Source organism: Paenibacillus sp. BIHB 4019 (assembly GCF_002741035.1).
Classification (GTDB): domain Bacteria; phylum Bacillota; class Bacilli; order Paenibacillales; family Paenibacillaceae; genus Pristimantibacillus.
In genome coordinates, this window is record NZ_CP016808.1 from 3,135,691 (window position 1) to 3,193,361 (window position 57,671).

The following is a 57,671-nucleotide window of genomic DNA, read 5'->3' on the forward strand; positions in this document are numbered from 1 at the left end:
TCACACCGCCTCCTGTGTCGCCTAAGCCGACGATAAATATTGCGATTGCGATTGCACTCTCTATGCTGGTAGGCATTGGATTCGCGCTGCTGCTCGATTATCTCGACGATACGATTAAGACGGAGGAGGACATTCAGGCGGTGCTAGGCTTGCCGACGCTGTCGCTCATTCCGAAAATTCGCGAGGTTGATCTAGGCAAGCACAAGGACAATTCCATAGACCGACCGATGAGGGGGAAAAATAATGTCACGTACGAAACCTAATTGGCCGCTCATTACGGAAACGAACCCGAAGTCGCCGATATCGGAGGCTTACCGCATCCTTAGAACGAATATCGATTTCTCCAATTTGGAGGAAGAAATTCGTACCCTGATGGTCACCTCCACGAAGATGAACGAAGGCAAAAGCACAACCTCGGCCAACATTGCTGTCACCTATGCGCAGTCGAACAAGAGGGTGCTGTTGATTGATGCCGATATGCGCAAGCCGACGCAGCATCAGCTGTTCCGAGTATCCAATCAGATTGGCCTCACCTCGGTGCTGAGCAATCAGAAGGAATGGGAGAATGCGATTCAAGCCACTTCAGTGAGCGGGCTAAGCATTTTACCGGCAGGGCCAGTTCCGCCGAACCCGTCGGAGATGCTGGCATCGAAGCGAATGGACCAGCTGCTGGAAAAAATGAAGGAGCATTACGACATTATCATTGTCGATACTCCGCCGATCATGGTCGTGACGGATGCGCAAATCGTAGCCTCCAAGTCAGACGGCGTCGTCCTCGTCATCGATTCCGGCACAGTCAAGAAGGAAGTCGCCATCAAAGCGAAGGCGAGCCTGGAGCATGTGAAAGCGAGGATTTTAGGGGTAGTGCTCAATAAAATCAAGCGGAGCAGCTCGGAAGGGTATTTATATTACTACCAATGAGTGTAAGGTTTCAATTTGAGTATTTGTAATCTCTTTATCGGATGATTAAAAGCGTGTATGAAAAAAAGCTCCACTGCATGAAAGGCTTGGCTTCCGATCGCCATTACCCTTGCATTCCTCGAATAAGCCCCCTAATAGGGGAGAATGCAAAGGTAAAAGCGAACGCTACGCTTCTCCAGCTCAAGCCTTTCATTCCGCTTCGCCATTTTCATCGCCAGTTTTTAAAACCATAAGTAAAGAGAATTAACGTTTTTAAAGGTAATGTCTCCTGCACCTATATCACTGGAGGCACTCGATCATGCTGTGGGCCGCGAACGGCCTTAGACGTAGAGCGTCGGTGGTGTGGTGTGAGGAGGGGTTAGATGCCCTTTAATTTATTTGTGAGGAGTTTGGGTGAAAGGGGCAAGCGGAGCGCCGATCCCCTTTGCCCCGAACTCCTCTACATGATTACGTGCAGAAAAACGGGCGAAAAGGAGTGAAAGCATTTAGAAGTTCGAGCTATACGATCATGTATAGGAGAGGAGCAAGGCACACGAGAGTATAGCTGGAACTTTTAACTCCCATGAACTGCTTCCAATTAAAGAAAAAAAACGAAGAAGGATAGGGTGATGGATGATGAAAAAAGTGACAAAAGCAATTATTCCTGCAGCTGGACTTGGAACGCGCTTCTTGCCTGCAACGAAAGCAATGCCGAAGGAGATGCTGCCGATTGTCGACAAGCCGACGATTCAATACATCGTCGAAGAAGCCATCGCATCCGGTATCGAAGACATTATTATCGTAACAGGCAAAGGAAAGCGGGCCATTGAGGACCATTTTGATATCGCATTTGAACTGGAGCACACGTTGATTGAGAAAGGCAAGCTGGAGCTGCTGCAAGCCGTGCAGCGTTCCTCCAATGTAACGATCCATTATATTCGTCAAAAAGAAGCAAAGGGGCTCGGCCATGCTGTATGGTGCGCCCGTAAATTTATCGGCAATGAGCCATTCGCTGTTTTGCTTGGCGATGACATCGTCGAATCCGAGGTGCCTTGCACAAGGCAGCTCATTGAACAATACGATGCGACGGGCAAATCGGTCATCGGCGTTCAGACCGTATCCGTCGATCAGACGCAGCGTTACGGCATTGTCGATCCGGTAGGGATGGATGTTGAAGGCAGCCGTCTCGTACAGGTTAACCGTTTCGTCGAGAAGCCGAAGCCGGGACATGCCCCTTCCAATTTGGCGATTATGGGCCGGTACGTGCTGACGCCGGAAATTTTTGATTTTCTGGAGCTGCAGGAGAAGGGCGCCGGCGACGAGATTCAATTAACCGACGCGATTCAAAAGCTGAATGAAAGCGAAGGCGTTTTTGCTTATGATTTTGAAGGCAAACGTTACGATGTCGGAGAAAAGCTTGGCTTTATTTTAACGACGATTGACTTCGCTTTGCGTAATAAGGAGCTTAAGCTTCCGCTGATGACGGCGCTTGAGGAAATTGTTGAGCAGCAGCAGGCTAGCCAGCTCAAAGCACTGAGGAGGGATAGCGTATGAGTGTAAATCGGCCACAATACAAATCGGAAGCCCGCACGCTGACTCTCTCGCTGCAAGCCGCAGCGAAGCGGATCATTGATGTCTTATGCTCGCTGGCGGGCATTATTTTTCTGCTTCCGGTGTTCATGCTCGTCGCTTTGCTGATTAAGATCAGCGATCCGAAGGGCACGGTTTTTTTCAAGCAGAAGCGGATTGGACATAAGGGCAATACGTTCAGCATCATCAAGTTTCGTTCTATGCTGCATGATGCCGAGCAGCGGCTGCGCGCCGACCCGGTATTGTACAAAAAATACATCGACAACAGCTACAAGCTTGATCCATCCGAAGACCCGCGCGTCACGAAAATCGGCAGCTTCCTGCGCAAAACGAGCCTGGACGAGCTCCCCCAGCTCATCAATGTGCTGAAAGGCGAGATGAGCCTGGTGGGACCGCGCCCAATCGTGCGTGACGAACTGAAGGAATACGGAGAGAAGGCGGTCCCCTTCCTATCGGTCAAGCCGGGAGTAACCGGCTATTGGCAAGTAAGCGGCCGCAGCGACGTCGGGTATCCTGAGCGCGTCGATCTTGAGCTTTTTTACGTCTACAACCAGTCCGTATGGCTGGATCTGAAAATATTGTATCGCACGGTCATCATCGTGCTGCTGCGCAAAGGCGCTTATTGAAATCAAAATCCAGAAGCAAGGTGAAAAGGCAAGCGGAGTGAAAAGGTTGAGCTGGAGGAGCGGTAGCGATCGATTTTTGCAGCTTCATTTTTACCGCTCAGGCGGTTCATTCAAAAAGATGAAGCTGCAAAATCGGCCGTAAGCCAACCTTTTTACGCAGCGCCGTTCCTTTTCATCATGCTTCTGAACTACGCACGAAGAAGGAGTTGCCCTATGAGAGTGGCTATCGTTCATGAATGGCTGGTAACCTATGCAGGTTCAGAGAAGGTAGTAGAACAACTGCTGAATATTTACCCCGACGCGGACCTGTTCTGTGTAATTGATTTTCTGGAAGAGAAGGACCGCCATATGCTGAAGGGAAAAAAGCCGATTACAACTTTTATTCAGCAGCTGCCTTTTGCGAAAAAAATGTACAAAACGTATCTTCCTTTTATGCCGCTGGCGGTCGAGCAGTTTGACTTATCCGGCTATGATGTCATCATATCCAGCTCGCATGCGGTCGCGAAAGGCATTATTACGGGCCCTGATCAAATTCATATTTCCTATGTGCATACGCCGATCCGTTATGCCTGGGATTTGCAGCATCAATATTTAAGCGAGCTGGGCAAGCTGAAGCAGCTCGTATCCAAGCTGCTGCTTCACCAAATTCGCATGTGGGATGTGCGGACAGCGAACGGCGTAGATGTGTTTCTCGCGAACTCGTCTTATATCGCCCGGCGCATTCACAAAATTTATCGCCGCCAGGCACAGGTAGTGTACCCTCCGGTTGAAGTGAAGGCGTTCGGCAATCACTCCAATCAGGATCGGAAAGAGTATTATTTTACTGCCTCGCGGCTTGTGCCGTATAAGCGGATTGACCTCGTTGTCGAGGCTTTTGCCAAAATGCCGGACAAAGAGCTGATCGTCATCGGCGACGGCCCGGAGATGAAGACGCTGAAGCAGCTGGCAACGCCGAACGTCAAGCTGCTCGGCTATCAGCCCAATGCCGTGCTGCTTAAGCATATGCAGCAGGCTAAAGCTTTTATTTTCGCAGGTGAAGAGGACTTCGGCATCAGCATGGTGGAGGCTCAGGCAGCGGGAACGCCGGTTATTGCTTACGGAAAGGGCGGTGCCCAGGATATCGTCAAAGGGCTGGGCGAGAATAATCCAACCGGTTTGTTCTTTGAGAAGCAGGATGCCGAATCAGTCATTGATGCGGTAAGGCAGTTTGAGCTGCTGTCCTGGATGATGACGGATGCCAACTGCCGCCAGAATGCACAGCAGTTTTCGGTGGAGGCGTTTCTGTACCACATTTCCAGCATCGTCAGCGGCAGCTTCAATGAACGGTTTAATCCGATGAAAGTGCAGGCCTAGCTCGATGCTTGCCCGTTTGCCGAACAAGCTGGCGCTTTATGCCGCGATGCTGCTGTCTCTGGGCGCTATCTGCCTCGCTTCCGTACAGCATGTTTACGTGCTGCTGTTCGTTGCTGCTGGAGCGCTCGCTTATGTCGCGATTAGGAAAGACGCCATTTATTATGTTGTCATTCCTGCGCTGCTAGCCTACCAGTTGTATTTGCCGCTTGCGGTTTCGGTGACGCTGTCGAGTCTCGTGCTCGTTATACTTCTGCTGCGCTCGGCTTCGCAAGGAAAGCTGATGCATTATTTTCGCACACAGCGGCTTGTTCGTTATTATGTTGCCTTGCTTATCGCGATGGCGGTGGGCATTATTTATGCCCCGGATCGGGTGCTCGGCTTTAAGCTGATTGCTTATTCCATCATTGGGTTGCTCGCTTTGCTAGGGGGCTACTATTACCGGGCTCGCGGGCTTTCCGTTGAACAGACGCTTCGCGGCATCCAGCATGTGTATTTGCCGATTGGCCTGATGAACATTTATTTTATTATTGCTCCTGATCAGGAGCTGCAATTTTTAAGGTCGAAAATCGCGAGCTTCCTGATCGAGCCGAATACGCTGGCGGCGTTAATTAATGTAGATATTAAAGCTAACATTTTGGACCCCTTTAAAGCGGGAACGTTGTTCGTGAATACGAATGTGGCTTCGGTTTTTTTCGGGATGATGCTTTGTATTGCGCTATCGCTGCTGCTTCGCAAGGGCGGCCTGCTGCAGCTCGGCATCTGCTTCATTTATTTAGGCGCTATGCTGGCGACGCAATCACGCGCTGGCGTGCTCGCGCTTGGCATTGTGGTGCTGGCTTATGTGTGCATCCGGTTCCGGGTGCAAAAGCTGTTCAAGCTGTCGTTGCTGATCGTCATACCGGCAGCGATCATTCCTTTTGTCGTTACAGGCGACATTATAACGAATTTGACGAGCAGGCTGAATGCCGATGCGATCGAAGGCGATCCCCGGGCTTATATTTGGAAGTTCACCTTCCAAAACTTTGCCGAGCATCCGCTGCTGGGCCTTGGCTATGGCGGCTGGGAGCGGATTTTTCCATTCTACGCAGCGACGGTCGGCTTTAGCAGCAAGTATCCGCCGCATAACTTGTTTGTCATTATGTGGACATGGAGCGGCCTGTTTGGACTGATTGCCCTCATTTTGCTGCTGTTCGGCATTTTATGGCGCGGCATTTGCCGTTATTATCGCACGGGCTCGGCACTCGATAGCTGTGTAATAGGAGCGGCACTATTCGTTATCGTGCAAGGAATGTTTGATAACTTTTTCCTGCATGATCTGCGGGTCGCGTCTGTATTCTTCTTTCTTGCGGGGCTTATCTTGTACGAGCAGCGCGAGGATAGCGAGGAAGAGCGAAGCAGCAACGATAGCAGAAGCCAGAGCGAAAATCAGGCGGGCAGCGGCGATAGGCAAGTGATTCAGGAGCGGGCTTTGATGCCGCAGACGGCAGAAGTTGGAGGGAAATAATGAGGATTGGCGTACTGAGAAATACCTTTTTGCCTGCATCGGAAACGTTTATTTATGAGCAGCTGAATCAATATCGGAATGTGCAGGTGGAGGTCATTACCCGGGAGGTCGCGAATCGCGATAAATTCCCTAATCAATGGAGCATCAACACCATTGTTGGCGCGGCAGGGTCGTCGCTTCAGAAGAAGCTGACGAAGCTGCTTTACACGCTGACCGTTACCTCTACGCGCCATATTAACCGGATCGTTGAGCAGCGCGAGATTGAGCTTGTGCATGCCCACTTCGGGGTAGATGCGGTCTATGCGGTTCCCGTCTGCAAGGAACGCGGCATTCCGCTGTTCGCTACCTTTCACGGGTACGATATTACACGGCTGCCGAAGCTGATGCCTGGGCCGCTTTCCTGGCTCGTCTATTATATGAAGTTTAAGCGGCTGGTACGGGACACAACGTTGTTCCTTGCCGTTTCAAACCATATTAAGCAGAAGCTGATGGCGCATGGCGTACCTGAGCAAAAAATCAAAATCCATTACATCGGCATCGATTTGGCTAAAGTTTTTTATCGGGAAGCGCCGGATCGTGACACGATTACGATTATGACCGTTGGCCGGCTGACCGAGAAGAAGGGCATCGCTTATTTAATTGAAGCGTTCCACCGGCTGGCAGCCCGGCGCGAGCATGTGCGCCTCGTCATTGCCGGAGACGGACCGCTGAGGCAGGAACTGGCTGAGCTTGCTGCATCGGGAGCTGGGAGCGGGCGAATTACGTTCCTCGGCAGCATTCCCCATCATGAGGTGCTGAAGCGGCTCAGCGATTCGGATATTTTCTGCTTGCCGAGCGTAACCGCGAAGGATGGCGATCAGGAAGGGCTCGGCATGGTCATTTTGGAAGCTTCCGGAACGGGACTTCCCGTTGTTGCCACCAGCAGCGGCGGCATTAAGGACGCGGTGCAAAATGGCAAAACCGGCTATTTGGTAGAGGAGCGCAGCGCCGCCCAATTGGAAGAAAAGCTCGATATGCTCGTAACCAGCCAGCCGCTGCGCGCAGCCATTGGACAAAATGGCCGCGCCTTTGTCGAGCAGCAGTTCGATCTGCGCTTGCAGACGGAGAAGCTGGAGCAGCTCTATAAACAATATATTGGAGAGAAGCAGCATGTCTAAGCCATTTATTATTGTGTCAACCGCCGATTGGGATAACCCCTTCTGGACGAATAAGCAGCATATTGCCGACAGGCTCGCGGGCCGCGGGCATCAGGTGCTGTATCTGAACTCGCTTGGCCTTCGCAAGCCGTCAAGCAACGGCAAGGATATTAAGCGCATTATAAAGCGGCTCAGTCAATTTTTTAGCGGGCTGCAGCACAAAAAAACAAATCTATGGGTATGGTCGCCAGTCGTCATCCCTTATCAGCGGTTCAGCTTCGTTCGGAAGCTGAACTTTTTTATTGTCCGGCAGTATGTAAAGCATTTCGCCCGGAAGCTTGGGATGGAGGATTACGTGCTGTGGACATACAATCCGCTGACGCAGCCGCTGCTGAATATGCGTGAGCAGCTGTCGGTTTACCACTGCGTAGATGAAATTTCCGCGCAGCCCGGCATGCCCGAGCAAATTATTAAGGAGCAGGAGGCGCGGCTGGTGGAGGATGTCGATGTCGTTTTTGCTACGGCACCCAATCTGTATGAGACGCGCAAGGCGATCAACGAAAGCACTTATTACAGCCCGAATGTAGCGGAATTCAATCATTTCAACAAGGCGTTGTCGCCAGACACGGCCATTCCTGCGGAGCTTTTGCGGATGAAGGGTCCCAAGGTCGGCTTCATCGGTGCTATAAGCGGCTACAAGCTGGATTTGGCATTAATCGAAACGGTGGCGTCCCGCAACCCTCATGTGCATTTTGTGTTCATTGGACAGGTGGGAGAGGGCGACCCGTGGACCGATGCAGACCGGCTGGGCCAGACGCCGAACATTCATTTGATCGGGCCAAAGCCGTACAGCGAGCTGCCGGGTTATTTGAAAGGCTTCGATGCCTGCCTGCTGCCTAATGTCATTAACGAATACACGACGAATATGTTTCCGATGAAATTTTTCGAATATTTATCAGCAGGCAAGCCGGTTGTCATGACGCCGCTGCCAGCGGTCAGGGATTATTATTCCTACTGCTATGTTGCCGCAGATGCTGATGCCTTCGACAAACAGCTGGGGCTGGCGTTGAATGAAGGGCTGCTAGACAATTACGAGCAGTTAATCCTGGATCGTGTCGCCGAAGCGAAAAAGCATGACTGGGAGTCGCGCATTGATACGATGCTCGCCGTCGTGGATGCGCATATCAAAGGCGCAGGCGCACCTGAGGCGCTGCGTGCAGCGAACCTGCCGGGAGCAGCGGCGCTGGACGCAGCCGTTTCGCCAAGAAGCAGCAAAACTAGTAAAGCCGCCCGGAGCGTGGGCAGCAAAGCTTAGTATCGATAAAGACGAAGGTAGAGGAGTGGAGGAGCTTGTTCGAACATATTGTGCACGAAGCGAATGTTCCGCTAAGCCGCATTACGACGATGAGCGTTGGCGGCCCTTGCCGTTATTACGTCATTCCAAAAAGCGTGGAGGACATTCGTTTTGTAACGGCGATTTGCGAGCGTTTTGGCTGGAAGCTGCTCATTATCGGCAATGGCTCGAATGTGCTTGTGGGCGACGAGGGCTTTGACGGTGTCGTCATGCATGTCGGCAAAGGCTTGAAGGAATATGGCCTTCAAGGCGGCGAGCTGTACGCTGAAGCGGGCGTAGCGCTGCCAAGGCTGGCGTATTCCATGGCGAATGAAGGCATCGCCGGATTCGATTTTATGGCAGGCATTCCCGGCAGCGTAGGCGGGGGGCTCGTTATGAATGCTGGCTGCATCGGCAAGGAAATCGGCGATGTCGTCAGCAGCGTCACGCATGTCAGCGACACGGGCGAGGTGATTACGAGCAGCGCCGAGGAGCTGCAGTTTTCCTTCCGCCGGAGCTGGTTTCTGGAACGGCGCCACATTATTGTGAGCGCGCGTTTCCGGGCTGAGGCGGCAAGCGATCCCGCGCAGGTGATGGAAGCGACGAAGCGGGCGGCGGACATCCGCAAGGGCAAGTTCCCCATCAATGTCAAAACAGTGGGCAGCACCTTCAAAAGCCCTCCCGAAGGCCCGCATCCCGGCAGACTGATCGAAGAGGTCGGACTGAAGGGCTTTGTTATTGGCGGCGCACAGATTAGCACGGTGCACGCGAACTGGATTATTAATCAAGGCAGTGCCACAGCCAGCGACGTAAAGCGGCTCATTGAGCTGATGCAAACGACAGTAGCCAAGCAGCTCGGCATCCTTATGGAGCCAGAAGTGCTGTTCGTATAAATAAAAAACAAAAGGGTGAGGAAAAAGGCGAGCGGAGCGAAAAGGCTGGTTGGAGAAGTGGAACGCCCGATTTTTGCAGCTTGATTTATACCGCTAGAGCGGTTGATTCAATAAATGAAGTTGCAACAGCGGTCGGAGACCAGTCTTTTTACGCAGTGTTGTTCCTTTTTCCACACCCTTTAAAAAGGGAGAGAAAGCATATGGTACAAGCTCATTCAAGAGTGCTCGGCACAAAAAGGATTTCGGAGCCTTATTTATTAATTGAGGGAGGTTATCCCCTTTCAGGTGAAGTGTCGCTTCCCGGTGCCAAAAACTCGGCGCTGCCCGCTATTGTGGCCGCCTGCCTCTCCGATGAGGAGGTCGTGCTGCATAATGTGCCGCTTGAGCTGAATGACGTAGCGAAGCTCATCAAGCTGTTGAACGACTCTGGCGCAAACGTCGAGATTAAAGGCGACGAGCTTCACTGTAAGGGCAGCGCGTGGATGGGCGGCACGCTGAATGCCGAGCTGGCGGGCAAAATCCGCCACTCCCTGCTGCTGCTTGGAGCGGCAGCGCACTGGCGCAGCTCGCTGTTCCTGCCGCTGCCGGGCGGCTGCAACATTGGCAGCCGCAAGCATGACATGCACGTAAGCGCGCTGCAGGAGCTTGGCTTTGCGATGGAGGAGAGCGAGCTCGGGCTTCACTTGCGCGAAAGCCAGCCGAAGGAGCGGACGGTCATTACGTTCCCGTATCCAACCTTTGGCGGCACGCTGAACGTTCTATTCGCTTCCGTTCGATCGAATGCGGTTGTTGAGCTGCATAACGCGGCCCGCAATCCTGAGGTGCTGGACGTCATCAAGCTGCTGAACGATATGGGGGCAAATATTGAATGGCTGTCTTCGAACAGCCTGCAAATTACAGGCGTAGAGCGGCTGCACCGCGCAGACTTTACGGTAATGAGCGACCGAATTATCGCCTCGACGATTATTTCAGCGGTCGGTGCGACGAAAGGCTCGGCAACGATTCGCAATGCAACGACCCGCATTCTGGAATCCGAAGTAGCCGTATGGCGGCAGGCGGGCCTGAAAATAGAAGAAATCGACAATGGCATTTACGTGGAATGGAATCGTCCGCTGGAAGCGGTGAACGTCACGACGGCTGCTTATCCGGGCTTCCATACCGATATTCAACCGCTGCATACCGTATTGATGATGAATGCAAGCGGAACTAGCGAGCTTAAAGAGACGATTCTCGACGGACGCTTCTCCTACTGCTACGAGCTGAACAAGCTGGGCGCAAACATCGAGGTGAAGGATGGCGGCTTCCTTTGCGTCAATGGGGCAGCGGGACAGACAGCGGTCATTCATGGCGTAGATGAGCTGTATGGCACCGATTTGGTCGCCACTGATATTCGCGGCGGAGCGGCGGTTGCGGTTGCTGCGCTGGCGGCTGTTGGGACAAGCCGGATTACGAATTTGTACCAGCTGGAGCGGGGCTACGGCAACTTCACTGAAATTTTCACAGCGCTGGGCGCGCAGATCATGAAGGTGAACCACTAGCATGCTGTTTCAGATTTTAACGACGATCGGCACCCGGCTGCTTGTATTATTCGGAGCTTTTATCGTTTCGGTACTGACAGCCAGACTGTTGGGTCCCGAAGGCAAGGGGATGATAACGGCCATACTCGTCATCCCTACGCTCGTTGTGACGATCGCCGATCTTGGCATCCGGCAGGCGGCTGCTTATCTCATCGGTAAAAAATTATTTAACTATAACGATATTGTATCAACCTTATTATTCATGTGGTTAATTTCATCCTCCCTCAGCGTGGCTGTCGTTATGGGCATTTTGCTGCTTCAGTATGGAGGAGAGTACAGCTGGGAGCTGCTTGTCATTTGTACACTGACCGTGCCCGTCAATCTAGCGATTCAATATTTACGCGGCATTATGCAGGGCAAAGGCAATATTGGCAGCATTAATAAGGTGGAAATTATTAAGACGGCGCTTAATTTCATCATTTTGCTTATTCTTGTCTGGGCGCTTGGCATGGGAGTTCTCGGAGCCGCGCTGACACAGCTGCTGATGGCGGCGTTCACGCTAGGCTACTCTATGAAACTGCTGCTTGGCGAAGTGAAATTCAAGTTCAAATATATTCACCCCATTCCGCAGCAGATGATGCGGCAGGGCTTTTCCTTTGCGCTTGCGCTGTTCATAATTCAGCTTAATTACCGGGTGGACGTCATTATTTTGGAGCGGTTCACGAATGTCATCGAGGTCGGCATCTATTCAGTTGGCACGAATCTAGCAGAGCTGATCTGGCAGCTGCCAGCTGCCATTGGGCTCATTTTATTTTCACGCAGCGCAAGCTCAAGCAGCAGTCAGGCGGCGGTCGAACGGACAGCGAAGCTGATACGGGTCATTATGCCTGTGCTTGTCGTATTCGGGGTCTTCTTCTGGTTCATGTCGCCGCTGTTTATTCGCCTGCTGTACGGAGCAGATTTTGCCGAATCGGGACAGGTTATCCGCTATTTGCTCCCGGGTATTATCGCAATGGTGCTGTTCAAGCTAATCCATTCCGACCTGTCGGGCAGAGGCGCGCCGCTGTTCTCGCTGCGGGTCTCGGTTATTGCGCTCATTATGAACGTCGTGCTCAATTTCATTCTCGTTCCCAAATACGGCGCGGTAGGGGCATCGATTTCGTCCAGCATCAGCTACATGTATGCGGGCGTCGCTTTTATTATTTTTTACGCACGGCGCGAATCCATTAGCTTGTCCAGGCTTTTAATTTTGAACAAAGAGGACTGGGCGCAAATCAAAAGTAAAATCGGCTCGATCGGCCTTCGTTTCATGAAGCTGCGAAGCCGCTAAAGGGCCCAAAATAACGGAGGTGAGGACATGCTGGTATCGATCATCACGGTGTATTACAACCGGGTCAATCAAGTGAAGGAGTCGATTCAAAGCCTGCTTGACCAAACGTATGCGAATACGGAAATTATTTTGGTCGACGACGGTTCGACGGACGGCACGCTGCAGGCGCTGGAAGCTTTTCAAGATCCGCGCATTCGGCTGATCAGCCACAGCAATCGCGGCTTCACCCGTTCGGTCATTGAAGCGGTGAAGCAGAGCAGGGGAGAGGTTGTAGCCATTCACGGCTCCGGCGATATTTCGTTCCCGCAGCGTATTGAGGAGCAGGTTAAGGTGCTGCAAAGCAGGCCGGATGTCGGCGTCGTAGGCTGCATCGTCGAGAACGTCAACAAGGTGACGAATACAACGACGATTTATAACAAGTACAAGCAGGGCATTAAGGGCATCGATCAGCTGCTGCAAAATAACTTCTACACCCACGGCGAGGTTATGTTCCGCCGCGATGCTTACGAGCAGGCGGGCGGCTACCGCGAGCTGTTCAAGTTCACCCAGGATTACGATTTATGGCTGCGGATGGGGCTCGTCACGGAGTTTGCGCTTGTCGAGAAGCTGCTGTATCGCAGATACACATTGCCTGACGGCGTAAGCGGCTCCGTTGAAAAAATGATGGTGCAGCAATATCTTGCTGAGCTGGGCAGACAGTGCGCCGAGCTTCGTATTCGCGAAGGGCGCGACCTGATAGACCGCTACGGCGTGCACGCGCTATTTTTTCTGAAAAGATCGAAGCGCCTGGCGCTCAAGCTGTTTAATCTCGGCGTTTCCGCCATAGTGAATGAGCGGGACATGGATAAAGCGAAGCGGCTCGTGCAGCTCAGCCTCGAACAAAATTGGACGGCAAGAGGCAGCGTGCTATCGGGGCTGCTAGCTGTGCTGACCCGTTTCGAGGGCGGCAAAAAAGCGATGCTGTCGATGCTGCTGTTGCTGCGTCAGGTGAAGAAAAAGGTAGAGAAAGCGGCGTAAAGCAAGTGCCGCTATATTGAAGCATTTTGAAGCGTGGTGAAAAAGCGGAGCGGAATGAAAAGCTAGGCCTTGCGAAGCGACAGCGCTCGCTTTTGCCCTTGAATTTCCGCCTATATAGGCGATTCAAAGAAATTCAAGGGTAATGGCGATCGGAAGCCAAGCTTTTCAAAATATAAGAAAGTATAAGTATTCTCTTTATACTTGGCTTATATTTCACCGCGAAACGTTAGCATTACCGCCAGAGGACGGTAAAGCCGTTTACGCTTGTGCAGCGCAGCTTCTATATCACCACAGTTTCAATTGCAAAAGGAGGAGCAAAACCAATGAAGCTGATTCTTTTATCCGGCGGTTCAGGTAAACGGCTGTGGCCGCTATCTAATGATGCAAGGTCGAAGCAATTTTTGCGTATTTTGGATGGGCCCGGCGGGCTAAAGGAATCGATGGTCGAGCGGGTATGGCGCCAGCTGGGCGAGACGGGCCTGCAAAGCTCATCCTATATCGCCGCAGGCAAGGCGCAGGAGGAAATGATTCGCGTGCATGCCGGCTTGTCGGTGCCGCTCATTATTGAGCCGGAGCGGCGGGACACGTTCCCGGCTATCGCGTTATCGGCGGTTTATTTGTACTCCGTTGCCGGAGTCAGCCTGGATGAGGTCGTGACGATTCTCCCGGTTGACCCCTATGTGGAGGATGCCTTCTTCCATAAAATAAGCGAGCTTGAGCAGGTCATTCGCGATTCTGGCTGCGATATGGCGCTGATGGGCGTTAAGCCGACCTTCCCATCGGAAAAATACGGCTACATCGTACCGGAGACTGGCGAGCCTAAGCTGATTATTAATGCGGCAGGCGACGTCACGGAAGCGGAAGTGAATGACGCAGAAACAGGCAACGCCCGCTCGTACAGGCTTGTTCGGCACTTCACTGAAAAGCCGCGCGAGGATGCGGCATCCGAGCTAATGCAGCGCGGAGCGCTTTGGAACTGCGGCGTGTTCGCCTTCAAGCTTGGCTATTTGATTAATCTGCTCATCGAGAAGCGGATTCCAATTCAATACGACGAGCTCGTCAGTCAATACAGCACGCTGGTGAAAACAAGCTTCGATTACGAGGTCGTTGAGCGGGCCAAGCAGGTCGCTGTGCTTCCTTTTGACGGCTGCTGGAAAGACCTTGGCACCTGGAACACGCTGACAGAAGAAATGGGAACGTCGGAGCTTGGCGAGCATATTACGACGGAGCTTGCAACGGATACGCATGTCATTAACGAGCTGGGCATTCCGATTACGATTTTGGGCATCAAAAATGCCATCGTCGCTGCAAGCCCCGACGGCATTCTCGTTTCCGACAAGGCGTCCAGCCCGCGCATTAAAGAAGTGCTGAAAAATAGCGACAAGCGCCCGATGTACGAGGAACGCAGATGGGGCTACTACATCGTGCTTGATTATTTGAAATATCCGGACGGCAGCGAGGTCATGACGAAGCGCGTCTGCCTCGATAGAGGGAAAAACTTCAGCTATCACTATCATAACAATCGCTGCGAGGTGTGGACGATTTTGTCCGGTGAAGGCGAAATGATGCTCGATGACCAGCTGCGGACCGTAAAGGCTGGCGACATTATTAACATCCCTCTGGGCAGCAGGCACTGCCTGCTTGCCCTGACACCGATGGAAATGATCGAGGTCATGAGAGGAACGCAGCTTGTAGAAGAGGAGAGCGTCAGGCTGGAAGCGGATTGGAATGACATTATGCAATATTGCATGATTTGAAGGAGCTAACAGGATGATGAATGCTATTGCAGAGCAGCTGGATTATGCGATTGATCGGAGATACGAGCGCTGGAAAGAAGCAGAGCTGCCCTTTTACCTTCGAAAAGAGCTCGGAGAGCTTGGAGCCGGCGATTTGACCGACCGCTTCTACAAGCATCTGCACCTTGGGCCGGAAGGCGTGCGGGAGAAGGTAGGCGCAGGAACGAACCGGATGAACATCTATACGGTGCGCCGCATTGCGCTGGCGCTTGCTGGGGAAATTCGCAGCGGCGGCGAGGAGGCGAAGCAGCGCGGTGTTGCGATTGCTTTTGACAGCCGAATTTTATCGCGGGTGTTCGCGGAACAGGCAGCGCTCGTGCTGGTCAAAAACCGCGTGAAGGTTTATCTTTTCGAGCAGGCCCGGCCTACGCCGGAGCTCTCCTTCGCTGTCCGTTTTCTGCAAGCGGCAGCCGGGCTGATGATTACAGCCGGCCATTATCCTTATGATTACAACGGCGTCAAGCTGTTCAGCTCAGATGGCGCTGTCATGGCGCCGGAATACAATCAACTCGTAGCAAGGCGCATGGAGGGCATCGAGGAGGAGGTTGCCATTCCGCTAATGGATGCGGAGGAGGCGGTGCGGCAAAGGCTGCTTGTACTTGTCGGTACAGAGGTGGACAAGGCTTACCACAGCAAGCTGGCGGACATTATCGTTCGCCCGACAGCCTTTCGAGCGGGGCGCTCGCGGCTGCGCGTTATCTATACGCCGCTGCATGGCAGCGGGGGGCAGACGCTGCTGGAGCTGCTGAAGCAAATGGGCTATCGCGATGTGGAAAGCGTGCCGGAGCAGTTCCAGCCAGACCCGCTTTTTCCGACCATTGATGAGCCAGACCCTAACAATTCCAATTCTTACGGGCGGGCGCTGCTGCTCGCCGAGCGGAAGCAGACGGATCTGATTATGGCGACCGACCCCGAATCGCAGCAGCTTGGTGCAATGGCTCGGTACAAAAGCCGGGAGTTCCGCTTGCTGTCCGCGAACCAGCTAGGCAGCTTGCTGCTTGAATATCTTTGCGCGCAGAAGCGTGCCAATGAGCCGGTTTACCCGGCAGCCTTCTACAAGTCGCTGCTGACGACGGAGCTTAGCACAGCGATCGCAAGGCGCTACAGTCTTCACATCGTAGAGACGCCGCCGGGCTTCCGCCATATTGCCGCTCGCATAGCGGAAGAGGAACAGCTCGGGGCGAGGAAGTTTTTTTTCGCCTTTGATGAGACGGGCGGCTGCTTGCCGCAGGCGTTCGTCAGAGATAAGGATGCCATGCAGACGCTGCTGCTCACAACAGAGATGGCGGCTTTTTATAAAAGCCGCGGCCTGACACTATGGGATCAACTGCACAAGCTTTATGAGGCTTATGGCTTTTATTTGGAGGACCAGGTTAGCCTGTCCTTTCCCGGCCTTGAAGGCTCGCAGCGGCTGCGCAATGTGATGCGCAAGCTGCGGGGCGAAGTGCCGGATAAGCTTTCCTCGCTGCGGATTCGCAGCATTTACGATTCCGAGGAGCACGGCGTGCGAGCGCTCGGCTTCAGCAAGGAAGCTGCGAATCAGGAGCTGGGGGCGAATGTGATCAAATATGTTTTCGAGGATGGAGCTTGGTGCGCGCTTCAGCCTACCGGGGCAGGGACGTCGCTGCGGCTTTATTATGGAGCGAAGGAGTGGAGCGAGGTGCGCTGCCGGCGCAGGCTGGCAGCTATTCGTACGGCGCTGCTCTACGATGTGGAGACCATTTTATAATAGAAAATTTCAAAATAAATGATAGGAGCTGGAGCTTGATGAACGTAACAGTGATAGGAACGGGATATGTAGGATTGGTATCGGGCGTATGTTATGCGGAGAAAGGCAATCATGTCATCTGTGTCGATAAGGATGTAAGCAAAATCGAGCGCCTGCGCAGCGGTGAAATTCCCATTTATGAGCCGGGGCTTAAGGAACTGGCCGATAGCAATACGGCGGCAGGACGCCTCTCCTTCACCGATGATTTGACCGAAGCGATGGCTCTGGCGGATGTGGTCATTATTGCGGTAGGCACGCCGCCGCTGCCGAATGGCGAAGCGGATATGCGATTTGTCGAGCTGGTGGCACGTGAAATCGGCTATGCGCTCAACGGCTATAAGGTTGTTGTTGTGAAAAGCACAGTGCCGGTCGGCACGAACGAACGCGTTCGCGGCATTGTGGCAGCGATCAGCGATTACCCGTTCGATATCGCCTCCGTTCCTGAGTTTCTGCGCGAAGGCTCGGCAGTCAAGGATACTTTAAATCCAGACCGCATCGTTATCGGCTCGGAGAGCACGCGTGCAGCAGAGGTACTGACAAGCCTGCACAAGCCGTTTACCGACCAGCTCATTATGACGGATATCCGCAGCGCCGAGATGATCAAATACGCCTCCAATGCGTTTCTAGCTACGAAAATATCGTTCATCAATGAAATTGCCAACATTTGCGAAAAAGTAGGCGCGGACGTGACGGAGGTTGCCCACGGCATGGGGCTCGACCGCCGAATTGGTTCCTCCTTCCTGCGCGCCGGCATTGGCTATGGCGGCTCCTGCTTTCCGAAAGATACGAAGGCATTAATTCAAATTGCCGGCAATGTGGAATACGACTTTAAGCTGCTCAAGTCGGTCGTAGAGGTCAATCAGCATCAGCGCTACGGCGTCATCGACAAGCTCAAGCGAGCGCTAGGCAGCATGCATGGCAGACGCGTTGCGATTTGGGGCCTTGCGTTTAAGCCGGAAACCGATGATGTAAGAGAAGCGCCTGCGATTGAAATTATTGAGTCGCTGCTTGCGCTTGGCGCAATTCCACGCGTAACGGACCCCATTGCGGTCGAAAATTTCCGTTCGCTGCTGAATCACCCTTCTATTGAGTGGTGCGATTCCGCGCTTGATGCGGCGAAGCAATGCGACGCGGTCTGCCTGCTCACGGAGTGGGAGGACTACACGAAGCTCAATCTCAAGGAAGTGGAGCGCGTCATGGCGAGCCCCATTCTCATTGACGGCCGCAATGCGATCAGCAAAGAGCAGCTGGAAGGCACGCTGTTCGCCTACTATCCGGTGGGCAGACCTATGATGAACATCGAAGACATTGCGATTCATGAATTGATTTAGGTAGAAGTTTAGCACGGTTTGAACGGTTTCGAATAGGTGATATGCAGTAATTCACCGTTGCTTTTCCTGTTGTCTAAGAAAGAAATGCTAGAAGGCTTTCAATCATCGAAAGAAGAGGTGAGTACGTAATGAGGTTTACGAAAAAAATCGTCTCCGCTGCCCTGGCGGCAGCTGTTGCGGGTACGGCGCTTTCCGGATTGCCGCTCAGCGAGCGGGGCTTGCTGGAGAAGCTCGGCATTGTTCAGACGGCGCATGCGGGTGCAGCCGAATCCTTTTACAGCAGTGAGTTTGTTAAACGCCTGCTGGAGCTGCATCAATATTTGCAAATGGGCGATCCGGCTGACGTGCAGGAGGTCAGAGACCTGCGGGACGAAATTGCAACGCTCAGCTTTGAAGCCAACGGCAATTTGATTGCCCCCATATGGAATAAGCTGGCTGGCAAAATAGACCCTTCTGTTCAGCAGCCGCTTTTCGACTTTATGGTAGCGGCGGGAAGCCTGCAATATGATCCTTCTTTTGATAATTTGGAGGCGATTCGCAAAAATCCGGCCTATAGCGGCGCTTTGCAGGCAGTAGCAGCACTTGCTAGGCAAAATCATCTCACAGTGGATGACGCTATGCAGTTTATGAATGCGCTGGAGCAAAAAACGACGTCGCTAGTTTCGGAGAAAAGCAATACCGAGCTGCTGCTTCTAATGGCGAGCGAGAGTGAGCAGACGAAGCTGCTTGGCGATGCGCTCGAAACGGTTCTTTCCGATACCTCGACCTACAAAGTGAGTGCTGTACTAGCCAAGCTGGACATTACGAAAAAAGACATGGTAGATACCGTCACCAATTTCCGCAAGCAGCTGAAGAAGGAAGTTCCAGCCATCCGCTCCATGATGATTGCTTATATGCGATCGGGTGCCAAGGAGACGGTGGAAATCGACAATGAGGGCCGAAAGCATACGTACAAGCTCTCGATTTTTGGTCGTGAAGTTCCCAAAGAATTGCTAGTCTGGTCCAAGCCGGCGGGCAGCAAGGATGTGAAAGTTGCGCAGTCGGGCGTAGTGACGATACCGGGCTCGGTCGTTTCAGCAAAAGCGACGCTGCGGGCAAGCCTGCTCGGCAAGGTGCTTTTCGAGAAGGAAGTGACGCTCGGCAAGGAAGAGCCTGAAGTACCGGAGGACGACCTTCTAGCCGAATACCACAAGGAAATGAATACGATCATTTCAAAATGGTCGCAGTCGTCGTCCGAGCAGAAGCAAGTGCTGCTAGATCAGGCGGTAGAATTGCTGCAGACGACCTGGAAGCAGGAAAATACATTCGACGTTACACCGTATGTGACGGTCGATCAGGGCTATATCATTTTCAAGCCGCCGGTTGAAGCGATGCAAAACTATTTGACTCGGCGCGAGGCGGTATGGAAGGTGCTCGGCGAAAGCTTCGCCAAGCTGGGAACGGGCAGCAGCATTGACCAGTATATTGTGAATATGCCTTATTTCAATTTTAGCGAATATTTGAGCGGCTCGACATTGGCAGCGGGAGCGCAGGAGGGGATTTTGCCTGCTGAAACACCCAGTCTTGTAAATCCGGACGTCGGTCAGGCAGTTGCCGAGGCTGCGACAGATGCTGTAACAGAAGCGGTGCTGGAGGACAAGCTTGAAACGGAGGTTTCGATTGTTTATCCGGTAGATCAAGCGGCCGCAATCGTAAATCCTGCCCCCTCATCCTTTCAAGATCTGGACAGCGTATATGCATGGGCAGGCAAGGAAATTGAAGCGATAGCAGCCAAGGGCATTATTGACGGTGTGGAGGAATTGCATTTTGATCCAAACAAAATGGTGACGCGGGCGGAGTTTGCCAAAATGCTCATTCGGTCGCTGGATTTGAAAAATGCCTCGTCAGCCACCACGTTCAAAGACGTGCCTGCCGGCCAGTGGTATGCGCCATATGTGGGCGCAGCTGTGAAGAACGGCCTTGTACAAGGCCGAAGCGGCAATCGCTTTGAGCCGGAGGCGACCATTACGCATGCTGAAATGGCGACGATGATTGCAAGGGCGGCGAAGCTGTCGAAGGGGCTAGAAGAGCCTGCCGACGTAAAAGCTGCACTTGCCGCTGTGAAAGATGCGGACAACTTGCATCCATCGTTGAGGGGGGGCGTTGCCTTCGCGGCAGTGAACAGCCTGCTTCCACTGGAGCAGGGCAGCTTTCCGGTCAATGCCAATACGACGCGCGCTGAAGCGGCGGTCATGCTGTATCGTTTGATTAATCTATAGCGGAAGCTATAGCTCAAGTTTTTAACCTGCAGCATGATGGCCCAAATGCCGGATAAAGGTGATAGCACCTTTGTCCGGCTCTTTTGGCGTAAGAAAGGATGGATACGGGATGAAAAAACGCATTTGGAAGACGATTTTAATAACCGCTGCAACGATCGCTGTTCTGCTTATCGGTACGGTCGGTTTCTTTTATTGGAAAATCAGCTCGATCAGCTTGGAGGATATTCAGCAGCGGCGTGCCGCTTTAGTAGCTGAACAGGATGGAACGGCACCAGCCTCCGGAGGGGCGGCCAATCAGGCGGAGCTGCCTTCCTCACTCGATAGTGCGGTTGGCAAAGCGGAGCAAATCGCAGGCAAGACTATCAAATCCGATGACGCGCTGGACGTTGCTGCTATTTTGCTGAACTCCGGGCTTTCATTCCGCGAAATGTATATTTTGCTGGGGCAATCGGATGAGGAACTGACGACGGAGGAAAAGCAGGCCATACGCGATCTGCTGCTGGCAAAGCTGACGACGGAGGAAATTGACGCCCTGCGCTCCATTACGAAGCAATATGGTAAATATTTGGCAATCGTGGATACGAACTATCCGATTGAAGCGGTTGGCGAGAAGGACGATGCGAAGCGCAAAGCGATTTTGGAAAAAGCGAAGCAGGCCAAAGAGGAAGAAGAGGGCAAGCAAGCTGCGGAGGCGGACGGTCAAGAGACGGCTTCCTCCCAGGCAGGCTCGGCTGGCAAGACGGACGGAACTGCAAAAACGGATGAGCCGGGCAAGCCGTCAGGCGGGAAAGCAAGTACGGCTACGGACAACAAGACAGCCAGCCAGACAAAGGATACTCAAAGCAAGACCAAATCTCTGAACAGCAAATATGAGTCACAGCTTTCGGCATTAAAAGGAAAATGCGTCAGCAATGCCAATCAGCTAATGACACAGGTTGTTGCGGCAATAAACAAAAGCTCGGAACTGGATGAAAAGGCGTTGCAAGGGGAGCTGCTGGGGAAAATTGCTGCTGCAGAGGCTTCTTGCGATAAACAATACCAAGCATTAATTAACAAGGCTGAAACAGAATATAAGGAAGCTGGTATAGCCTTTGCTAAGAAATCAACGTGGACGCAGGAATATCAATCCATTAAAGCGGAAATTCGCAGCAGCGCCATCAACAAACTGAACGCTGTTCAAGCAAGCGGATAAGGGGCACCGACTAGGAAGGATTTTGCGAAGGGTCGCCGGATGAAGTGCGGTCGCGCACAACGCGTTCAAGCAGCATCCGGACAAGCTCTAAATCCTCCTGCTCCAGCGGAACGCCGTCCCAATGAAGCTGCTCATGATTGAAAAACTCCTTGGCGTTGTTGCTCGGTTCCTGTTGATCAGGATAGTCCGTTAATCCTAGCAAATAATCGGATGTCGTATTCAATTTCTTCGCAATGCTTTGAATGGTCTCCAAAGTAGGCTGCCGATAGCCGGATTCATAGCCTGCATAGGTACTCTTAGCCACGCCTACGGTATCCGCTAGTTGCTGCATGGAGTACTTTCTTTTTTTTCTGAGTTGTTTAAGGCGTTTAGCAAACATGAGGACCTCCTATTAACCTTCGGTAACTACAAACATTTTACAGATATTAAAAACCAATTACAACCGATGCCAGCACGGCCGAAAGGCGTAAAATGCTAGATTTTTCAACGGCTGATCATTTAGGCCTATGTCTAGATTAACAACCTCAGAGCAGCAACACAAGTCTTGTAATTTGAACAATTTCTTGAATAAATATATTTTTTGAGCATAGTGAAAAATAAAGTATATATTATTACAAATTATGACACGATATTCGATTTTCGACACGGCCTTTTGTCGCTAATGGTCGTTTAATGCTTGCGAAAAAAATAGCCTGAAAAACCAAACAACCTGACATAATGCCTTCTGGCGTCAGGTTGTTTAGTTATTCTACATTTATTTATTCAAAAAATATTGGCGGGAAAAAATTATGCACGTCTTCTTCGTCCAGCCAAGATCAGGCTGAGAATGAACACAAGTACGACTGCGCCAATTAACGCTGGAATGAAATAGAAGCCGCCGATGACCGGACCAAGCTCGCCGAAGATCAAGCCTCCGAGCCATGCGCCGATAAAACCTGCAATAATATTTCCAATGATCCCTCCGGGAATGTCACGTCCAACAATCATTCCTGCGAGCCAACCGATAATGCCTCCTATAATTAATGTCCATAAAAAACCCATATTGATCACTGCCTTTCTCTTTGTGTTTTTGCTGTTCGCCAATGTGTGGCTTGTGTCAGCTGTTGTAGTGTCTCATGTTATCTATGTAACCATAATTAAGCGCCGCTAATCACAAAGCATACAGGAAGGTTTTGGTCAAACTAATCGGAGCTTGGCCTATTGACATGAAACCATAAGGTTTCGTATAATCCGAAAGGAAACCAAAAGGTTTCGTATGAAATGGCATGGCTTGAAGGAGGAATCGGGATGGCGGATGAAGGGCTGCTGAAGAAGCTGCGTTATAAAGAGGGACAGGCTGCGAAGGTATGGAATGCCCCGGAGGGCTATGCGCCTGGGATCGCTGAAGATACGAATAGTGCAGGCCCATATGGCTTTGCCCAGCTTTTTGTTCATCAAGCAGCGCAGGTGAGAGAACAGCTGCCGATCGTTTTGCCGCAGCTTGAAGAAGATGCGGTGTTCTGGATCACGTATCCTAAGCAAAGCGCGAAGGCAGGGGCAGATATTAACCGCGACAGCTTGGCGGCGCTAGTCATGGAGCTTACACCGTATAGGCCTGTGAGCAATGCCGCTGTGGACGAGGTGTGGTCAGCACTGCGATTTCGCCATACGGACAAAGTGAAGAAGAAATAACTGCTGACTGCGTAACGGACGGCATAACAGACGACTTAACTAGCTGTAAAACGAAAGGCATAACGAACAACTTAACTAGCTGCAAAACGGACTGCATCACGGACGGCGTAACTAGCACCATAGCTGACGGCATAGTTGAGGAAGCGAATGTGCTAAAAACGAGCAATCGAATGCCTGTCCGTCCTCATGGACACAGAATCCGCTATTTGTAGTAGAAAGTGAACTTATTTAGGGCGGCGGACAGGAGAGCCGTTATTTGCCCGACAAAGCCGTAAAATGAGGCTCAAAAGCACAAATAAGCGCGCTGGTGTCCGACCGAATAGGGAAATGCAATGATTTTGCGTATATAACGGATCTGGTGTCCGCAAGAACTTAAATGATAAAGCGATTAGAAGAGGAGACGATTGACAATGAGCAGCGAAGCGGCAAATACGCTGCCGGATATCCGGCAGACGCTGGTGCTTAAAGCGCCGATAGACAAAGTGTGGAAGGCAGTAGCAACGTCAGAGGGCATCGCCGCATGGTTCATGCCCAATGATTTTCAGCCGGAGGAAGGTTATGAGTTTCAACTGGAAGCTGGCGCGTTCGGAAAATCTCCCTGCAAGGTGACGGTCATCGATCCGCCGAATCGCCTCTCCTTCAAATGGGGCAAGGACTGGACGCTCTCCTTCGAGTTAAAGGCTGTAGGAGCAGACACGGAGTTTACGCTCATTCACAGCGGCTGGAATGCGGATACGGTGACGGAGTTCGGACAGCCGCATGAAATCGTGCGCGGCAATATGGACAAGGGCTGGACGGGCATTCAGCAAAGGCTGGCTTCGTATGTCGAGGCACAATAGCAGCGAGGCGGCGGAGCCGAAGGCTGAGGTGTTCCAAGCGATTGCCGATCCGACCCGCCGCAGCCTGCTTCGGCTGCTTGTTGATGAGGAGATGCCAGTCACGGTCATCAGCAGCCATTATGAGATGAGCCGGACAGCGGTATCGAAGCATTTGCGAATTTTGGCCGAGGCAGGATTGGTCAAAGAGCGCAAGGTTGGCCGGGAAACCCGCTACCGGCTAGATACGGAGCCTTTGCAGCAGCTAAAGCGATGGATCGCCTTCTACGAGCGTTATTGGGAAAATAAGCTCGGTGCGCTTAAGCGTTACGTAGAGGAGGATGGCCAAGGGGAGGGAGCGGATGCTTTTCCGGCTCCAGCAGTCGTGAAAGCGCCAGCTGCGAAGCGGGATTGAAGCAAAGGTCCCGCTCGTCTGGCTGCCCTGGCTGCTGGATCCGGCTTCAACGGATTTAGTCTAGCCAAGTGTGGCAGAATCTCCTTTTGCTTGCTCCGATAGCCCGAAGCTTCCGTCTTATGGTCTCTGGGCATATATGTATACGATAGATGAGTTGACAATTTCCTGATTTTTCGTCATACATATAAAGAGCAAGGAAGAGAATGGGCAGCAAGGAACCGGAGGTTATGGATAATGGGCAGGAAAATTATGTTTACAGGCGGAGGGACGGCAGGCCATGTGACCGTTAACTTGGCGCTGATTCCCCGTTTCGCGGAAGCCGGCTGGCAGATCCATTATATTGGATCGGAAAATGGCATTGAGAAGCAACTTACTGCTCCACTAGAGCAGCTTACATATCATGGTATAGCGACAGGGAAGCTTCGGCGCTATTTGGACTGGCAAAATGTGAAGGACCCCTTCAAGGTCATTAAAGGGGTTTTTCAAGCTTATCGGCTCATTCAGCGGGAGAAGCCGAACGTGATTTTTTCCAAGGGCGGCTTCGTTTCCGTTCCGGTTGTGCTGGGCGCGTGGCTCAATCGGGTGCCGGTGCTTATCCATGAATCGGATCTGACCCCGGGACTGGCGAACCGCATTGCTATCCCTTTCGCGACGGGCGTGTGCACGACTTTTCCCGAGACGGCGCAGCATTTGCCGTCAGGCAAGGCGCATTACGTTGGCGCAGTCATCCGCGATGAGCTGGGGCGAGGGGTTGCCTCGCGAGGCAGAGCCTATTGCGGCCTGCTGCCTGCATCCGAAGCCGCTGATGCAGCAGCCTCCGGAGCAGCAGGCAGCCCACAGACGCTAAGCAAGACGCCGCAAGGGCAGGCGTCAAAGGAAAGCGCCGCCCATTCGGCTAGCTCTGGCAAGCTGGTCGTGAACATTTCGGGAAAAAGCGTGAGAGCCGAAGAGTCTGCCGCGGAAACGGCGAAAGTATCCGCAGCGTCAGCAGCAGCAGGCGAAAAAGGGGCATCGCGCGCTGAAACAGGCGGAGCGAAGCCCGTCCTGCTCATTATGGGCGGCAGCCTTGGATCGCGGGCGATTAATAAGGCGGTGCGCAGCGCGCTTAGCGAGCTGACCCGCAATTTCAGCATCGTGCATTTATGCGGCAAAGGACAGGTTGAGCCTGCCCTTGAGACGGCGGATTACAAGCAGTTCGAATACATTAATGAGCAGCTTCCCGATGTGCTGGCGATGAGCGATATTGTGCTTTCCCGTGCGGGCTCTAACGCAATATTCGAGTTTTTGCATTTGCGCAAGCCGATGCTGCTCATTCCGCTTACGAAGGCACAGAGCCGAGGCGACCAGCTGCTCAATGCAGATTCGTTCAAGTCTTCTGGCTTTTGCGAGGTGCTCCATGAGGAGAAGGTAGCGCCGGATACGCTGCTGGCGGCGATTGAGGATGTCTACCAGAACCGCGCCGCATTCATTAAGCGGATGGAGCAGGAGGAGCGCCGCGACACCTTGTCGCAGCTGTATGAGCTGATTGTATCGTCCGCGCGGAACTAACAGGCAAATCTCGCAGCGCGGAGCGGGTATTTCGGCGATGAAATACAGGCCATATTTCAATAATCCATTCGATTTTAACCGGAAACGATGATATGATGTTACAAAAGAATGTCGGAGGGATTACCCGGTGGAGTATATTAGCACAAGAGGAAATGTTGGCAAAATCGGATTTATCGACGCTTTTCTAATGGGACTTGCAGATGACGGAGGCTTGCTCGTTCCGAGTGAAATTCCTGTTTTTTCAGCTGAGAAGCTGAAAGCGTGGCAGAACCTGTCTTATCAGGAGCTGGTTCTGGAAATTTTCGGCTATTTCACGAATGATGAAATTCCGGCAGAAGATTTGCGGGCGATGGTGGATGCCAGCTACGGAACATTCCGCGACCCAGGCGTAACGCCTGTTCGCCGTTTGAAGGACAACCTGTATTTGCTGGAGCTGTTCCACGGCCCAACCTTTGCATTTAAGGACATTGCGCTGCAATTTATGGGCGAATTATATACGTATGTATCCCGCAAGCAGAACAAGACGATCCATATTCTTGGCGCGACATCCGGCGATACAGGCGCATCGGCGATTCAAGGCGTGCGCGGCAAAGACGGCATTAAAATTTGCATTTTGCATCCGCATGGCAAAGTCAGCAAGGTGCAGGAGCTGCAAATGACGACGGTGCCGGACGACAACGTCTTGAACTTGTCGGTCGACGGCAATTTTGACGACTGCCAGCGCATTATCAAGGATTTGTTCGCTGATTTGGAGTTTAAGTCCGCGAACCATCTGTGTGCGATTAACTCCATTAACTTTGTGCGCATTTTGGCGCAGACGGTTTATTATTTCTATGCTTACTTCCAGGTTGCGAAGCAGCAGGATGTGCAGGAAGTCAATTTCAGCGTGCCGACGGGCAACTTTGGCGATATTTTTGCAGGATACCTTGCGAAGCGCATGGGCCTTCCGGTGAACAAGCTGATTTTGGCAACGAACGAAAACAACATTTTGGAGCGTTTCATCAAGGAAGGCGTGTATATGCCGGGAGATTTCCGCAGCACGTACAGCCCTTCGATGGACATTCAAGTAGCAAGCAACTTCGAGCGTTATTTGTATTATGTGCTGGGTGAAAATCCGCAGTTGATTACAGAGCTGATGAACCAGTTCCGCAAGGAAGGCAAGCTCGTTATTTCTGGAGACGATTTGCAGCGGGTGCAAGCTGAATTCGGCGCTCATGGCGTTGGCGGGCAGGAATGTCTTGATACGATCAGCAAATACAACGCGGAAAGCGATTATTTGCTTGATCCTCACTCCGCTTGCGGCGTGGCGGCAGCCGATCAATGTGCTGAAAGCGGCGATGTAACGATTTCGCTGGCTACAGCGCATCCGGCCAAGTTCGACGAGGCGATTCGCCTTTGCGGCATTGAGCAGGCATTCCCTGAGCAAATTTCGTCCTTGTTTGAGAAAACGCAGCGTCAGACTCGCGTAGAGGGAACGCAACAAGCGATTGTCAGCGAGCTGTTGAAGTTTTATAACGCTTAATTCGCGCATAAAAGGCGGGAGCAGCCGGTCAGAGCCTATCTGATCGGCTGTTTGTGCATAAGGAAGGGAAACAGAGGAGGCAGCTGATCAATGGACTACAGTGGAAAAATAGTGCTGGTAACCGGCGCCGCGCGCGGCATCGGCTTGACTGTTGCGACTAGCTATGCGAGGCAAGGAGCTCTTGTCATTGCGGCAGACCGGGACAGCGAAGGCGCTGAGGCCGCCGCCGACCGCATGCGAAGCGAGGGCGGCAAAGCTGCTGCGTATGCTATCGATTTGGCTCAGCCAGCCGAAATCGAAGCGATGTTCGCTTTTATCAGCGAGAACTACGGCGGCCTGGATGTGCTGATTAACAACGCGGGTTATGCGGTGTGGAAGTCGCCTTACGACCTTGCGGTTGAAGAATGGGATGCGCTGCTTCATACGAATTTGCGCGGCACTTTTTTATCCGCAAGGGAAGCTGCTAAGCTGATGCGCGCCAACGGAGGCGGAGCCATCGTCAATATGGCCTCGACCCGCGCCTTAATGTCTGAGCCCAATACGGAGGCGTATGCGGCCTCCAAGGGCGGCATCGTTGCGCTGACGCATGCGCTGGCCCTTTCTTTTGGCCCGGACCGCATTCGCGTCAATGCAATCAGCCCCGGCTGGATCGAAACCGGCGATTATGAAGCACTGCGGGCGGAGGATCACAGCCAGCATCCATCCATGCGGGTCGGCAAGCCGGATGATATCGCCAAAGCTTGCTTTTATTTGACCGATCCGGGCAATGATTTCGTTAATGGCATTAATCTCGTCGTCGACGGCGGCATGACGCGCAAAATGATTTACGAGGAGTAGCGCCATTTCGTATCAGCATCGCAAGCCCTAAGCCTAAGCTACTATTGCAACTTGCCTAGCGCTGGCGTAGAATAAGACAAAATCAAGAAGGAATAAAGGAAGGAGATGGGAATATGGAGCGAAAGCCAAGGCAATGGGACAGCCGATTTTGCCCGTCCAGCCCGAAGCGCGTTTCTATTTCCATTCCTTTGAAACACTAAGGCATATTATGCTTTGGTGTTTTTTTATGCTTTTTTTTCAAAATATAAGACTTTATAAGTTTCATCCTTATACCCGCTTAGAATTATCCGACAAAGCTCTTCGCAAGTCCTAGAAGGACGACCAAGCTGTTTTTGCTTAAGTTGCTAATTAAATGGTTCAGTCCCCAATGTTCTGCTTCTTGCGAACGTTAATTTAACTGGAGGTGCATGATTGATGATGAATAACAAGTATAAGAGAGTGCTGATTAAGCTGAGCGGCGGAGCGGTTGCGGGTGGAAGCGAGTTTGGCTTTGAACCCGAAAAGCTGGAGCATATTGCAAGAGAAGTGCTGTCCGTTGTGAAAATGGGCGTGGAGGTGTCGCTCGTTATTGGCGGCGGCAATATTTTTCGCGGCAATATGGGCGAAAGCTGGGGCATTGAACGCGCAGAAGCGGACAATATTGGTACGCTGGCGACCGTGATTAACAGCCTCATGCTCAGAGGCGTGCTGAAAGCCAGAACGAAGAAGGAAGTGCGCGTCATGACGGCGCTGCCAGTCAGCAGCGTTGCCGAGCCTTACATCCGTTTGCGGGCGGTGCATCATTTGGAGAAGGGGTATATCGTCATTTTTGCAGGCGGCAACGGACAGCCGTATGTGACGACGGATTATCCATCGGTGCAGCGGGCCATTGAGGTAGGCTGCGATGCTCTGCTGGTCGCGAAGCAGGGCGTAGACGGCGTGCTTGACGCCGATCCCAAGCTGCACAAGGGCGCGCGGAAATTCAAATCGCTGCACTATAATGATGTGCTGGACCAGCAGCTTAAGGTGATGGACCAGTCGGCGTTTATTTTGGCACGGGACTATAATCTGCCGATTCATGTGTTTAATTTCGACCAGCCGGGCTCGATGAAGGCGATTTGCCATGGCAGCCATGTCGGAACGCTGATCAGCAACAGCTCTGTGCTGGAGATGGATGCCTGAGCTTTTCATCGCCCTCCTCTTCATCCCCAAGAAATGAATGTCTGAACAGCCAAATAGCCATCCAGCTGCAACCTTCCAATTGGGAATGCCGTCCATATAGGCAGCTTGTAAATGGTCATTGGGGGTAGTGATGAAGATGGTCAACATATCGACGACAAGGAAATCTAATAAGAGCGGGAAGGCTTGGCGCAGCTTGCTGGCACTTCCCCTTCTAGCAGCGCTTATATGGACGGGCGGCCCGCACAGTGCGGCGATTGCCAGCGGAGAGCAAGCAGCAAGCCGGTTGCAAGAGCAAGGGCAGGAGCAAGCTGCTGAGGCCGCCCAAGCCGTCCCCAAAAGCTTCACGCAAATAGAAGCCGCCCATAACTATACGATTGCGCTGCGCAGCGACGGCACGGTTTGGGCTTGGGGACGCAATTTGTGGGGAGAGCTTGGGCTGGAGGGAAATCCAGGCTTTCGCAATACAGTAGCTCCTGTTCGTTATTCCGGACTTTCCGACATTGTCTATATTCATATCAATAAGAGCGATCAGAACTATATGGCGGTAAAGGCTGACGGAACGGTCTGGACTTGGGGCCACAATGATAGCAGCGGGAAAAATGCGAATGGGCTTCGGCAGGTGGCAGGCGCTGCTGGCGTAGCGAAGGTGGCAGGCGGCTACGGCTATGATATAGCTTTATTGAATAATGGTACGGTCTCAACATGGACGAAGCAGCAAGACGACACCGGCAAGCTCAGCTTTGGAAAACCAGCTGCCGTGAAGGGCTTAAATCAAATCGTGCAGGTAGCATACGGATACCCTAAGGCTTACGCCGTGAAGAAGGATGGAACAGTATGGAGCTGGCAGCCTGTGGCGACGCCCCGCGATGGCGCGGAGACGATTAAGCCTACAGCTCCGGCTAAAATATCCAGCTTGTCCGGCATAACCTCCATCGTCGCGTATAGCGGCGGTCTAATGGCATTAGATACGAAAGGAAAAGCGTGGAGCATTGCTGAAAATGGCAAAAAACAAGCGCTGTATCCGATACTGACGCTAAAGGAGATAAGCGGGAGTGCGGGAAGCTTGCTTATGCTGACGACCGATGGCGAGGTTTTTGCATATGGAAATACCGCTACTGGCAAGCAGGGCAAAGTGCGAGGGCTCACCCGGATCAAGCATATCGCAGCGGGGGAAGACCACGGCGTCGCCATTGATGAGGATGGCAAGGCATGGGGCTGGGGCCACAACAAGTTTTATGAAGCGGGCGGACCATCCGTACGCAGCGATGGCATGGTTTATACGCCCATGCAGGCAAGGCCGGCTGTTGATACGTTTATAAATGGACAATGGCTAAGCAGCATATACCCTGCCCTGCCGCAAGGCGAGACGGTATATGTGCCGATAAAGGACGTGGCCAAACAATTGGGCATGACATTGAGCGCCGTTCTTACTAAAGAAGGCTTCAGAATTTATACGCTTAAATACAAGGAACGCTCAGCAACCTTCCGTATAGGGGATACCCAGGCGAAAGCAGGCAATACGTCGTTTGAGATGCCAGAGGCGCCGATTGTTTATTCCGGTGCGACGGCCGTTCCTTATCAGCTGCTTGAGCAGGGGTTTGGCCTATCGGTTCAATGGAACGAGAAGCTTAGCCAGTTGGCGATATCGGATCAGTCTGACGAATAATGGAACAAAGCTTCTAAACAACCTCAAATCCCCCTCGGCCCACATTGCTTCGTGGACCGAGGGGGATTTTTTGAGTTATAGGAAAGGATAGGATATCCCAGGCCTTTCTCTATATTTCTCGGAATGAAACGCGCTGCGCCTCCAGAGGAAGGCGACAGCCGTTTCACCGTGCATAAGCCGCTATATAATTTGCTGATTCGGCAAGCAGGGTAAAGCGAGCGTCCTGTCGAAAGTAATGGGATACCAAGACATCCACTTATGACACATCACTTTAATAGTGCAAGACGCTATTGCTGAATCGCTCTTCTCCTGTTACAACAAGCTCTGTCGCTGATTTCTCAAACTGCTCTAATTGTTCAAGCGCCTTCAATTTGCTGCTGCCATTCATAAAATGAGCCACAATTGCTTCGCCGGGGGCGACGACGGCTATGTCTCCGTGAGTTCTCTCCCCGATGATTGCACCGTCATGAATAACGGCGTTTTCGCCAATAATGGCTCTATGAATAATAACATTGCGCCCAATTTTTGCACCGGGCATAATGATGCTTTCGGCGATGCCGCTGCCTTTTCCAATGCTGACTCCTGCACCGAGCACCGAGCGTGAAATCCGGCCCTCAATGGTGCAGCCTGGATGAGCAATGCTGTTGCTCAGCACGGCTTGCGGGCTGACATAGGGCTTGCGGACCTGCTGAACCTCTTTGGACCGAAGAGGCCAAGTTTCTGTAGACAGGCTCATCTCGCCGTCAAGCAGCTCCATATGCGCTTCCCACAGGCTTTCCACAGTGCCGACATCACGCCAGTAGCCCTCGTATGGATAAGCATTCAAGTTTTCCTCGGCAGCCAAAATGGCGGGAATAATATCTTTGCCAAAGTCATGGCTTGAGAGGGGGTTAGCGGCGTCCTCCAGCAGGAAACGTCTTAAATCTTGCCAGCGGAACAAATAAATGCCCATAGAAGCCAAGTTGCTTTCCGGGTTCGCCGGCTTCTCCTCAAACTTCATGATGCGGGACTGCTCGTCCGTATGCATAATGCCGAAGCGATGGGCTTCACGCCATGGCACCTGTTTGACGGCAATCGTTGCCATCGCCTGGTTAGCCTTGTGAAATTCCAGCATCGGGCGATAATCCATTTGGTAAATGTGATCGCCTGACAAAACAAGCACATGCTCGGGATGATGCTCGTCCACATAAGCAATATTGCGAAGAAGGGCATCAGCCGTTCCTGTGTAACAGCCTGAGCTTGATACCCGAGAAGCAGGCAGCATCGTAATTTCGCCAGAATGCTTCGTCGTTGCTGAGCGAAGCCAAGCTTCTCCATCGGTAATGTGGTCGTGAACCGAGTCAGAGCAATATTGGGTAAGCACGCCAATGGTGCGAATGCCCGAGTTAATGCAATTGCTTAATGGAAAATCAATCATGCGGAAGCGGTCGCCGAAAGATACGACGGGCTTGGCCATTTGGCCTGTAAATGGGGCTAAACGGCTTCCTTGTCCTCCAGCTAGCAGCATAGCGATGCAATCGGTATTATTAGGCATAAGGCTTTTCCCTCCAGGCCGTCCGTGACGGGTTGTTGTTAGGTATTTTTAAACGACTGAAGGGCGCTTGAAACGGTTGAGTCAAAATCAATTTTTAAGGTTAATATTAGCTTTCGTGTGCTTTACTATACGTTCATTGCGAACATAAAGCGGGTGAAATGGATGGAAATCTCCACATTGTCCGAAGAGGAAATATTTCTATTTCATGAAGGAACATGGGCGCATAGCTATCGAAAAATGGGCGCTCACCCATCAACAGAGCATGGAATCGAAGGCACTCGCTTTAACGTTTGGGCGCCGGAGGCGCGAGAGGTTCGTCTGGCTACGGATTTTAACGGGTGGCATGGCGGCAATGAGCCGCTAACCCGGCTTAACAAGTCCGGCATATGGACAGGCTTCTTCCCGAATATGCCGAAAGGCGCTTTGTATAAATATGAAATCATAGCCCAAAATGGTGAGAGGCTGCTCAAAGCTGATCCTTATGCCGTATATGCCGAAGTAAGGCCGCAAACCGCATCGCGCGTCTGGTCGCTGGACGGTTATTCGTGGCAGGATGAGGCGTGGATGCGCGGAAAAAAAGCGCCTTACGCCCGTCCGATGAACATTTACGAGGTGCATCTGGGCAGCTGGCGGAGGCATAAGGACGATACTCTGCTTTCCTACAGCGAGCTGGCTGATCAATTGGTCGCGTATGTAGCGGACATGGGGTATACCCATCTGGAGCTGCTGCCGCTGACCGAGCATCCGTACGATAAATCATGGGGCTATCAGCCGACAGGCTATTATGCCGCAACTTCCCGCTACGGTGAACCGCAGCAATTGATGGAGCTGGTAGACCTGTGCCATCAAAACGGTATCGGTGTCATTCTAGACTGGGTGCCGGGGCATTTTGCCAAGGATGCGCATGGCTTGCGCCGCTTTGACGGCTCGGCTCTGTTTGAAAATGATGACCCGCTCATTGCCGAGAAGCCTGGCTGGGGAACACTCGCCTTCGATTACGGAAAACCGGAGGTTCGCAATTTTTTAATTTCCAATGCCTTGTTTTGGTTCGATCTGTTTCATATCGATGGCTTGCGCGTTGATGCAGTCACCAGCATTTTGTATCATGATTTTGATAAAAAACCAGGCCAGTGGCGTCCGAATGAATTCGGCGGCAAGGAGCATCTGGAAGGCATCGCTTTTTTGCGCCAGCTGAATAAGGCGGTTTTTCAATATAATCCGCATGCCCTTATGATGGCCGAGGAGTCGCATGCTTATCCCGGCGTTACGAAAGCGGTCGATGAAGGCGGGCTTGGCTTTAATTATAAGTGGAATATGGGCTGGATGAATGACACGCTCAGCTATGCCAAGGAGCATTTTTTCAACCGTAAAACCAAACATAATCTGCTGACCTTCCCGATCTGGTATGCCTGGCAGGACAATCATGCGCTGCCGCTTTCCCATGATGAGGTCGTGCATGGGAAAAAATCGCTGCTGAACAAAATGCCGGGAAGCTATGAGCAGAAATTTGCCGGACTGCGGCTATTCTACGGCTATATGATGACGCATCCTGGCAAAAAGCTGCTGTTCATGGGCGGCGAATTTGCCCAGTTCATCGAGTGGAAGGACGACGCGGAGCTGGACTGGCTGCTGCTGGATTATGAGCCGCATTGGCGGATGCAGGCTTATACCCGCAGGCTGAATCAGCTGTATGCCCAGGAGAAAGCACTGTGGAAGCTAGACCATGATTACAGGGGCTTTGAATGGATAGAGCACGAGGATGATTTGCAAAGCGTCCTCTCGTATCGCAGGTTAGCCAGCCCGAAGGGGGAAGCGCTCATTATGCTGTGCAATTTTACAGATTACGCGCATCCGGTTTACCGCATTGGCGTACCGAGCGCAGGCGATTATGAAATCGTGCTGAACAGCGATGAGCCTGCTTATGGCGGATCGGGTTTTCAAGCGGAGCTGCTGCGGGAAGGCGGATCTATTGCCTCGCAGCGCATCAGCTGGCATGATAAGAAAAACAGCGTAGAGCTTCCGCTGCCGCCGTTATCTATCCTTATTTTGCGGCGAGTAAAGGTTCAGCGTTCCCGTTAAACGTTAAATCGGCATTGCAGCATTATGAAACCAAAGAGCAGGGGATGAAATGCATGAACGTATTGTTTGCGGCAGCGGAATGCGTGCCATTTATGAAGACGGGAGGCCTTGCTGATGTAGCAGGCTCACTGCCGGAAGCATTGAATGAGAAAGGCGCCAATGTGCGCGTCATTATGCCGCTTTATGCTTCGGTGAAGGACGTTTATCGAGCGCAGATGAAGGAGCTTGGCTTCATTTATGTATCGGTAGGCTGGCGGCACGTTTACTGCGGCATCAAGGAGCTAACGCATGAAGGCGTCGTCTATTATTTTATCGACAATGAGCATTATTTCCGGCGCGGTTCGGCTTATGGCTATGGCGATGATGGGGAGCGTTATGCCTTTTTCTGCCGGGCGGTGCTTGATGCGCTGCCGGTAATGGGCTTTATCCCCGATGTGCTGCATTGCCATGATTGGCATACGGGCATGATTCCCGCCCTGCTCAAGCATCATTATTGGCATCGCCCGGAATATTCCCGCGTGAAGACGGTGTTCACCATTCATAATTTGCAATATCAAGGCAATTATCCGCATCATGCGCTGGGCGATTGGCTGGGATTGCAAAATGAGATGTTTACCCCGGACGGAGTCGAATATCATGGTTTGGTGAGCTTTATGAAAGCGGGCATCCAGCTTGCAGAACGGGTGACGACCGTCAGCCCGACCTATGCCAACGAAATCCGAACTGCTGAATGCGGGTATGGGATGGATGGCACCCTGCGTGCAAAAGGCGACCGGCTTCTCGGCATTGTCAACGGCATCGACGCCCGCAGCTACAATCCGGAGACCGATCCGTTCATTCCATTCCCATACAAGGACAGCCTTAAGGTGAAAAAGCAAAATAAAGCCGCACTCCAGCAGGAGCTCGGACTGCCGGTCAACGATGCCATTCCCCTCATCGGAATGGTCGGCAGGCTAGTGGATCAGAAAGGGCTGCCCCTCGTGCTGGAAGTGCTGGACGAGCTGCTGCAAACGGAAAATATCCAGCTTGTGCTGCTCGGTACGGGCGAGCCCGAGATGGAGGATGCATTCCGCGCAGCCCAGCATCGTTATCCGGACAAAATGGTATCGTGGATCGGCTTTGATGATGGCGTAGCCCGCCGTATTTATGCTGCCTCCGATATGTTCCTCATGCCGTCGCTATTCGAGCCGTGCGGCATCAGCCAGCTTCTGGCGCTGCGGTATGGCAGCTTGCCTATCGTGCGAGAAGTAGGCGGGCTGAAGGACACCGTTCATAGCTACAACGAGTGGACGGGAGAAGGCAACGGCTTCTCCTTCACCAATTACAATAGCCAAGAAATGCTGAATACGATTCGCTATGCCATTCATATATGGTGGAATGAGTCGCACCGAGGCAAGCTCACCGCCGCAGCCTTTGCTGGAGATTACAGCTGGGGAGCATCTGCGGAGCGTTACATAGCACTTTATACGGAGCTGGCTTTATAATGATTGAGAAGGAACTTGGTTCTGAAAAAGGAGTGCGACCGTTGATGATAGAGCGCTTATTGGAGCTGCAGCAGCGTATTTACCAATATCAAATGGACATTAAGCAAAGCTATGGCCCGGAGCACGCTATTTGGTCACCCGGCAAGGATGCTAAAGTCAGCTTTGCCCAGGTTGGCGACCAGTACGAGCTGATGTTTTACGGCGTTGGCTTTGATGAAGATCCTTCGATTGCCGCAGATGATTTCGACTACGAGACGAACTATCCTTTTGTGAAGTTTCTGGAGTTTATTTGTTTGCCTGAGGTGGCTCCCCATCTTGCATCGCTCACCTTCACGGGGCCTGATGAAGGCGCGAACGGTCTAAATGAATGGAATTTCTCGCGCATCGTGCATTCGGAGGCGGAGTTTTCGGCACTGCGTTCCTTCCTCATACAGCTCACAGATTCAGGCGATCATAACGTCCGCTTCATCGGGAGCGACTATGAAGAGGAGCATGGCATGGTGACAAAACTGCTTGCCAAAATGCCAGCCGTGCTCATCTTCCAGACGCCGACTGTGCCGGATGAAGCTTTTTTCGCTATTGAAGGCCACCCGCTCCGCGAATTGAGGTTGCAGGTAGGCTTCACAGAGGAAGCCTTTATTACCCGTCTCGCCGACTGTCCCTATTATACGGAATTGCGACAGCTGGACTTTTCTGAGCGCATTGAAACGATTGATGACGTGCCGGAGGATGCAATTCCTTATACAAGCTATGAAGCATTGTTCGCCTCTGGCCGTTTTAAGCGCCAGCCGCATTTTCATTTCAAGCTGCGCCATTCTACGTTAACCTTGGATGAGGTAATTGCCCTCGGCAAACTCCAGCCCAATGTGCAATTTCTGTTCATTGAGGGGCGCGGCGGGCGCTATGCTTCGCATTTATCCGATTAAGCAGCACAAAAAAAGGACAGGCCCCGAAAAAACCGATGCCTGTCCTTTTTTGCTGCCTATGCAAGCTCTATTCAAGCTGCTTTTACTTCAAATGTTCCGGTACAAAATCCGGTAGCCCATCGGCTCCAGCTCAATGCGAAGCTGCTCCTCGAACGTTGCCACTTCTTCCTCGGTAAGCGCATCGCGCCAGCCGCCAGCCAGCATCGGGTGGGCGAGGAATACATTTTCCTCTGTATTGTTCATCCAAATCGTGAAATGCTGCTTATTGTTCATCCGCTCATAGACGAACGTGCCTTTCTCGCTGCTCGCTTGCAGGAAGCGGAAGCGGCCGCAGCGCAGCGCCTCATGCTTTTTGCGGAGCGCAATGATGATGCGATAAAAATCATGCAAATCCCGATCCTGCTTCGCCTCGTCCCATTCCATGCATTTGCGGCAATCGGGGTCGCCGCCGCCTTGTAAACCAACCTCATCGCCGTAGAAGACGCAAGGAACGCCCATCGACGTCATCATAAATACCGCTGCCAGCTTGGCCCGCCGTTTATCGCCGCCCATTCTGGTCAAGGAGCGCGGAATGTCATGGCTTGACAGCAGGTTAAGCAGCGCTTCGTTCGTCTGCTGTGGATAACGCACGAGCAGGCGGTTCACCTCTTCGGCGAAATCCGATGCATGCCTGCCGCTGTTTGAGAAAAAATCGAGCACGCTGTTCGTAAAGGGATAGTTCATCGACGAATCGAACTGGTCGCCCTGCAGCCAGCGCATTGCATCCCCCCACACCTCGCCGATAATGTAGGTCTCATGCTTCACTGCCTTGACTGCGCCGCGGAATTCCCGCCAGAAATGATGGTCGATCTCGTCGGCGACATCAAGCCGCCAGCCGTCAATATCCGCTTCGCGAATCCAATGGACGGCGACGTCGAGCAAATATTTTTTTACTTCAGGATTGGCGGTGTTGAGCTTGGGCATGTTGCCATAAAAGCCGAACGTATCATAGTTCGCTTTGCCATCCTGTACAGCGACCGGAAAGTGGTTCAAATGAAACCAGTCCTTGTATTTGGACTTTTCGCCGTTTTTTAGCACATCCTGAAAATGGGGGAATTGCTCGCTCACATGGTTGAACACCGCATCCAGCACGACGCGAATGCCGCGCCTGTGGCACTCGTCGACCAGCTTCTTGAGCAGCTCAAGATCGCCGAACTGCGGATCAATCTTATGATAATCAACCGTATCGTATTTATGATTGGAGGGCGAAGTGAATAGCGGTGTCAAATAAATCGCATTTACGCCCAAATCGCTAATATACTCCAGCTTATCTAAAATCCCCTGCAAGTCGCCGCCAAAATGCGAATGAATATCCGGCGTTTCTCCCCAAGGCCTAACGTAATCGTGGTCGTTTTCCTTGTTTCCGTTATTGAAGCGGTCTACCATGATTTGATAAAAAACCGCGTTTTTCGCCCAGTCAGGCGCATCGAACAAGTCGATCTCATGAATGTAGGGCACTTCAAAATACCCGCCTGGAGGCGTCGGCTGCTGCGCATAAAATCCGGTCTCGATCTTCCACATCGTCTCTGTGCCGGCATGCAGACGGAAGCCATAGGAGAAGCGTTTGTATTTAGGGATGATTACGCCTTCCCAGTAATCAAACAGCTGATCGGAAGCTATTTTTTCCATTACAATTTCCTGAAGGTTTCCATTCCAGTCGTATTTATCTCCGGCGACCATGACGACATCCTCCACATCGTTTTTTTTCGTGCGCAGCCGGATGTGATAGGTGCTCAAATCATAGGCGTAGGCCCATTTGTGGCTTGGGGTGTGGTGGATGGCTTCTCTTAGCATAAATAGTTGTTTCTCCTCTCCTGCCCTGCAGTTGGTCTAGCTAGCCGTGGAGCAAGGATTCCGCTCCGTCAATGTAAACCGTTGTGCCTGTAATGTGATGCGAATCATCCGAGCCCAAGAACAGCGCAAGCTGGGCGACTTGCTCAGGGGAGCCAGGCCCCTTCTCCAGCGGCTGGTCGCCTTCCGGGAAGTTGACCGGAATTTGCACCTCCTCCAAATAAGGCGAGCGTTTCGTGCTTTTATCAATATTCGTCTTAATCGAGCCGGGGCAGATCGCATTGACGCGAATGCGGTAATTCGCCAGCTCCAGCGCCGCCATCTGAGTGAAAGCGACCTGCGCCGCCTTCGTGCTGCTGTATGCGCTGAACCCGATATTCGAGAAGACGCGGTTGCCATTTATGGAACTCGTAATCAAAATGCTGCCGCCCTGTTCCTTGAGCGCTGGAATGGCATGCTTCACGGTTAGAAACGTGCCGTTCAGGTTAATGTTGATCGTCTTGCTCCAATCCTCCAGCTTCATCAGCTCAATGGGCGCCATGGAGCCGTTAATACCAGCATTGGCGTAGACGATGTCCAGCTTACCCAGCTTGTCTAACGCCACTTTATACGCCGCTTCGATCGCTTCCTCGCTTGAAATATCGGTCACGGCTGTTGCGCAAGTGACGCCGAAAGCTTCGGCCTCCTGCTTGACCTTGGCCAGCCCGTCCTCATTCACATCGAGCAGTGCCAGATCAGCGCCTTCCTTGGCGAACAGCAGTGCCGCTGCGCGGCCGATGCCAGAGCCGGCTCCCGTTATTAGAGCAGCTTTGCCTGCCAGTCTGCCGCTGCCTGTTCTCGTTTGTTCATTCGCCATCGTCGAAAACCTCCTGCAATGTATAATGATGTTTAGGGAACATGTCCTGCAAATGCGTATTCTGTTAAGATGATCTAATTTCTCTTACCCTAAACCAATCTGGTGTTCCCAACTATTTCATATTTTATTTTGCGGCTTCTGCTGGACAATCGGCGGCCACAGCGCACATATCCATTCTTTGTTCATATATGTTTACAAGTTGGAAACAAGTTCGATATATTGGCGTTGCAAAATTGCATTATGCTGCGTTCTAATGGGTAATCTGGGTTAGATAGGCATAGGTAGGAGCGGTGATGGATGACAGGTCAGATGATAGATAAAAAAATATTGGTCGTAGATGATGAAGCGAGTATCGTCAGCGCCGTTGCATATGCTTTCAGACGCGAAGGCTATTTGGTCGAGACGGCTGGCGATGGGGAAGAGGCGCTGGAGAAGGTAGCCGTCTTTCAGCCACATGTCATTATTTTAGACGTCATGATGCCGCGAATGAACGGCTACGAAGTGTGCAGGAAGCTGGAGAATCGCCATGGCGTCGGCATTATTTTGCTCACGGTCAAAAATGACATCGTTGACAAAGTGCTGGGGCTTGAGCTGGGCGCCGACGATTATATGACGAAGCCGTTTGATTTGCGCGAGCTTGTTGCCAGAGCGAAAGCGCTGATGCGGCGCGTCGAGAAGCTGGCGGGGCGCGAGGAGGAGCCGGATGTGTATGAGCTGGGCAGCATTCGCCTGAACATGCAGCAGCGGCTCCTTACGGCTGGCGGTGCTGCGCTTGAGCTGACGCCAAAGGAATTTGATCTGGCGGCGCTGCTGCTGTCGCATCCCGAGCGGGTTTATACCCGGGAGGAGCTGCTTGATTTGGTCTGGGATATGGAATACGCGGGCGGAACGCGCACGGTAGACATTCATATTCAGCGGCTGCGCAAAAAGCTTGGCGATTCGAGCCAGACGCTGCTCCAGACCGTATATGGCATCGGCTACAAAGCTTCCAAGGCAGGAGCGGCAACAGCTAGGGCATCAAAGATAAGCAATGGATCTGAGAATACGTTGGACAATTCGCCGGAGTCAGTCTCGTCGTCGATAAAAGCGGATGAGCCGGAGCAATCTGGTGAGCCGTCATGAGAATCAGCTTGAAGCTGCGAATGAGCATTGTGCTGGTCGTGCTGCTGGCGCTCACCGTAAGTGTACTGAGCATGATGGTGCTGGGCGGGATCAAGCGCGATCAGCAGGAGCGTACCGAGAAGCTGCTGGCCAAGCAGAGCGAGGTAGCGGCGCAATACGTTCGGCAAAGCTTCGCTACTAGCGAGCCGCCGCTTGCCCTCGATGCCTTCATGCCGTTGAGAGGGCAGCGGCTGGCGCTCTACATTTCAATGATCAGCGGCATGCAGACGACGCTTTATGATACGCAGGGCAAAGAAGCCGGCAGCTCCATTCCCGTTGGCGGGGAGAAAGGAGCAAATTTGTCCGACACGCTGCAATATGCCCTGGATGGCAAAATCGCCTATCAGACAGCGGGGGATTCGCTTATTTATTTTGCTCCTTTGCAGGGCGAAGACGGCTTGCTTGGCGTAGTCAGCTTCCATTACTCGTTGAAAAATGACCATCAGTTCGCCCAGACCATCCGCGAGCTGTTTCAAACGGCGGGCATTATTGCCGTAGTGGCAGGGGCCGCCATGGGCTATGCGTATTTTTATAGGCTTGCCGCGGTCATTTCCCGGCTGAGAAGCGCAGCGGGCAACATCCGAGAAGGGCGGTATTTGCAGCAAAATCCCGTACGCAGGCGCGATGAGCTGGGCGATTTAAGCCAGGATATTTTTTTTATGAGCAGTGCCATTGAACGGCATATTGAAGAAATGAAGGAGGAGCAGCGCAAGCTTACGCTCGCCATCCTCAAGCTGCAGCAATTGGAGCAGCAGCAGAAGCAGTTCATCGGCAACATCAGCCATGAGTTCAAGACGCCGCTCACGTCGATTCGGGCGTATGTGGATTTGCTGGATATGTACCGCGATGATCCGAAGCTCATAGATGAGGCGATTCAAAGCATGGGCAAGGAGTCCGGGCGGCTGTACGATATGGTCGAGAAGGTGCTGCATTTGGCGGCGCTGGAAAAGTATGAATTCGAGCAGCAGGCAGAGGTATTGCAGCTGGATGAGCTGCTGCTGGATTTGTGCACGCGCATGCAGGGCAAGGCGGCAAAATTTGATTTGTTGCTGCAAACGCAGCTGGAGCCTGCTGTCATCTGGGCGGATCGGGAGAGCCTGATGCAAATATTCATTAACTTAATTGATAATGCCATTAAATATAATCGTCCTGGCGGACAGATTGAGGTTGCGCTGCATGTGGACGGAAATCGGGTCAATGTTGTCGTGCGGGATACGGGCATTGGCATTCCAGCGGAAGCGCATGACAAAATTTTTGAGCCGTTTTATACCGTCAACCGCGACCGCTCCCGCATATCGGGAGGAACGGGACTTGGCCTGTCGCTCGTTAAGCAGCTTGCCGAGGCGCAAAAGGGTGAGCTTGTACTAGTTAGGTCGGGCGACGATGGAACGACGTTCAAGGTCTATTTTCCGCTATATAACGGTTAAAGGTGTAAAGGTTTACAGGTTCGAAACAAGCTGGAGACGAGGTCGAAACATTCGCTGATTACAATAAGCGCATAGCAATAAGGGAGAGGGGAAATACGAGATGAGACAAACCCATTTTAAATGGATAAATACAGGCGCGGCTGCCTGTTGTGTGGCTTTGCTGCTGGCGGGCTGCGGAGACGGTACTGCCCCGACACGCGAAACGATTCAAAAGCCGGATAAAACAATTACCGTCGTAGAGCCGGGCCAATCGACCGATACGAAGGTTGCTGTCAGCCAAATAACGCAAATAGACCGAACGCGGGGGATTAGCTTTATTACCGATGAGCAGTTGGTCATCGTCAAGCGCAATGAAAATGAGCAGAAAATAGCGGTGGAAGGGGAAATGATGTTTCCCAACAATTTGTATTTGCACGATCTGGCAACGAAGCAGGAGGAGGCTTTACATGAGCAGCCTGCGCATCAGGGATTTGCCAAGCCGTCACCGGATGGGAAATATTTATTTTATAAGCTGAATAACGAAGAAAGTGCCCATGGCTACATGATGAATTTGGAAACAAGAGAATCGGTGGAGCTAGGCAGCGATGTGATCGATACGACGACAGGCATGTGGATGGACGATACGCATGTGCTCTTTATGACGGTCGAGGGCAAAGTAATCAAGGCAAGCGTTGATGGCGCATTGGAGACGATTTTGAGCAGCGATCATCGGATATTTACGGCGGTGCCTGGCGAGGGCGGCATTTATTATGTGGTGAATGAAGTGCTGTATTTTCTTCCCGATGGCAGCAAGCAGGCGGAGAAGCTGGCGACGGACGTCGTCTGGGTAATTCCCTCGCCAGAGCGCAAGCAGCTCGCATTGGTGAAGCGAACATCTAATACGACACGTACGCTGATGATTACGGATGCCAAGGGCAATGAGCCGATTGAGCTGGGAAGCGCGACGCAAGTATTTGGCACAAGCTGGTCGCCAGATGGCAAGAAGCTGGCCTACAGCCTGACATCGGAAGGAACGGACGGCGACAACGGCGTATTTGTGGCAGATGCGATTAGTGGCGATACGGTGCCGATCAAGCTGGATGTCCAATATTTATCCGATGATCTCGGCTGGAGTCCCTCCGGCAAAAAAATCGTCGCCGCAACTTATTCCCAGGAGCAGAACGATTTTATTACGTTTGTGATTACGTTGAAGTAGATCTGCATCATTCTATTTATGAAAAAATAAGGATGTCCATAATAGCTAGTTGCTGCTTAAGGACATCCTCTTCATGGTTCATTTAAAATGCTTTTTTGATTTCTTAAATAAAATCCAAACAAATAATCCGACTAAGGAAAAAGAAGCAATGGCGTAGAGAATGGATACAAAATTCATAGGCTATTCAAAAAACAAGGAAGCTCTGAATGTACTAGCGCTGCTCTAATCTCCTGTATACTTAAACCCATTAAAGATTTTGTTGTAAGCTTCATGAGGAACCTCCTGATTTATATGAAGTTATTTTAGCGGTATTACGTGAACGAAAATGAGCTAGAATTGGACCGTAATTAGCGTCACACGTCTTTCCGATAAACTTGGCGGACACAGCCGCAGCTATTTTAACAGGATCACGGGTTATGGCACAGACCGCGGACTTAGGAGCCGCTAATGCGCTGTAAATGGACATTTTATTGGGAAAATGGTAGTGATAATGGCTCTCCTGTCCGCTTACGTCCTGAAATCGGCTCAAAAGTCAGAATAGCGGAATCTCAGTCCTCAGTCCCGATCTGGTTGCATATGTGCCCTAGCAGGCCCGTTGTGAAATGTTATTATAACACTTTCAACTGTGAATTTTGTTTTGTTTATCCATAATAATAAAAAATCCTGAATGATAAAATTTAGTCGCTGGCGTAAATATTGAATTAGGCAGGCAAGTGTTTAAATGAATTCAGACGATGATGAATCTATGCTTATCCATGCAATCGAGCGATTAAACGTCCGTCGTAATTGTAACCCCGAACGAGGTGGTAGGTTAATGTTTAATTTAACGAGCTTTGGAAAACGATCCTTCCGCTGTTCATGCTTGCTCTAATCATAGCCTATCTGATATTGATCTTTGCTTTGAGAAAAAAAGTGTGAGAGCATAAATCATGCATGCCTCGATTTAAAATGGATTCACCGAAGCGGGAATTCCTTACTTTCGCATGAAGATTTTTAAAGCAAAACGTTGGACCTAATGGCGGAAATATTGACTTAAGGCGCTATAAAGGGTATTATTACACAATCTTGAATACGAACAGTAAGGGTGAAAATCTTGAATTCGAAACTGCAGATTAAGAACGTTATTTTAGCCGACAAAGATCTTGCCTCAGGGTTATATCAGTTCATCATGACACTTAGTGAAGGTTCTAAGGCGCGTTTGTTCTACAGCCAGAAGCCAGTATGGAGATTAACAGGCGTTACGCGTATGCTGAACGTGCCGTGTCCATTGTGCCGGAAAGACTACTACTGTAATTGCTTTGAGAAGAACATTGCTCATTTCAATCAGCAGATCATCGAGAAGGATCTTATTCCGGAACCGACGAATAGCTAATACTTGTTTGAAAAAAGATTAAAAAAACAGGCATCCCCGCCGCTGGCTGGTGGATGCCTGTTTTTTTGCGCTTTATGCCTAAATTTCCTTCGGCGTCTTCAAGCCGAGCAGCTCTAAGCCTTCCTTAAGCACATCGGCAGCCACCTGCACCAGCTTAAGCTTAACGATCCGCTCCCCAGCGTCCCCAGCGAGCACCTTGTCGTGATGATAGAAACGGTTGAACGCTTGGGCGAGCTGAATCAAATATCTGGCGAGAATGGATGGCTCATGCCGTTTGGCGGCGTCTCCAAGGACTGCTGTGTAGCGCAAAAGCATCTTCATTAGCAGCCAAGCATAATCGCCTGTCACATACTCATAATCGGCAGGCTGAGGTGCTGCGGCGACGTCGCTGCCGGCCGCTTTTGCCAATATCCGCTGCGTTCTGGCGTAAGCATATTGCACGTACGGGCCCGTTTCCCCTTCAAAATTCAGTACATCCTCCAGCACAAAATCGACCGCAAGCAATCTCGTATTTTTGAGATCCCCGAACACGACGGCGCCGATGCCAACCGCTTCGGCTACCTCGGCCTTTCCTGCTAGCGCTGGATTCTTTTCCTCTATTTTTTGCAAAGCCCGCTGTACCGCTTCATCCAGCACTTCTTCTAGAAAAACGACCTTGCCGCGGCGAGTGGACATTTTTTGCCCATCCAGCTTCATAAGCCCGAACGGGATATGCTTGCAGGCGGCTGCCCAGGCAAAGCCCATTTTCTCAAGCACGAGAAACAGCTGGCGGAAATGCAGCGATTGCTCCGAGCCGACAACATACAGCAGCTCGCTGCCCTTCATTTCTTCATGGCGATATATGGCGGTCGCCAAGTCGCGCGTCGCATAGATGGATGTGCCATCGGATTTTCGAATGAGGCAGGGCGGCAGCTCATGCTCATCCAGCCGGACGACCTGTGCGCCTTCACTTTCCTCCAGCAGTTGCTGCTCCTGAAGCTGCTGGACGACGGCGTCCATTTTATCGTTATAGAAGCTTTCGCCGAGAAAATGGTCAAAGCTCACGCCTAGCCGTGCATACAGCTTATTGAACTCCTTCAGGCTGTCGGCAATAAACTGGCTCCAGCAGCGAATCGCTTCAGCATCGCCAGCTTCCAGCTTGGCGAACCAGCTGCGCGCCTCATCCTCCAGCGCGGGATGCTGCTCTGCCTCTTCGTGAAAACGCACATACAGCTCCAAATAGCCCTTAATGGGATCTGCTGCAAGCTGCTGCTCGTCGCCCCATTTCAGATAGGCGGTAATCATCTTGCCGAACTGCGTGCCCCAATCGCCCAAATGATTGACGCTGACCGTCTCATAGCCAACCTTGCGCAAAATATGGTACAGCGCATTGCCGATCATCGTCGAGCGCAAATGCCCAATGCCAAACGGCTTCGCAATATTGGGCGAAGACATGTCGATGATGACGCGCTCTCCATTCCCAATGGCTGCGTGCATGAGGGTTCCGCTCTTCCAATCTGCAATAAGCTGCGCGGCTGCCAGCTCCCGGTTCCATTTGAAATTCAAATAGGGTCCGGCAGCCCGAACGCTCCAGCCCGCATCTGCCAGCAGGGGCTCAAGCCAAGCAGCGATGCTAGCGGGGCTTTGTTTCATCGTGCGAGCTAACGTGAAGCAGGGGAAGGCGACATCGCCAAGCTCCTCATCGGGCGGGTATTCCAGCAGGGGCCGAATTTCTGCTTCGGGCAGAGCGAGGGCTTTCGCCAAAGCCAGCGCAATTTTGTCCATTAACAGCATCATCATCATCCTCTCCAAATAATCGTTCAGGCCAGAGCGGCACGCAAAAAAGACCCCGTCTCTAAAAATAAGAGACGAGGCCTGTTATCCCCGCGGTACCACTCTTGTTGCCGCCTCCGCACAGAAGCATAGAGGGGCATCTCGCCGTTGTAACGGTGCTGAACCGGACGTCCCTAGCACGATTGCTCGTTTCAGGCCGCCATCTCCCGGGTGCGCTTCACCTAATTGTCCATTGCCGGCTCCCACTGTCCCGGCTCGCTTGAAATGGCACCCATATAGGTTACTCTCCCGTTCCTTGATGTTAATTAACAGCTATCATATCGGATACGATCAGAAAAATCAATCCGTTTTTAATCGGCCAAGCTTGCAGCTATTCTTTCTCGGTTACGAGGCATAGGCTCTCAATTGCCTGGCGTATAATCGAGCATGAGCGCTCCATCAGCCGCTGCTCCCGCGACGTCAGCTTGAGCTCGACGATTTCCTTAACCCCGCAGCGGGCGATGATGGCAGGGACTCCGGCGCATACTTGCCGCTGGCCGTATTCGCCGTTTAATATCGCAGACACGGCAATAATGCGATGCTCATCGTTTAGAATAGAGCGGGTAATATGTGCCAGCGCATTGCCGATGCCAAAGCTGGTCGAGCCTTTGCGCGTATAGATTTCCCAGCCGGCATTGCGGGTCTGCTCCGCGAGCGCTCCGAGCTTCACATGCCCGAAGCGCTCGGGATGCTGGGCCAAAATATGCAGCAGCGGCTTGCCGCCAACCGTCACATGCGACCAGGCGGGAAACTGCGACTCGCCATGCTCTCCAAGCACATAGCCCTGCACGCTGCGGGCATCCACAGGAAAATGCTCGCAGAGCAGCGTCTTGAGCCGCGAGGAGTCGATGGACGTTCCGGTGCCAATCACTTGGCAACGCGGCATGCCGGACAGCTCCCACACGACATACGTCACAATATCCACAGGATTGGCGGCCGCTACAAAAATTCCGTTGAATCCGCTGTTCATAATGCGCGGAATCATCGTTTCATAAATCTCGCGCACTGTATGCAGCACATCGAGCCGATCGTCGCTGCCGACGGGGTATGCTCCGGCACATAGAAGAATAACGTCCACATCTCCGCATTGCTCCAGCGTTCCAGCAGCAACCTTTGTGCGGCCATGGACAAAGTCCATGCTGTGCGACAAATCGAGCGCCTGTGCGTAGGCCCGGTCGAACGTGCGGTCAATGAGCAGCAGCTCATCGCAAATCGACTGGTTAATTAAGGCATACGCGCAGCTTGAACCGACCTGACCGACTCCTACAATGGCGACCTTGCGCGCTTTGTTTGCCATCCTTATGCATCTCCTCCGCCGTTAACCTCGTTACGCTATTATATGCGGCATCCAGCCCATGATGTGACGGCCATGTTCAATCCATGTTTGTCTATGTCACATGGAAGCAAAAGCGTGAAAATATGCACATTTTGATCTGCCAGCCAATGGAGGATAGCGCTGTGCTTGTCAACATATCCACAGAGTTATGCACATTATCAACAGTGTTCAAATGGAGTATTTTCCGCCACCTCCAATACTTATCCACAAGTGAACAGGGAGGATTGTCCACACTGTACAGGTCGGAAGTCCTAAGGTTGAATATAGATAAACCGCTTATTTTCGTACATTTACAATCTAACTTTCAGCTGTCATGATAGGGAAAGTATATGTGGGCAGACACAGATGGAGGAATGGATTTCATGTGGCTTGTATTATCCTTGCTGGCGGCGACGAGCTTTGGGCTGCGGGGGATTTTGTATCATTGGACGAGCCAGCAGGCGCTTAATCGCAATGCGCTGCTGTGCGGTGTATTTTTCTCAGGGGCGCTGATTACACTTGTTTGTACGCTGGCGACTGGAGCATCTTTCACCGTTTCATCGCTTATTGGCGTGCAGATGGGACTGCTCTCTTTCGGAGCAAATGCGAGCATGTTCAAGGGCTTTGCCGTGGGCAAAGCCTCTATTGTTGCGATTTTGACCGCGCTTCCTTCGGCAATTGTCGTCGTTGTCGCCTTCGCGGTATGGGGCGAGACGCTCAATATTGCGCAGCTCAGCTCCTTTATTATCATTATTGCGGGTATATTGCTGGTGCGTTATTCCAATGATATTACCCGTGGCAATTTGCAAGGAGCGCAATGGGGGCTGCTGGCGATGCTGCTGTTTGCCGGAAACGATTTATCGGGAAAATGGTCGACGATGATGGATGCGCCGTTGTTTCCGACGCTTGTCTGCATGTTCAGCAGCGGCTCGATCTGCTTTGGGCTTTGGTGGCTGCGCGACCTGCGCTCCGTACGTGCTGCTTCTGCGGCAGCAGGCCAAGCAGCGCAGGAGATAGCGGCAGGTGCCGCTGCAACGACTCTTAATGCTGTTCATTCTCTTAATGCTCCTGCTGTTCTTAATATTGTTAATGTGGTTCAAACTGATATTACGGGCGGCGCCAGAAACGGGACTGCGAGTCCAAGCACTCAGCCAATCGTGAGCGCGGCAGTTCCAGCGGCCAACCGGGCAGGCACAGCAGGCAAACGCAGCTGGAGCTTCCGCCGCACGTTTTCCGTCGGGATGGCGGTCGGCATTACCAATGCTGTGGGCATGATGTTTATTGTGACGGCCTTTGATGTGGGGAAGGCGGGGCTGGTGTCGGCCGTAACGGCGCTTAATGTGCTAATTGTACTGCTCTATACGCGGTTTGTAGTGAAGGAGCGGTTCTCCAAACTGGAGACGATCGGGATTTCAACCGCGTTCGCAGGCATCCTGCTCTTGCGTTTGTATGGCTCTTAATGTGAAGCGGACCGCGCTGAATACAGGCGAGTTAAGTACGAAACGTCTATAACTTTAGAAAACTCAGTGAAAGTGTTATAATACAACCGTTCACTTATTTTACTTAACGGGAGGTTTCACTTACTATGAAAGATTTTGAATTGTACAACCCAACCAAGCTCATATTCGGAGCAGGGAAGGTACAGCAGCTTGGAGAGCTGGTCAAGCCATACGGGACGCAAGTTCTGCTCGTATACGGCGGCGGAAGCATCAAGCGTTCGGGGCTTTATGACGAAGTGATTTCCCAATTAAATAGCATTGGCGCAACCGTTCATGAACTGTCTGGCGTGGAGCCGAATCCGCGCCTGACGACAATTAATAAAGGGATCGACATTTGCCGCAGCGAAAAAATCGAGTTCGTGCTCGCCGTAGGCGGCGGCAGCGTGCTGGATGCTTCCAAGGCAATTGCGGCTGGGGCGCTCTATGATGGCGATGTGTGGGATTTCACGATCCGCAAAGCAGTCATCCAAGAGGCATTGCCGATCGGCACCGTGCTGACGCTTGCCGCTACCGGCTCGGAAATGAACGGCAACGCGGTTATTTCCAACTGGGAAACGCAGCAAAAACGCGGCCTCGGCAGCAAGCTTGTTTATCCGAAGTTTTCGATTCTTGATCCGAAGCTGACGTATTCCGTGCCGAAGGATCAGACGGCGAACGGCATCGTCGACATCATGTCGCATGTGTTCGAGCAATATTTCTCCCTAACGACCAATACGCCGCTGCAGGAGCGCTTTGCAGAATCCATTTTGCAAACGGTCATTGAAAATGGGGAAAAAGCAATCGAAAACGGCTCCGACTATGACGCCAGAGCGAATTTGCTGCTCGCTGGCACCTTTGCGCTCAACGGCACACTGCCGATTGGCGTCGTGACGGACTGGGCGTCGCATGGCATTGAGCATGAGGTAAGTGCGATTTATGATATCGCGCATGGCGCAGGACTTGCGATCATCTTCCCTAACTGGATGAAGCATGTGTATCAAGAGCGTATTGACCGCTTCGTGCAATATGCGGTACGGGTATGGAACATCGATCCGAGCGGCAAATCCGATGAGGAAGTGGCGCTTGCGGGTATCGAAGCGACACGCGCCTACTTTACGCGCATTGGCGAGCCTGCAACACTTGGCGAGCTGGGCATTGGGGGCGAGAACATTGACCGAATGGCGGCGGAAGCGACCGTATTCGGCCCAATCGGCTCCTTCAAGAGCTTGGACAAGGAAGCGGTCAAGAGCATCTTGACGGCGAGCCTGTAAGCCAGGAAGTCAAGCTTTTATAAAGCATTCAGGTACTGCTGCGCAAGCAGCACGCCTGAGTGCTTTTTTTTCTGGCGAGCAAGGGGGTCAGTTGTGCTCCAATCCTTGAAATTTCAATGATGGAATAGAAAATCTCTATTATCCGTGCCGTTGACCGCTGCATATATGGAGTGATAAGTTAAATTCATATAAAATAATCGGAATAATCGGATATTAGAGGAGGCTTTTTCAGATGGGAGATCAAGCAGCAGCGTATCGTTTTGCCCGCAACTTGCCCGCACGATCAATTGGCGGAACGAAGGTGACAGACCCGCAGCATGTTCATTTGTCCTACGGCTTTCCGGCAACGGACTTGCTGCCGGTTGAGGAGCTGCATGCAGCGGCGGCGGAAGCTCTTAAATGGGACCGGGCGGATGCGCTCCATTATTCGGGAGCGAAGGGGCCAGCCCGCGTCAGGGATTGGGTGCTGGCACGTTCCCGCAAGTTCGGCATTCATGCTGGGGCAGAAAACTTTATTCCGACCTTTGGCGCCATTCAAGGCATTGACCTGACCGCGCGAATTTTGCTAAACCCGGGGGATGAGGCTTGGGTAGAAGGGCCGACCTTCTTTAATGGCTTGCAGGCGTTCCGCGCAGCGGGTGCAGTCATCAAGTCGATCCCCGTCGATGAGGAGGGCCTTCAGGTCGAGCTGCTGGAAGCGGCCTTGAAGCAGGCAGCTGCAAGCAATGAGCCGATACCGAAGCTGCTGTACTGCATGCCGAACTATCATAATCCGACGGGTGTGAGCCTGTCGCTTGAGCGCAGGCGGAAAATTGCGGAGCTGGCGGTGGCCTACAATTTCCTCGTTTTGGAGGATGATGCTTATGCCGAGCTGAACATTAGCGGGGAGACGCTTCCTGCGATCTATTCGTTTGCGCCTGAGCAGGTCATCTATGTCAGCACGTTCTCGAAGACGCTAGGCCCTGGACTGCGCCTCGGCTGGGCAATTGCCGCACCGGAGGTCATTACGCATATGGCGACGCTGTCGCTGGGAAGCCAGCTTAATCCTTTTACCCAAGAGGTTGTTGGCGAATTGCTGCAGCATTATGGGTTTGATGAGCAGGTAGCAAAACTTGCCGAGCGTTATAAATTGCAGCGCGATACGATGATTCAAGCGCTCAGGAGGGAATTTGCGGAGCATATTGCGGTACAGGCGCCGGATGGCGGATTTTTCGTCTGGGTGACGTTTGACGAGCAGGTGGATGTGCGGCAGTTTGCGCCAGCAGCGCTTGCGAAGGGCGTCAGCTTTGTGGCGGGCAATGCTTTTTTCGCGGATGGGCAGGGCTCCCGCCATTTGCGGCTGTGCTTTAGCTTCTGCAACACGGAGCAGATCGAACGCGGCATTAAGGCTTTGGCAGAAGCTTATTATGAAGCTTTGCAAGGCCTAGCGGCGCAGCAAGCTGTTCCCGAGCTGCAAGCCTAGATCCGAGCTTAACTGGCCGGGGCGTAACTGGCGATCCGTACCCTCTTGAGATCCACCTTATTCGATTCCCGACATAAAGCGCGAAGCCTCTCCGTCAGCAGAAAATCTGCGAGGCGAAGCTTCGCGCTTTTTTAATATTCCCTTTGCTCCTATCGATGTGAAGGTTAGCTGGAATACAGCGAGCAGTAGGTGCGGCTGAAATTGCGAGCCAGCAGGTCCTCTTTTCGAATGAAAAAATGAATGACGCCAGCATTTTGCCACTGGTAGCCGACTAGTTCATTGCTGTCTATTTCCAGCAGCATAATCATATCCGCGATTTCCGCTTCGGCCCGCTCCCGGCTTCCATGGAGCCTGTCCATCAAATGCTTCATCGCCTTCTCGCTGTCATTTTCGGTCGTCTTATCTGCCAAAATGAACAGTGCCGCTTCCTCCTCAGCATCGTGATGCTGCCCGGCCGGATAGCCGAACATCGTTCCCCAATGGGTTGTGCGATCCCCCTGCATCTCGGCGGCAAGCTCAAAATAGCGGTCGGTCGAGCCCTCCTCAAAATCAATGACTTCATAATCCACATAAGGCATGTTCGGCAGCTCGACCGCTGAAAAGGCTGCGGCTTTGTAAGGATGAAACGACGTTTCATAAATATCCTCAAGAATCGTTGCCGTCTCGGGATGGCGTAGAGCAAGCTGCTGCGGGTATTCGACAAAAATAATGCGGTGCTCGACGTTCGCAGCCGCTTCGTCCATGCCGATAAAGAAATAAAGCATGCCTGCTTCCGGCAGCCAGCCCTGTCTGCATGCAGGCGCTATGTCCGCCATATTCAGCTGGGCGAGCGGGGTCATCAGCTTGCCAGACGATTCCGTCGGCCATTCCATCGCTTGCGGAAGGTCTGGATAGCCGCCGACGCGCGAGTTGCCGACCTTCTCATATAAATCAGGCTCTATTGCAGACAGCCTCACTGTGCTGCGGGCTTGCGGGAGCAATTTTTCGGCAGCGGGAGATAGTTGATGCTCATTCAGCAATTGTTCCAACGCTTGTGACAGCTGTTCGTTAAGGTAATTGGACATAAGCATAAATCCTCCATTCTGGGATTGAGTAAGTCGTCAAAAATCAAGTCGTATTGAACCATTACCCTGCTGCGAGGAAAGCTTACCAAATTCGTATGGCGCGCTAGATAGAGATTGCAGATAAAAGGGTATATTTTCCTATGTAATGTTTTACCTAACTCAAAGTACGATAGAAATAAGGGGCTGATAGACAGATGGAAGAATTGAAAAGCTGGAGTAAAGCTTGGAATGCCGAGACGTTAACGGATACGGTTGGCCAAGTGACCCTATTGAAGCATCCGGGCGGCATCTCTCCAAAAGGAGCCATTGCTGCCCCGAGCGGCGGCACGGTGATTGCGGCTTATGCCTATCATGACAATCAAAGCGGTCTTTACGATGTCGTCTATATCCATCTGGATGAGAGCGGCAGTCTTATTGATACGCAGCATGAGCAGGAGGGCGTTTTGCCTGAGCTGTTTCATAGCCCGGATGGCGCGGTTTGGGTATCGCTTGGCACTACGCATGGCAAGGAGCTTGATATAGCGCTGCCGCTGTACGGACGCAGCGACCATGACGCTCCTAAAGGGAGCCGTCCTTTTCCAGGGAAATATGCCGCTTCGGCAGGGACATCAGCCTGGTTCCACGATGAGGATTGGTTCAGCGATAAGAAGCCGGACCGCCTGCTGCGGCTGGAATTTGCGGATGGCCGCATCCAGTCGAACAAGGTTATCAAGCTGCCGATGCCCAAAAACAATAAAATCTCCCTTGATCCGGAGGGCAAGCTTCATCTGCTCACAGTTCTCCATCAGGAGGAGGAACTGCTGCACCGTACGCTAGACAGCCAAGGGAACGTTATGGAAGAACACCGCTTGAGCGGGTTCGATGCGGATTTGCTTGAGGTGCTGGAGCTCGGAAGCGAACGGGATATGCGGGTTATTTTCACGCTCGGAAATGCTCTGAATCTTGGTGTTGTTGCGCCGGATGGGCGGCGGGAGACGCATGCACTGCATGAGCTGCCAAGCCCGTTTTACAGCGTCTGGGAGCCTGTGCGCCTTGCGGACGGGGTGGATATTATCCGCTTTACTTTTGAAGAGGGCAATGGGTGGGCAATTGTGCAAAATACGGAGCTGCGTGCGATTTTTACGCATAGCGGAGAACGCGGCTACACGAATCAGCTGACAGGCGAGCTGCTGCCTATTCCAGCCAGTCCAGCCAGCGAATCGCTCGTATTAAACGATATTTGCCGCGTCAGCGATCAGGCATACCGGGTCATTATTTATCCGATGATGAATGGTGCTGCCAAACCCCAGCAATTGTTTATCGCGCAATTGGAGCTGTAGAAGCTGGGGCAAGTGAGTGGGAGAGGGCAAGGAAAAGGGCAAGTGCAAGAGCAAGAGCAAGAGCAAGAGCAAGTGCAAGAGCAAGTGCAAGTGCAAGTGCAAATGCAAATGCAAATGCAAGGACAAGGACAAGGGCAAGGGAAAGAAGCACAGCAGTAGAGCGCTGAAGTGGACAAGCGGAAGGATGGAGAAGCGGAAGGATGGAGAAGCGATGAGCATCATCACATATATGGAGGAAATCAAGGAGCTGCTTAAGGAGGAACTGCCGGAACTGGCCGCATCGTTGAACGGACCTGCAACGGAAGCGGAAATCGTCCAAGTGGAATCGCGGCTGGGCCTTTCTTTTCCAGACGAGCTGCGAAGCTTGTATTTGCTGCATAACGGCGAGCAGAGTGAGGGGCCGGGCCTGTTCATGGGGCTAAGGTTTCTGTCCTTGGAGGAGCTTGCGTCAGAGTGGCAGGTGTGGGCAGATTTGGAGGCGGACTTTGGCGAGGAAAGCGGCCATTATTCCGTTCCGCTTGGCTGGATAGAGGAACGTTACATAAATCGCGGCTGGCTGCCGATCAGCGAGGATGGCGGAGGCAATCACCTCGGTGTAGATATGGCGCCTGCGCCGAGCGGCGTAACGGGCCAGATCATTAATTTTGGCCGGGATGAGGAGACGAAATATGTCATTGCTTTAACGCTCGGCGAGCTGCTGAAATTTGTTCGCGATACGGTCAAGGAAGGGCAGTACAGCATCAATCGGGATGAGGAATGGGTATTCTGGAACTATGGGCGGGAAGGGGATGGACATTTCCATGACGCCGTACGTGCTTTGCCGCCGCCACTAGGGCGTTCAGCTCTAGAAGCTGGCCATGGTGGACTTGAAGAGGATAGAGCACTTGGAGCCAATTTGGCAGTGCAGCTGGAGCAGTCGCTGGGTGCCGACTGGCTGGCGCGCATTAAGGAAAAGTCCGGCTCGGTCGCTGCTTTTTTGAAGGCGAAGCAGCTTTATTTTATTAAGGAGGGGCTGACGGACGCGGAGCCCTTCGCTTATTGCAGCGAGGTGCGGGAACTGGTGCTAAGCGCCAATGAAATTAGTGATGCTGCGCCGCTCAGCGGTTGTACGCAGCTTAAGGTGCTATACATTGGCGGCAATCCGATTATGGATGTGAGCGCGCTGTCGGAGCTTGCTTATTTGCAGGAGCTGTATTTGACGGGAACCGGTGTTGTGGATATTTCCCCACTGGCTAAGCTGCCAAAGCTTAAAAAGCTGGCGGCTGAAAATGTGCCGATTGTCGATTTTTCACCCCTTGCCCAGTCCAAAAGCTTGCGCCGTCTTGCCGTCTCAAACATCAACGGGGAGCAACTGCGCGCAATCTGTGAATTGGAGCAGCTGCAGGAGCTTTCGATACAAGGCTTCGCGGATGAAGCGGCCAAGCAGCAAATCGGTCTGCTCAGCAAGCTGAAAAAGCTGAAGTCGCTAGAGCTGAAGCAGCTGGAGCTAGATGATCTTACATTCGCAGCCGCGCTTTCCAAGCTGGAAAGCCTGAAGCTGGAGCATACAACTGTTGTGAATATGTCAGCTGTAGCCGAGTGCAGCAGCTTGAAGGAACTTGAGCTAAACGGCTGCGAGCAGCTTGGCCAATTGGAAGCGGTGGGGAAATCGGCCTCGCTGCAGCAATTCGCTGGCAGCTTTGCACAATTTAATGTGCTGAAGGATCTTTTTACGCAAAAGGTAGATATGAGCAAAATGATCGGCAGCATGACAGACGAAGAAGAGGAAATTTGGCTGGCATATAATAGGGCATAGAGCACCGCAACGGGCATAAGGCTATTCTACGGGGCGCAAGGATACCCTGCCGCGGACAAGGATAATGGAGATAGTGGACTTAAACATAATGTGATCTTATAATGCGGTTGCAGCCAGATGAGATTTTTGGCGGCAGCCGCTGTTTAATTTTTTGGGGGAAATGGCTTGATTAAGGTATCATCCCATACTTGCACTTCTATATATCTTTCCGGGCCTTTGTCTCCATGGGCATTCCATGCTTGGGGCAGGCCGTAGCTTGTTATAATATCGGCAATCTCACTGATTGTATACACTTGACCGCGATAGGGCTTCCCGTCGTTGCATCGCATTGCAGGAAATAAATCGCCATAAGTGAAGCTTAGGATGCCAGGTTCAAAGTCGGAGATGGAAAATGCAATAGCTTTGCCTTGTGGATACCAATCCAGCAGCCAAGGGCACTCTTCAAGAGTCATATAGTGAGGATATTTTAGCAAAGGCTTGCCTCCCTTAACAATGAATAAGTCTCTCGCCCTCTCTTCAAGCATACGCCGAATGTCTAGATAATCCGTGGTACGGCTACTTGCAAATCCCCTTTTCTGAAATCGAATTTGTTGAAGAACCTTTTCGGCCTCCTGCGGTTCTAGAGCGGATAGATTGCGAAATGGACCTGTAGATTCATCGTAATAATGATACAGCTTCATTTTCATCGTCATCATGCTTCACCTCACCTATTCCTAATTTAATTAGCTGGCTTAAGTATTAATATATCAAATTTATGGAAGGAAATCGTTCTAGGGTATGCAAAAAAAAGGAGTTGCTCAGCTGCTCTTGTTGCTCCTTGTCTAGCGCTTATTCAAGGCAAATCTCATCTGACGATTCAAGGTTGGGGAATCGCTGCATGCGATTGTTGCAGAGACCATTTGCAGGGGCTTCAGAAACTGAGTCCGCTGAAACTGAACCCACTGTAACTGAACCACCTGAAACTGAACCTGCTATTACTGAGCCCGCTGGAACTGAACCCACTGTAACTGACGCCGCTATTACTGAGCCCGCTGAAACTGAACCTGCTATTACTGAACCTGTTATTACTGAGCCTGTATTACTAAGACTGTTGGAATCACTGTTGCCGAGAC

At 52.1% G+C, this 57,671-nt stretch carries 45 protein-coding genes, 1 pseudogene and 1 other annotated feature (1 of these 47 running past the window's edge); of the genes and pseudogenes, 37 read left to right on the forward strand and 9 right to left on the reverse strand.

The genetic code is table 11. The features are described 5' to 3' along the window. The 17 genes from BBD42_RS13350 to BBD42_RS13430 form a co-directional block, all read left to right on the forward strand. Positions 1-263, forward strand: partial view of a YveK family protein gene (locus tag BBD42_RS13350; protein WP_099518539.1) — the final stretch only. 490 nt of this gene lie to the left of the window's left edge; the window shows 263 of its 753 coding nt (coding positions 491-753); its start codon lies off the left edge, out of view; it ends in the stop codon at positions 261-263. Continuing rightward, positions 244-921, forward strand: coding sequence for a CpsD/CapB family tyrosine-protein kinase (locus tag BBD42_RS13355; RefSeq protein ID WP_099518540.1), 678 nt, complete (start codon positions 244-246; stop codon positions 919-921). Before BBD42_RS13350 ends, BBD42_RS13355 begins: the two co-directional genes overlap by 20 nt. A 615-nt stretch (positions 922-1,536) precedes the next feature. Then, the gene (gene galU, locus BBD42_RS13360) at positions 1,537-2,454 is read left to right on the forward strand and encodes a UTP--glucose-1-phosphate uridylyltransferase GalU (protein ID WP_056033922.1); all 918 of its coding nucleotides are present in this window, start codon (positions 1,537-1,539) and stop codon (positions 2,452-2,454) included. Continuing rightward, complete coding sequence (locus tag BBD42_RS13365; RefSeq protein ID WP_081418743.1) at positions 2,451-3,116, forward strand: sugar transferase; 666 nt, start codon at positions 2,451-2,453, stop codon at positions 3,114-3,116. Before galU ends, BBD42_RS13365 begins: the two co-directional genes overlap by 4 nt. A 213-nt stretch (positions 3,117-3,329) precedes the next feature. Further along, positions 3,330-4,469 carry a glycosyltransferase family 4 protein gene (locus BBD42_RS13370; protein WP_046233572.1) on the forward strand — a complete coding sequence of 380 codons (1,140 nt, stop codon included), beginning with the start codon at positions 3,330-3,332 and terminating at the stop codon, positions 4,467-4,469. Positions 4,470-4,473: 4 nt separating this feature from the next. Beyond that, a complete protein-coding gene (locus BBD42_RS13375) occupies positions 4,474-5,973 on the forward strand; it encodes an O-antigen ligase family protein (protein WP_099518541.1) in 1,500 nt (499 codons plus the stop codon). Further along, complete coding sequence (locus BBD42_RS13380) at positions 5,973-7,130, forward strand: glycosyltransferase (protein WP_099518542.1); 1,158 nt, start codon at positions 5,973-5,975, stop codon at positions 7,128-7,130. Before BBD42_RS13375 ends, BBD42_RS13380 begins: the two co-directional genes overlap by 1 nt. Next, complete coding sequence (locus BBD42_RS13385; protein WP_172455488.1) at positions 7,123-8,424, forward strand: glycosyltransferase; 1,302 nt, start codon at positions 7,123-7,125, stop codon at positions 8,422-8,424. Before BBD42_RS13380 ends, BBD42_RS13385 begins: the two co-directional genes overlap by 8 nt. A 35-nt stretch (positions 8,425-8,459) precedes the next feature. After that, entirely contained in the window at positions 8,460-9,335 is an 876-nt protein-coding gene (murB, locus tag BBD42_RS13390; RefSeq protein WP_237163468.1) for a UDP-N-acetylmuramate dehydrogenase, read from the forward strand. Between the two features lie 200 nt (positions 9,336-9,535). Further along, complete coding sequence (locus BBD42_RS13395; RefSeq protein WP_099518544.1) at positions 9,536-10,873, forward strand: UDP-N-acetylglucosamine 1-carboxyvinyltransferase; 1,338 nt, start codon at positions 9,536-9,538, stop codon at positions 10,871-10,873. A gap of 1 nt (position 10,874) precedes the next feature. After that, complete coding sequence (locus BBD42_RS13400; protein WP_099518545.1) at positions 10,875-12,182, forward strand: oligosaccharide flippase family protein; 1,308 nt, start codon at positions 10,875-10,877, stop codon at positions 12,180-12,182. A 27-nt stretch (positions 12,183-12,209) separates the two neighbouring features. After that, positions 12,210-13,199 (forward strand): glycosyltransferase, encoded by a 990-nt coding sequence (locus tag BBD42_RS13405; RefSeq protein ID WP_056033773.1) that lies wholly within the window; start codon positions 12,210-12,212, stop codon positions 13,197-13,199. A 323-nt stretch (positions 13,200-13,522) separates the two neighbouring features. Continuing rightward, positions 13,523-14,956 (forward strand): sugar phosphate nucleotidyltransferase, encoded by a 1,434-nt coding sequence (locus tag BBD42_RS13410; RefSeq protein WP_099518546.1) that lies wholly within the window; start codon positions 13,523-13,525, stop codon positions 14,954-14,956. 13 nt (positions 14,957-14,969) lie between these two features. Then, positions 14,970-16,724, forward strand: coding sequence for a phospho-sugar mutase (locus tag BBD42_RS13415; RefSeq protein ID WP_099518547.1), 1,755 nt, complete (start codon positions 14,970-14,972; stop codon positions 16,722-16,724). 38 nt (positions 16,725-16,762) lie between these two features. Then, positions 16,763-18,094, forward strand: a complete 1,332-nt coding sequence (locus BBD42_RS13420) for a UDP-glucose dehydrogenase family protein (protein WP_099518548.1) — start codon at positions 16,763-16,765, stop codon at positions 18,092-18,094. 128 nt (positions 18,095-18,222) lie between these two features. Then, positions 18,223-20,352: an S-layer homology domain-containing protein gene (locus BBD42_RS13425; RefSeq protein ID WP_099518549.1), complete on the forward strand. Its 2,130-nt coding sequence runs from the start codon at positions 18,223-18,225 to the stop codon at positions 20,350-20,352. Between the two features lie 109 nt (positions 20,353-20,461). Then, positions 20,462-21,544 carry a hypothetical protein gene (locus tag BBD42_RS13430; RefSeq protein ID WP_099518550.1) on the forward strand — a complete coding sequence of 361 codons (1,083 nt, stop codon included), beginning with the start codon at positions 20,462-20,464 and terminating at the stop codon, positions 21,542-21,544. A 10-nt stretch (positions 21,545-21,554) separates the two neighbouring features. Here BBD42_RS13430 and BBD42_RS13435 read toward each other — a convergent pair whose 3' ends face one another. After that, positions 21,555-21,923, reverse strand: a complete 369-nt coding sequence (locus tag BBD42_RS13435) for a helix-turn-helix domain-containing protein (protein ID WP_056033790.1) — start codon at positions 21,921-21,923, stop codon at positions 21,555-21,557. 407 nt (positions 21,924-22,330) lie between these two features. Then, a complete protein-coding gene (locus tag BBD42_RS13440) occupies positions 22,331-22,585 on the reverse strand; it encodes a GlsB/YeaQ/YmgE family stress response membrane protein (protein WP_099521597.1) in 255 nt (84 codons plus the stop codon). A gap of 246 nt (positions 22,586-22,831) precedes the next feature. Here BBD42_RS13440 and BBD42_RS13445 point away from each other — a divergent pair, with 246 nt between their 5' ends. From BBD42_RS13445 to BBD42_RS13485, 8 genes are all read left to right on the forward strand, one after another. Then, a complete protein-coding gene (locus BBD42_RS13445) occupies positions 22,832-23,215 on the forward strand; it encodes a hypothetical protein (RefSeq protein WP_099518551.1) in 384 nt (127 codons plus the stop codon). Between the two features lie 410 nt (positions 23,216-23,625). Then, a complete protein-coding gene (locus BBD42_RS13450) occupies positions 23,626-24,054 on the forward strand; it encodes an SRPBCC family protein (protein ID WP_056033799.1) in 429 nt (142 codons plus the stop codon). Then, positions 24,038-24,445: an ArsR/SmtB family transcription factor gene (locus BBD42_RS13455; RefSeq protein WP_099518552.1), complete on the forward strand. Its 408-nt coding sequence runs from the start codon at positions 24,038-24,040 to the stop codon at positions 24,443-24,445. Before BBD42_RS13450 ends, BBD42_RS13455 begins: the two co-directional genes overlap by 17 nt. A gap of 234 nt (positions 24,446-24,679) precedes the next feature. Further along, the gene (locus BBD42_RS31970; RefSeq protein WP_099518553.1) at positions 24,680-25,993 is read left to right on the forward strand and encodes a glycosyltransferase; all 1,314 of its coding nucleotides are present in this window, start codon (positions 24,680-24,682) and stop codon (positions 25,991-25,993) included. A gap of 127 nt (positions 25,994-26,120) precedes the next feature. After that, positions 26,121-27,515 (forward strand): threonine synthase, encoded by a 1,395-nt coding sequence (gene thrC, locus BBD42_RS13465; protein ID WP_099518554.1) that lies wholly within the window; start codon positions 26,121-26,123, stop codon positions 27,513-27,515. Between the two features lie 90 nt (positions 27,516-27,605). Beyond that, positions 27,606-28,352 carry an SDR family NAD(P)-dependent oxidoreductase gene (locus tag BBD42_RS13470; protein ID WP_099518555.1) on the forward strand — a complete coding sequence of 249 codons (747 nt, stop codon included), beginning with the start codon at positions 27,606-27,608 and terminating at the stop codon, positions 28,350-28,352. A gap of 417 nt (positions 28,353-28,769) precedes the next feature. After that, positions 28,770-29,513: a UMP kinase gene (gene pyrH, locus BBD42_RS13480; protein WP_056033930.1), complete on the forward strand. Its 744-nt coding sequence runs from the start codon at positions 28,770-28,772 to the stop codon at positions 29,511-29,513. A gap of 130 nt (positions 29,514-29,643) precedes the next feature. After that, positions 29,644-31,179 (forward strand): stalk domain-containing protein, encoded by a 1,536-nt coding sequence (locus BBD42_RS13485; RefSeq protein ID WP_099518557.1) that lies wholly within the window; start codon positions 29,644-29,646, stop codon positions 31,177-31,179. Between the two features lie 271 nt (positions 31,180-31,450). Here BBD42_RS13485 and BBD42_RS13490 read toward each other — a convergent pair whose 3' ends face one another. Then, positions 31,451-32,713, reverse strand: a complete 1,263-nt coding sequence (locus tag BBD42_RS13490; RefSeq protein WP_099518558.1) for a glucose-1-phosphate adenylyltransferase — start codon at positions 32,711-32,713, stop codon at positions 31,451-31,453. 162 nt (positions 32,714-32,875) lie between these two features. Between BBD42_RS13490 and glgB the strand changes: the two genes are divergently transcribed. From glgB to BBD42_RS13505, 3 genes are read left to right on the forward strand one after another with little or no spacing between them, the layout of a single operon-like run. Next, on the forward strand, positions 32,876-34,792 hold the full coding sequence (gene glgB / locus BBD42_RS13495) for a 1,4-alpha-glucan branching protein GlgB (RefSeq protein ID WP_099518559.1): 1,917 nt from the start codon (positions 32,876-32,878) through the stop codon (positions 34,790-34,792). Between the two features lie 53 nt (positions 34,793-34,845). After that, positions 34,846-36,276, forward strand: a complete 1,431-nt coding sequence (gene glgA / locus BBD42_RS13500; protein WP_099518560.1) for a glycogen synthase GlgA — start codon at positions 34,846-34,848, stop codon at positions 36,274-36,276. 44 nt (positions 36,277-36,320) lie between these two features. Next, positions 36,321-37,202, forward strand: a complete 882-nt coding sequence (locus BBD42_RS13505) for a hypothetical protein (protein ID WP_150131547.1) — start codon at positions 36,321-36,323, stop codon at positions 37,200-37,202. Positions 37,203-37,289: 87 nt separating this feature from the next. Here BBD42_RS13505 and BBD42_RS13510 read toward each other — a convergent pair whose 3' ends face one another. Both BBD42_RS13510 and BBD42_RS13515 read right to left on the reverse strand, forming a co-directional pair. Then, positions 37,290-39,035, reverse strand: coding sequence for an alpha-glycosidase (locus tag BBD42_RS13510; protein ID WP_099518562.1), 1,746 nt, complete (start codon positions 39,033-39,035; stop codon positions 37,290-37,292). A 40-nt stretch (positions 39,036-39,075) separates the two neighbouring features. Beyond that, on the reverse strand, positions 39,076-39,888 hold the full coding sequence (locus BBD42_RS13515) for an SDR family oxidoreductase (protein ID WP_099518563.1): 813 nt from the start codon (positions 39,886-39,888) through the stop codon (positions 39,076-39,078). 312 nt (positions 39,889-40,200) lie between these two features. Here BBD42_RS13515 and BBD42_RS13520 point away from each other — a divergent pair. The 3 genes and pseudogenes from BBD42_RS13520 to BBD42_RS13530 form a co-directional block, all read left to right on the forward strand. After that, a pseudogene (locus BBD42_RS13520) lies at positions 40,201-40,881 on the forward strand (response regulator transcription factor); the annotation flags it as partial. Between the two features lie 125 nt (positions 40,882-41,006). Beyond that, a complete protein-coding gene (locus BBD42_RS13525) occupies positions 41,007-42,476 on the forward strand; it encodes a sensor histidine kinase (protein WP_099518564.1) in 1,470 nt (489 codons plus the stop codon). Between the two features lie 100 nt (positions 42,477-42,576). Further along, positions 42,577-43,671 carry a TolB-like translocation protein gene (locus BBD42_RS13530; protein WP_099518565.1) on the forward strand — a complete coding sequence of 365 codons (1,095 nt, stop codon included), beginning with the start codon at positions 42,577-42,579 and terminating at the stop codon, positions 43,669-43,671. Positions 43,672-45,121: 1,450 nt separating this feature from the next. Here BBD42_RS13530 and argS read toward each other — a convergent pair. Next, positions 45,122-46,825 carry an arginine--tRNA ligase gene (gene argS / locus BBD42_RS13540; protein WP_269467265.1) on the reverse strand — a complete coding sequence of 568 codons (1,704 nt, stop codon included), beginning with the start codon at positions 46,823-46,825 and terminating at the stop codon, positions 45,122-45,124. A 58-nt stretch (positions 46,826-46,883) separates the two neighbouring features. Next, positions 46,884-47,121, reverse strand: a binding site (T-box leader). Positions 47,122-47,186: 65 nt separating this feature from the next. Next, positions 47,187-48,152, reverse strand: a complete 966-nt coding sequence (locus BBD42_RS13545; protein WP_099518566.1) for an L-lactate dehydrogenase — start codon at positions 48,150-48,152, stop codon at positions 47,187-47,189. A gap of 401 nt (positions 48,153-48,553) precedes the next feature. Between BBD42_RS13545 and BBD42_RS32225 the strand changes: the two genes are divergently transcribed. The 3 genes from BBD42_RS32225 (at position 48,554) to BBD42_RS13560 (ending at position 52,381) form a co-directional block, all read left to right on the forward strand. Next, entirely contained in the window at positions 48,554-49,630 is a 1,077-nt protein-coding gene (locus tag BBD42_RS32225) for an EamA family transporter (protein WP_237163469.1), read from the forward strand. Positions 49,631-49,755: 125 nt separating this feature from the next. Further along, entirely contained in the window at positions 49,756-50,919 is a 1,164-nt protein-coding gene (locus BBD42_RS13555) for an iron-containing alcohol dehydrogenase (RefSeq protein WP_099518567.1), read from the forward strand. Positions 50,920-51,151: 232 nt separating this feature from the next. Continuing rightward, a complete protein-coding gene (locus tag BBD42_RS13560; RefSeq protein ID WP_099518568.1) occupies positions 51,152-52,381 on the forward strand; it encodes an aminotransferase-like domain-containing protein in 1,230 nt (409 codons plus the stop codon). Positions 52,382-52,545: 164 nt separating this feature from the next. Here BBD42_RS13560 and BBD42_RS13565 read toward each other — a convergent pair whose 3' ends face one another. After that, positions 52,546-53,445: a YwqG family protein gene (locus tag BBD42_RS13565; protein WP_172455489.1), complete on the reverse strand. Its 900-nt coding sequence runs from the start codon at positions 53,443-53,445 to the stop codon at positions 52,546-52,548. Between the two features lie 194 nt (positions 53,446-53,639). Between BBD42_RS13565 and BBD42_RS13570 the strand changes: the two genes are divergently transcribed. Genes BBD42_RS13570 through BBD42_RS13575 form a run of 3 tightly spaced genes read left to right on the forward strand, consistent with a single transcriptional unit; the run spans position 53,640 to position 56,559 of the window. Beyond that, positions 53,640-54,764, forward strand: coding sequence for a hypothetical protein (locus tag BBD42_RS13570; protein WP_099518570.1), 1,125 nt, complete (start codon positions 53,640-53,642; stop codon positions 54,762-54,764). A 12-nt stretch (positions 54,765-54,776) separates the two neighbouring features. Next, on the forward strand, positions 54,777-54,923 hold the full coding sequence (locus BBD42_RS31780; RefSeq protein WP_172455490.1) for a hypothetical protein: 147 nt from the start codon (positions 54,777-54,779) through the stop codon (positions 54,921-54,923). A 52-nt stretch (positions 54,924-54,975) separates the two neighbouring features. Beyond that, a complete protein-coding gene (locus BBD42_RS13575) occupies positions 54,976-56,559 on the forward strand; it encodes an SMI1/KNR4 family protein (protein ID WP_237163470.1) in 1,584 nt (527 codons plus the stop codon). A gap of 143 nt (positions 56,560-56,702) precedes the next feature. On the opposite strand, the gene BBD42_RS13580 is transcribed toward BBD42_RS13575, so the two are convergent. Continuing rightward, a complete protein-coding gene (locus BBD42_RS13580; RefSeq protein WP_348272600.1) occupies positions 56,703-57,254 on the reverse strand; it encodes a hypothetical protein in 552 nt (183 codons plus the stop codon). Between the last annotated feature and the right edge of the window lie 417 nt (positions 57,255-57,671).

What these genes read in the sequence shown, in the direction of transcription:
- BBD42_RS13355 (WP_099518540.1), top strand. Translation starts at nt 244, where the DNA reads ATGTCACGTACGAAACCTAATTGGCCGCTCATTACGGAAACGAACCCG.
- galU (WP_056033922.1), top strand. Translation starts at nt 1,537, where the DNA reads ATGAAAAAAGTGACAAAAGCAATTATTCCTGCAGCTGGACTTGGAACG.
- BBD42_RS13365 (WP_081418743.1), top strand. Translation starts at nt 2,451, where the DNA reads ATGAGTGTAAATCGGCCACAATACAAATCGGAAGCCCGCACGCTGACT.
- BBD42_RS13370 (WP_046233572.1), top strand. Translation starts at nt 3,330, where the DNA reads ATGAGAGTGGCTATCGTTCATGAATGGCTGGTAACCTATGCAGGTTCA.
- BBD42_RS13375 (WP_099518541.1), top strand. Translation starts at nt 4,474, where the DNA reads ATGCTTGCCCGTTTGCCGAACAAGCTGGCGCTTTATGCCGCGATGCTG.
- BBD42_RS13380 (WP_099518542.1), top strand. Translation starts at nt 5,973, where the DNA reads ATGAGGATTGGCGTACTGAGAAATACCTTTTTGCCTGCATCGGAAACG.
- BBD42_RS13385 (WP_172455488.1), top strand. Translation starts at nt 7,123, where the DNA reads ATGTCTAAGCCATTTATTATTGTGTCAACCGCCGATTGGGATAACCCC.
- BBD42_RS13395 (WP_099518544.1), top strand. Translation starts at nt 9,536, where the DNA reads ATGGTACAAGCTCATTCAAGAGTGCTCGGCACAAAAAGGATTTCGGAG.
- BBD42_RS13400 (WP_099518545.1), top strand. Translation starts at nt 10,875, where the DNA reads ATGCTGTTTCAGATTTTAACGACGATCGGCACCCGGCTGCTTGTATTA.
- BBD42_RS13405 (WP_056033773.1), top strand. Translation starts at nt 12,210, where the DNA reads ATGCTGGTATCGATCATCACGGTGTATTACAACCGGGTCAATCAAGTG.
- BBD42_RS13410 (WP_099518546.1), top strand. Translation starts at nt 13,523, where the DNA reads ATGAAGCTGATTCTTTTATCCGGCGGTTCAGGTAAACGGCTGTGGCCG.
- BBD42_RS13415 (WP_099518547.1), top strand. Translation starts at nt 14,970, where the DNA reads ATGATGAATGCTATTGCAGAGCAGCTGGATTATGCGATTGATCGGAGA.
- BBD42_RS13420 (WP_099518548.1), top strand. Translation starts at nt 16,763, where the DNA reads ATGAACGTAACAGTGATAGGAACGGGATATGTAGGATTGGTATCGGGC.
- BBD42_RS13425 (WP_099518549.1), top strand. Translation starts at nt 18,223, where the DNA reads ATGAGGTTTACGAAAAAAATCGTCTCCGCTGCCCTGGCGGCAGCTGTT.
- BBD42_RS13430 (WP_099518550.1), top strand. Translation starts at nt 20,462, where the DNA reads ATGAAAAAACGCATTTGGAAGACGATTTTAATAACCGCTGCAACGATC.
- BBD42_RS13435 (WP_056033790.1), bottom strand. Translation starts at nt 21,923, where the DNA reads ATGTTTGCTAAACGCCTTAAACAACTCAGAAAAAAAAGAAAGTACTCC.
- BBD42_RS13440 (WP_099521597.1), bottom strand. Translation starts at nt 22,585, where the DNA reads ATGGGTTTTTTATGGACATTAATTATAGGAGGCATTATCGGTTGGCTC.
- BBD42_RS13445 (WP_099518551.1), top strand. Translation starts at nt 22,832, where the DNA reads ATGGCGGATGAAGGGCTGCTGAAGAAGCTGCGTTATAAAGAGGGACAG.
- BBD42_RS13450 (WP_056033799.1), top strand. Translation starts at nt 23,626, where the DNA reads ATGAGCAGCGAAGCGGCAAATACGCTGCCGGATATCCGGCAGACGCTG.
- BBD42_RS13455 (WP_099518552.1), top strand. Translation starts at nt 24,038, where the DNA reads ATGTCGAGGCACAATAGCAGCGAGGCGGCGGAGCCGAAGGCTGAGGTG.
- BBD42_RS31970 (WP_099518553.1), top strand. Translation starts at nt 24,680, where the DNA reads ATGGGCAGGAAAATTATGTTTACAGGCGGAGGGACGGCAGGCCATGTG.
- BBD42_RS13470 (WP_099518555.1), top strand. Translation starts at nt 27,606, where the DNA reads ATGGACTACAGTGGAAAAATAGTGCTGGTAACCGGCGCCGCGCGCGGC.
- pyrH (WP_056033930.1), top strand. Translation starts at nt 28,770, where the DNA reads ATGAATAACAAGTATAAGAGAGTGCTGATTAAGCTGAGCGGCGGAGCG.
- BBD42_RS13485 (WP_099518557.1), top strand. Translation starts at nt 29,644, where the DNA reads ATGAAGATGGTCAACATATCGACGACAAGGAAATCTAATAAGAGCGGG.
- BBD42_RS13490 (WP_099518558.1), bottom strand. Translation starts at nt 32,713, where the DNA reads ATGCCTAATAATACCGATTGCATCGCTATGCTGCTAGCTGGAGGACAA.
- glgB (WP_099518559.1), top strand. Translation starts at nt 32,876, where the DNA reads ATGGAAATCTCCACATTGTCCGAAGAGGAAATATTTCTATTTCATGAA.
- glgA (WP_099518560.1), top strand. Translation starts at nt 34,846, where the DNA reads ATGAACGTATTGTTTGCGGCAGCGGAATGCGTGCCATTTATGAAGACG.
- BBD42_RS13505 (WP_150131547.1), top strand. Translation starts at nt 36,321, where the DNA reads ATGATAGAGCGCTTATTGGAGCTGCAGCAGCGTATTTACCAATATCAA.
- BBD42_RS13510 (WP_099518562.1), bottom strand. Translation starts at nt 39,035, where the DNA reads ATGCTAAGAGAAGCCATCCACCACACCCCAAGCCACAAATGGGCCTAC.
- BBD42_RS13515 (WP_099518563.1), bottom strand. Translation starts at nt 39,888, where the DNA reads ATGGCGAATGAACAAACGAGAACAGGCAGCGGCAGACTGGCAGGCAAA.
- BBD42_RS13525 (WP_099518564.1), top strand. Translation starts at nt 41,007, where the DNA reads ATGAGAATCAGCTTGAAGCTGCGAATGAGCATTGTGCTGGTCGTGCTG.
- BBD42_RS13530 (WP_099518565.1), top strand. Translation starts at nt 42,577, where the DNA reads ATGAGACAAACCCATTTTAAATGGATAAATACAGGCGCGGCTGCCTGT.
- argS (WP_269467265.1), bottom strand. Translation starts at nt 46,825, where the DNA reads ATGATGATGATGCTGTTAATGGACAAAATTGCGCTGGCTTTGGCGAAA.
- BBD42_RS13545 (WP_099518566.1), bottom strand. Translation starts at nt 48,152, where the DNA reads ATGGCAAACAAAGCGCGCAAGGTCGCCATTGTAGGAGTCGGTCAGGTC.
- BBD42_RS32225 (WP_237163469.1), top strand. Translation starts at nt 48,554, where the DNA reads ATGTGGCTTGTATTATCCTTGCTGGCGGCGACGAGCTTTGGGCTGCGG.
- BBD42_RS13555 (WP_099518567.1), top strand. Translation starts at nt 49,756, where the DNA reads ATGAAAGATTTTGAATTGTACAACCCAACCAAGCTCATATTCGGAGCA.
- BBD42_RS13560 (WP_099518568.1), top strand. Translation starts at nt 51,152, where the DNA reads ATGGGAGATCAAGCAGCAGCGTATCGTTTTGCCCGCAACTTGCCCGCA.
- BBD42_RS13565 (WP_172455489.1), bottom strand. Translation starts at nt 53,445, where the DNA reads ATGTCCAATTACCTTAACGAACAGCTGTCACAAGCGTTGGAACAATTG.
- BBD42_RS13570 (WP_099518570.1), top strand. Translation starts at nt 53,640, where the DNA reads ATGGAAGAATTGAAAAGCTGGAGTAAAGCTTGGAATGCCGAGACGTTA.
- BBD42_RS13575 (WP_237163470.1), top strand. Translation starts at nt 54,976, where the DNA reads ATGAGCATCATCACATATATGGAGGAAATCAAGGAGCTGCTTAAGGAG.
- BBD42_RS13580 (WP_348272600.1), bottom strand. Translation starts at nt 57,254, where the DNA reads ATGATGACGATGAAAATGAAGCTGTATCATTATTACGATGAATCTACA.